Source organism: Hyphobacterium lacteum, assembly GCF_036330345.1.
GTDB lineage: Bacteria > Pseudomonadota > Alphaproteobacteria > Caulobacterales > Maricaulaceae > Hyphobacterium > Hyphobacterium lacteum.
Window position 1 is genome coordinate 56069 of the sequence record NZ_JAZDRP010000005.1, and the last position, 55768, is coordinate 111836.

At 61.6% G+C, this 55768-nt stretch carries 53 protein-coding genes (2 of these 53 cut by a window edge); 31 read left to right on the forward strand and 22 right to left on the reverse strand.

Features of this window, described 5'->3' with window-relative positions:
• From V0U79_RS09165 to V0U79_RS09175, 3 genes are all read right to left on the reverse strand, one after another.
• A protein-coding gene (locus V0U79_RS09165; RefSeq protein ID WP_330199198.1) for an argininosuccinate synthase crosses the window boundary here: on the reverse strand, positions 1 to 920 show its 5' portion. Its footprint begins 313 nt before the window's first position; the window shows 920 of its 1233 coding nt (coding positions 1–920); it begins with the start codon at positions 918 to 920; its stop codon lies beyond the left edge, outside the window.
• A 62-nt stretch (positions 921 to 982) separates the two neighbouring features.
• Positions 983 to 1672: an SdpI family protein gene (locus tag V0U79_RS09170; protein WP_330199199.1), complete on the reverse strand. Its 690-nt coding sequence runs from the start codon at positions 1670 to 1672 to the stop codon at positions 983 to 985.
• On the reverse strand, positions 1669 to 1935 hold the full coding sequence (locus tag V0U79_RS09175) for a metalloregulator ArsR/SmtB family transcription factor (RefSeq protein ID WP_330199200.1): 267 nt from the start codon (positions 1933 to 1935) through the stop codon (positions 1669 to 1671). Before V0U79_RS09175 ends, V0U79_RS09170 begins: the two co-directional genes overlap by 4 nt.
• Positions 1936 to 2003: 68 nt before the next feature.
• Here V0U79_RS09175 and V0U79_RS09180 point away from each other — a divergent pair, with 68 nt between their 5' ends.
• A complete protein-coding gene (locus V0U79_RS09180; RefSeq protein ID WP_330199201.1) occupies positions 2004 to 3308 on the forward strand; it encodes an alpha/beta hydrolase family protein in 1305 nt (434 codons plus the stop codon).
• Here V0U79_RS09180 and V0U79_RS09185 read toward each other — a convergent pair.
• Positions 3293 to 4108 carry a LytTR family DNA-binding domain-containing protein gene (locus V0U79_RS09185; protein WP_330199202.1) on the reverse strand — a complete coding sequence of 272 codons (816 nt, stop codon included), beginning with the start codon at positions 4106 to 4108 and terminating at the stop codon, positions 3293 to 3295. The genes V0U79_RS09180 and V0U79_RS09185 overlap by 16 nt on opposite strands.
• A 98-nt stretch (positions 4109 to 4206) precedes the next feature.
• Between V0U79_RS09185 and V0U79_RS09190 the strand changes: the two genes are divergently transcribed.
• The gene (locus V0U79_RS09190) at positions 4207 to 4734 is read left to right on the forward strand and encodes a hypothetical protein (RefSeq protein WP_330199203.1); all 528 of its coding nucleotides are present in this window, start codon (positions 4207 to 4209) and stop codon (positions 4732 to 4734) included.
• Between the two features lie 125 nt (positions 4735 to 4859).
• Here V0U79_RS09190 and V0U79_RS09195 read toward each other — a convergent pair whose 3' ends face one another.
• A complete protein-coding gene (locus tag V0U79_RS09195; protein ID WP_330199204.1) occupies positions 4860 to 6038 on the reverse strand; it encodes a dipeptidase in 1179 nt (392 codons plus the stop codon).
• A gap of 189 nt (positions 6039 to 6227) precedes the next feature.
• On the opposite strand from V0U79_RS09195, the gene V0U79_RS09200 reads away from it, so the two are divergent.
• From V0U79_RS09200 to V0U79_RS09215, 4 genes are all read left to right on the forward strand, one after another.
• Positions 6228 to 7571, forward strand: coding sequence for a TadE/TadG family type IV pilus assembly protein (locus V0U79_RS09200; protein ID WP_330199205.1), 1344 nt, complete (start codon positions 6228 to 6230; stop codon positions 7569 to 7571).
• Between the two features lie 63 nt (positions 7572 to 7634).
• Positions 7635 to 8711, forward strand: a complete 1077-nt coding sequence (locus tag V0U79_RS09205) for a GNAT family N-acetyltransferase (RefSeq protein WP_330199206.1) — start codon at positions 7635 to 7637, stop codon at positions 8709 to 8711.
• A gap of 6 nt (positions 8712 to 8717) precedes the next feature.
• Complete coding sequence (locus V0U79_RS09210) at positions 8718 to 9509, forward strand: hypothetical protein (RefSeq protein ID WP_330199207.1); 792 nt, start codon at positions 8718 to 8720, stop codon at positions 9507 to 9509.
• Positions 9502 to 10413 carry a hypothetical protein gene (locus V0U79_RS09215; protein WP_330199208.1) on the forward strand — a complete coding sequence of 304 codons (912 nt, stop codon included), beginning with the start codon at positions 9502 to 9504 and terminating at the stop codon, positions 10411 to 10413. The genes V0U79_RS09210 and V0U79_RS09215 overlap by 8 nt, the downstream gene beginning before the upstream one ends.
• Here V0U79_RS09215 and V0U79_RS09220 read toward each other — a convergent pair.
• Complete coding sequence (locus V0U79_RS09220) at positions 10401 to 10844, reverse strand: hypothetical protein (protein WP_330199209.1); 444 nt, start codon at positions 10842 to 10844, stop codon at positions 10401 to 10403. The genes V0U79_RS09215 and V0U79_RS09220 overlap by 13 nt on opposite strands.
• A 206-nt stretch (positions 10845 to 11050) precedes the next feature.
• On the opposite strand from V0U79_RS09220, the gene V0U79_RS09225 reads away from it, so the two are divergent.
• Both V0U79_RS09225 and pyrF read left to right on the forward strand, forming a co-directional pair.
• Positions 11051 to 11890, forward strand: coding sequence for an SDR family NAD(P)-dependent oxidoreductase (locus V0U79_RS09225; protein ID WP_330199210.1), 840 nt, complete (start codon positions 11051 to 11053; stop codon positions 11888 to 11890).
• A complete protein-coding gene (pyrF, locus tag V0U79_RS09230; RefSeq protein ID WP_330199211.1) occupies positions 11887 to 12579 on the forward strand; it encodes an orotidine-5'-phosphate decarboxylase in 693 nt (230 codons plus the stop codon). Before V0U79_RS09225 ends, pyrF begins: the two co-directional genes overlap by 4 nt.
• On the opposite strand, the gene V0U79_RS09235 is transcribed toward pyrF, so the two are convergent.
• Both V0U79_RS09235 and V0U79_RS09240 read right to left on the reverse strand, forming a co-directional pair.
• Complete coding sequence (locus tag V0U79_RS09235; RefSeq protein WP_330199212.1) at positions 12576 to 13907, reverse strand: hypothetical protein; 1332 nt, start codon at positions 13905 to 13907, stop codon at positions 12576 to 12578. The two genes, pyrF and V0U79_RS09235, sit on opposite strands and share 4 nt — an antisense overlap.
• Positions 13908 to 13970: 63 nt before the next feature.
• Positions 13971 to 14180 carry a DUF1674 domain-containing protein gene (locus V0U79_RS09240; protein WP_373696464.1) on the reverse strand — a complete coding sequence of 70 codons (210 nt, stop codon included), beginning with the start codon at positions 14178 to 14180 and terminating at the stop codon, positions 13971 to 13973.
• A 46-nt stretch (positions 14181 to 14226) separates the two neighbouring features.
• Here V0U79_RS09240 and V0U79_RS09245 point away from each other — a divergent pair, with 46 nt between their 5' ends.
• The 6 genes from V0U79_RS09245 (at position 14227) to V0U79_RS09270 (ending at position 21393) form a co-directional block, all read left to right on the forward strand.
• Complete coding sequence (locus tag V0U79_RS09245) at positions 14227 to 15531, forward strand: RsmB/NOP family class I SAM-dependent RNA methyltransferase (protein WP_330199214.1); 1305 nt, start codon at positions 14227 to 14229, stop codon at positions 15529 to 15531.
• A gap of 43 nt (positions 15532 to 15574) precedes the next feature.
• Positions 15575 to 16237, forward strand: a complete 663-nt coding sequence (gene rpe, locus V0U79_RS09250) for a ribulose-phosphate 3-epimerase (RefSeq protein WP_330199215.1) — start codon at positions 15575 to 15577, stop codon at positions 16235 to 16237.
• A 5-nt stretch (positions 16238 to 16242) separates the two neighbouring features.
• The gene (locus V0U79_RS09255; RefSeq protein WP_330199216.1) at positions 16243 to 17958 is read left to right on the forward strand and encodes a heparinase II/III family protein; all 1716 of its coding nucleotides are present in this window, start codon (positions 16243 to 16245) and stop codon (positions 17956 to 17958) included.
• 72 nt (positions 17959 to 18030) lie between these two features.
• A complete protein-coding gene (gene purH, locus V0U79_RS09260) occupies positions 18031 to 19620 on the forward strand; it encodes a bifunctional phosphoribosylaminoimidazolecarboxamide formyltransferase/IMP cyclohydrolase (protein WP_330199217.1) in 1590 nt (529 codons plus the stop codon).
• 3 nt (positions 19621 to 19623) lie between these two features.
• Positions 19624 to 20481 (forward strand): dienelactone hydrolase family protein, encoded by an 858-nt coding sequence (locus tag V0U79_RS09265; protein ID WP_330199218.1) that lies wholly within the window; start codon positions 19624 to 19626, stop codon positions 20479 to 20481.
• Positions 20482 to 20517: 36 nt separating this feature from the next.
• A complete protein-coding gene (locus tag V0U79_RS09270; RefSeq protein ID WP_330199219.1) occupies positions 20518 to 21393 on the forward strand; it encodes a dienelactone hydrolase family protein in 876 nt (291 codons plus the stop codon).
• Here the strand turns inward: V0U79_RS09270 and V0U79_RS09275 are convergent.
• Entirely contained in the window at positions 21375 to 26279 is a 4905-nt protein-coding gene (locus tag V0U79_RS09275) for an NAD-glutamate dehydrogenase (RefSeq protein WP_330199220.1), read from the reverse strand. The two genes, V0U79_RS09270 and V0U79_RS09275, sit on opposite strands and share 19 nt — an antisense overlap.
• A 517-nt stretch (positions 26280 to 26796) precedes the next feature.
• A complete protein-coding gene (locus tag V0U79_RS09280; protein ID WP_330199221.1) occupies positions 26797 to 27285 on the reverse strand; it encodes a hypothetical protein in 489 nt (162 codons plus the stop codon).
• Positions 27286 to 27555: 270 nt separating this feature from the next.
• On the opposite strand from V0U79_RS09280, the gene V0U79_RS09285 reads away from it, so the two are divergent.
• The 4 genes from V0U79_RS09285 to V0U79_RS09300 all read left to right on the forward strand — a co-directional run bounded on the left by V0U79_RS09285 (position 27556) and on the right by V0U79_RS09300 (position 34232).
• A complete protein-coding gene (locus tag V0U79_RS09285; protein ID WP_330199222.1) occupies positions 27556 to 29337 on the forward strand; it encodes an N-acetylglutaminylglutamine amidotransferase in 1782 nt (593 codons plus the stop codon).
• Positions 29334 to 31118, forward strand: coding sequence for an N-acetylglutaminylglutamine synthetase (ngg, locus tag V0U79_RS09290; protein ID WP_330199223.1), 1785 nt, complete (start codon positions 29334 to 29336; stop codon positions 31116 to 31118). Before V0U79_RS09285 ends, ngg begins: the two co-directional genes overlap by 4 nt.
• Complete coding sequence (locus V0U79_RS09295; RefSeq protein ID WP_330199224.1) at positions 31096 to 32244, forward strand: osmoprotectant NAGGN system M42 family peptidase; 1149 nt, start codon at positions 31096 to 31098, stop codon at positions 32242 to 32244. Before ngg ends, V0U79_RS09295 begins: the two co-directional genes overlap by 23 nt.
• Positions 32245 to 32330: 86 nt before the next feature.
• Complete coding sequence (locus tag V0U79_RS09300; protein ID WP_330199225.1) at positions 32331 to 34232, forward strand: cytochrome c peroxidase; 1902 nt, start codon at positions 32331 to 32333, stop codon at positions 34230 to 34232.
• A gap of 2 nt (positions 34233 to 34234) precedes the next feature.
• Here the strand turns inward: V0U79_RS09300 and V0U79_RS09305 are convergent, their stop codons facing one another.
• Positions 34235 to 34888 carry a DUF6445 family protein gene (locus V0U79_RS09305; RefSeq protein ID WP_330199226.1) on the reverse strand — a complete coding sequence of 218 codons (654 nt, stop codon included), beginning with the start codon at positions 34886 to 34888 and terminating at the stop codon, positions 34235 to 34237.
• Positions 34889 to 34977: 89 nt separating this feature from the next.
• Positions 34978 to 35190: a hypothetical protein gene (locus tag V0U79_RS09310; RefSeq protein WP_330199227.1), complete on the reverse strand. Its 213-nt coding sequence runs from the start codon at positions 35188 to 35190 to the stop codon at positions 34978 to 34980.
• A gap of 123 nt (positions 35191 to 35313) precedes the next feature.
• On the opposite strand from V0U79_RS09310, the gene egtB reads away from it, so the two are divergent.
• Positions 35314 to 36627: an ergothioneine biosynthesis protein EgtB gene (egtB, locus tag V0U79_RS09315; RefSeq protein WP_330199228.1), complete on the forward strand. Its 1314-nt coding sequence runs from the start codon at positions 35314 to 35316 to the stop codon at positions 36625 to 36627.
• 6 nt (positions 36628 to 36633) lie between these two features.
• Here egtB and V0U79_RS09320 read toward each other — a convergent pair whose 3' ends face one another.
• Positions 36634 to 37413 (reverse strand): SDR family NAD(P)-dependent oxidoreductase, encoded by a 780-nt coding sequence (locus V0U79_RS09320; RefSeq protein WP_330199229.1) that lies wholly within the window; start codon positions 37411 to 37413, stop codon positions 36634 to 36636.
• 140 nt (positions 37414 to 37553) lie between these two features.
• Here V0U79_RS09320 and V0U79_RS09325 point away from each other — a divergent pair, with 140 nt between their 5' ends.
• Both V0U79_RS09325 and V0U79_RS09330 read left to right on the forward strand, forming a co-directional pair.
• Positions 37554 to 38429 carry an isoaspartyl peptidase/L-asparaginase family protein gene (locus V0U79_RS09325; RefSeq protein WP_330199230.1) on the forward strand — a complete coding sequence of 292 codons (876 nt, stop codon included), beginning with the start codon at positions 37554 to 37556 and terminating at the stop codon, positions 38427 to 38429.
• A gap of 14 nt (positions 38430 to 38443) precedes the next feature.
• Positions 38444 to 38959 carry an RNA methyltransferase gene (locus V0U79_RS09330; protein ID WP_373696465.1) on the forward strand — a complete coding sequence of 172 codons (516 nt, stop codon included), beginning with the start codon at positions 38444 to 38446 and terminating at the stop codon, positions 38957 to 38959.
• Here V0U79_RS09330 and V0U79_RS09335 read toward each other — a convergent pair.
• On the reverse strand, positions 38956 to 39639 hold the full coding sequence (locus V0U79_RS09335) for a ChrR family anti-sigma-E factor (RefSeq protein ID WP_330199232.1): 684 nt from the start codon (positions 39637 to 39639) through the stop codon (positions 38956 to 38958). The genes V0U79_RS09330 and V0U79_RS09335 overlap by 4 nt on opposite strands.
• A gap of 74 nt (positions 39640 to 39713) precedes the next feature.
• The gene (locus tag V0U79_RS09340) at positions 39714 to 40295 is read right to left on the reverse strand and encodes a sigma-70 family RNA polymerase sigma factor (RefSeq protein WP_330199233.1); all 582 of its coding nucleotides are present in this window, start codon (positions 40293 to 40295) and stop codon (positions 39714 to 39716) included.
• A gap of 135 nt (positions 40296 to 40430) precedes the next feature.
• Here V0U79_RS09340 and V0U79_RS09345 point away from each other — a divergent pair, with 135 nt between their 5' ends.
• Positions 40431 to 40928: an invasion associated locus B family protein gene (locus tag V0U79_RS09345; RefSeq protein WP_330199234.1), complete on the forward strand. Its 498-nt coding sequence runs from the start codon at positions 40431 to 40433 to the stop codon at positions 40926 to 40928.
• Here V0U79_RS09345 and V0U79_RS09350 read toward each other — a convergent pair whose 3' ends face one another.
• Positions 40929 to 41675 carry a DUF6065 family protein gene (locus tag V0U79_RS09350; protein WP_330199235.1) on the reverse strand — a complete coding sequence of 249 codons (747 nt, stop codon included), beginning with the start codon at positions 41673 to 41675 and terminating at the stop codon, positions 40929 to 40931.
• Between V0U79_RS09350 and rlmN the strand changes: the two genes are divergently transcribed.
• From rlmN to V0U79_RS09365, 3 genes are read left to right on the forward strand one after another with little or no spacing between them, the layout of a single operon-like run.
• Complete coding sequence (gene rlmN / locus V0U79_RS09355) at positions 41674 to 42897, forward strand: dual-specificity RNA methyltransferase RlmN (protein WP_330199236.1); 1224 nt, start codon at positions 41674 to 41676, stop codon at positions 42895 to 42897. The two genes, V0U79_RS09350 and rlmN, sit on opposite strands and share 2 nt — an antisense overlap.
• Complete coding sequence (locus V0U79_RS09360; RefSeq protein WP_330199237.1) at positions 42897 to 43751, forward strand: GNAT family N-acetyltransferase; 855 nt, start codon at positions 42897 to 42899, stop codon at positions 43749 to 43751. Before rlmN ends, V0U79_RS09360 begins: the two co-directional genes overlap by 1 nt.
• Positions 43752 to 43763: 12 nt before the next feature.
• Positions 43764 to 44528, forward strand: coding sequence for an extensin-like domain-containing protein (locus tag V0U79_RS09365; RefSeq protein ID WP_330199238.1), 765 nt, complete (start codon positions 43764 to 43766; stop codon positions 44526 to 44528).
• Here V0U79_RS09365 and V0U79_RS09370 read toward each other — a convergent pair.
• On the reverse strand, positions 44525 to 46189 hold the full coding sequence (locus tag V0U79_RS09370; RefSeq protein WP_330199239.1) for a tetratricopeptide repeat protein: 1665 nt from the start codon (positions 46187 to 46189) through the stop codon (positions 44525 to 44527). The two genes, V0U79_RS09365 and V0U79_RS09370, sit on opposite strands and share 4 nt — an antisense overlap.
• Positions 46190 to 46282: 93 nt before the next feature.
• Here V0U79_RS09370 and V0U79_RS09375 point away from each other — a divergent pair, with 93 nt between their 5' ends.
• Positions 46283 to 47059 carry a DUF3800 domain-containing protein gene (locus tag V0U79_RS09375; protein ID WP_330199240.1) on the forward strand — a complete coding sequence of 259 codons (777 nt, stop codon included), beginning with the start codon at positions 46283 to 46285 and terminating at the stop codon, positions 47057 to 47059.
• Positions 47060 to 47196: 137 nt separating this feature from the next.
• On the opposite strand, the gene V0U79_RS09380 is transcribed toward V0U79_RS09375, so the two are convergent.
• A complete protein-coding gene (locus tag V0U79_RS09380) occupies positions 47197 to 48021 on the reverse strand; it encodes a class I SAM-dependent methyltransferase (RefSeq protein WP_330199241.1) in 825 nt (274 codons plus the stop codon).
• A 157-nt stretch (positions 48022 to 48178) separates the two neighbouring features.
• On the opposite strand from V0U79_RS09380, the gene V0U79_RS09385 reads away from it, so the two are divergent.
• Positions 48179 to 48922, forward strand: a complete 744-nt coding sequence (locus V0U79_RS09385; RefSeq protein WP_330199242.1) for a creatininase family protein — start codon at positions 48179 to 48181, stop codon at positions 48920 to 48922.
• On the opposite strand, the gene V0U79_RS09390 is transcribed toward V0U79_RS09385, so the two are convergent.
• Genes V0U79_RS09390 through tsaD form a run of 4 tightly spaced genes read right to left on the reverse strand, consistent with a single transcriptional unit; the run spans position 48919 to position 51629 of the window.
• Positions 48919 to 49251 carry a Rieske (2Fe-2S) protein gene (locus V0U79_RS09390; RefSeq protein WP_330199243.1) on the reverse strand — a complete coding sequence of 111 codons (333 nt, stop codon included), beginning with the start codon at positions 49249 to 49251 and terminating at the stop codon, positions 48919 to 48921. The two genes, V0U79_RS09385 and V0U79_RS09390, sit on opposite strands and share 4 nt — an antisense overlap.
• Positions 49251 to 49541 carry a YciI family protein gene (locus tag V0U79_RS09395; RefSeq protein ID WP_330199244.1) on the reverse strand — a complete coding sequence of 97 codons (291 nt, stop codon included), beginning with the start codon at positions 49539 to 49541 and terminating at the stop codon, positions 49251 to 49253. Before V0U79_RS09395 ends, V0U79_RS09390 begins: the two co-directional genes overlap by 1 nt.
• Position 49542: 1 nt before the next feature.
• Positions 49543 to 50544 (reverse strand): NAD(P)H-dependent glycerol-3-phosphate dehydrogenase, encoded by a 1002-nt coding sequence (locus V0U79_RS09400; RefSeq protein WP_330199245.1) that lies wholly within the window; start codon positions 50542 to 50544, stop codon positions 49543 to 49545.
• Positions 50541 to 51629, reverse strand: a complete 1089-nt coding sequence (tsaD, locus tag V0U79_RS09405) for a tRNA (adenosine(37)-N6)-threonylcarbamoyltransferase complex transferase subunit TsaD (RefSeq protein ID WP_373696466.1) — start codon at positions 51627 to 51629, stop codon at positions 50541 to 50543. The genes V0U79_RS09400 and tsaD overlap by 4 nt, the downstream gene beginning before the upstream one ends.
• 91 nt (positions 51630 to 51720) lie before the next feature.
• Between tsaD and V0U79_RS09410 the strand changes: the two genes are divergently transcribed.
• The 4 genes in view from V0U79_RS09410 to udk are tightly spaced (at most 56 nt apart) and all read left to right on the forward strand, a layout consistent with a single transcriptional unit that may run on beyond the window.
• Entirely contained in the window at positions 51721 to 52431 is a 711-nt protein-coding gene (locus tag V0U79_RS09410) for a uroporphyrinogen-III synthase (RefSeq protein ID WP_330199247.1), read from the forward strand.
• A gap of 56 nt (positions 52432 to 52487) precedes the next feature.
• Positions 52488 to 53750: a COG4223 family protein gene (locus V0U79_RS09415; protein WP_330199248.1), complete on the forward strand. Its 1263-nt coding sequence runs from the start codon at positions 52488 to 52490 to the stop codon at positions 53748 to 53750.
• Positions 53747 to 55186 (forward strand): heme biosynthesis protein HemY, encoded by a 1440-nt coding sequence (locus V0U79_RS09420; RefSeq protein ID WP_330199249.1) that lies wholly within the window; start codon positions 53747 to 53749, stop codon positions 55184 to 55186. Before V0U79_RS09415 ends, V0U79_RS09420 begins: the two co-directional genes overlap by 4 nt.
• Positions 55183 to 55768: the 5' portion of a uridine kinase gene (gene udk / locus V0U79_RS09425; RefSeq protein ID WP_330199250.1), read on the forward strand. Its footprint extends 83 nt past the window's final position; only the first 586 of its 669 coding nucleotides appear in the window; the start codon lies at positions 55183 to 55185; its stop codon lies off the right edge, out of view. The genes V0U79_RS09420 and udk overlap by 4 nt, the downstream gene beginning before the upstream one ends.

The following is a 55768-nucleotide window of genomic DNA, read 5'->3' on the forward strand; positions in this document are numbered from 1 at the left end:
TTGAGGTGCATGGCGCCTCGGTCGAGCGTGATCTGCTCGATGCCCCGGTGGGCTGACATCAGGATCGTGCCGCCGGGCGTTTCATATATGCCGCGCGATTTCATTCCGACAAAACGGTTCTCGACCAGGTCGAGGCGGCCAATGCCGTGGCCGTGACCGATCTCGTTGAGTTTCTCGATGATCGCCGCCGGCGACATCTCCTCGCCATTGATGGCCACGGCATCGCCCTTGTCGAAGGAGATGACGATATATTCGGCCTCGTCTGGTGCCAGTTGCGGGGCGAGCGTGCGCTGGAAAGTGTCCTCGAAGGCCTCTGCCGACGGGTCTTCCAGATTCTTGCCCTCCGAAGAGGTGTGCCAGAGATTGGCATCAACCGAGAAGGGCGCCTCGCCGCGCTTGTCCTTGGGCACGGACAGGCCACGGCTTTCGGCATAGGCGATCAGCCTGGTGCGGGAAGTGAGGTCCCATTCCCGCCAGGGGGCGATGACTTTCAGCGACGGGTCCAGCGCGGCAAAGGCGAGCTCGAAGCGGACCTGGTCATTGCCTTTGCCTGTGGCGCCGTGGGCAACGGCGTCGGCGCCGGTCTCGTGCGCGATCTCGACGAGGCGCTTGGCAATCAGCGGGCGGGCAATCGAGGTGCCGAGCAGGTAGAGGCCTTCATAGACCGCATTTGCCCGGACCATCGGATAGATGTAGTCGCTGGCAAATTCCTCGCGCAGATCCTCGATGAAGATATGTTCCGGCTTGACCCCGGCGGCCAGCGCCTTTTCGCGCGCCGGCTCGATCTCCTCGCCCTGGCCGAGATCGGCGGTAAAGGTGACCACTTCGGCGTCATAGGCCTCCTGCAGCCATTTCACCGCAATGGAGGTGTCCAGACCGCCGGAATAGGCGAGAACAACCCGGTTGACTTCGCGCGCCATGATGCGCCTCCCGAAACAGAATTCGGGCGGAAATTATCGCAAGTGCGAAGCGGCGCAAGAGATCAATCAGCCTCGTCTGGGGAGAGGGTTTCGCGGGCCGGGTCATTCTTCCAGACGAACCAGGAATAGATGACCAGGCCGAGCGTGCTGGCCAACAGGGCCACCAGGAGGCCGATCGTCACCATTTCCGGCGGCAGGAGGAGAGCGGACGCCAGTCCTGCAGCGCCAATCAACAGATAGATCCGGCTGGCCATGCGGTGGGTCTTGTCCCAGGCAAGGTCAGACGACAGCGTCCAGGGCGTGCGGATGCCGGCAAAGAAGTTCGGCCGCGCCTTGGCGACGACCAGGCCGAGAAGCAGCATGATGATGGCAATGAAGACGCCGACCGAGCGGGCCATGGCTTCGCCCTCGATGCCGCCGCCCACCGCCGTCCAGGTGATCAGCCCCTGGCCGCCAGCCAGGGCCACAACACCGATGATCCAGCCGACAATGTACATGGGCCGGGAGCGGCGGATATTCCCACCGCGCGGGTCAATCGACGGGGCGAGGCTCATCAGGAAGGAAATCCCGATCAACAGGGCCGGCAGGAAGAGAAAGGCCTCGGCCTTCGAACCATAGCGGTTGGCCTCGCCCGACAGGCTGAAATGCACCGGTATCTGGGCGCCCGGCTCGGTATGGATCCAGCCATAGGCGGAGAAGGCAGCGGCGATAATGAAGGCAATGAGAGAGATAAGCAGGCCGAGGCGGATCATGCGCTGTCCTTTCCAATCAAATCCATGAGCAGGGCGATAGCTTCTTCCGCGGCGCCGGCATTGAGCCGGTAGCGGATGGTGGTGCCGTGGCGCTCGGCGAGGATCAGCCCCGCCTCCTTCAACGCTGCGAAATGGCCGGACATGGTGGGCTTGGACACGGGGAAGGCGCCGGCCAGATCCCCGGCCGACATCGGTCCGTCCCGCAATTTCTTCAGCACCTGGCGGCGGACCGGATGGCCCAGCGCCTTGAAAATATCGCTCATGCCCGACGGTTGACAGATATATTATTTAGCGTCAAGGCTAATTAGCAATTCAGCTAAAGAGGTTCGTCATGCGCCTGATCGCCTGTCTGCTTGCTCTCCTGACCGCGCCCGCGCTGGCCCAGAGCGATGATTATGAAGGCGATTGGTCCGGCGTTCTGAGTGCCGGGGCGCCGCTGCGCCTGGTGCTGGAAGTGCGCGGCGAGACAGCCGTGCTGATCAGCGTCGACCAGTCGGGCGCGCGGTTGCCGCTGGAGATCACGCAGCGCGATGCCGAAGGATTTGCCGGCACTATTCCCAGCGTCGGTGCGGCGCTCGATCTGAACCGGACCGGGAATGATGAATTGTCGGGCACTTTCAGGCAGGGCGGGGCCACGCTGCCGCTCAGCCTCTATCGCGGCAATGCGTTCGAGGATGGCGGTGATGTTGCGGCGGACTTCATTGTGATGTCGGGCGATGTCCGGCTGGCCGGCACGCTACTTTTGCCAGAAGGCGATGGGCCTTTCCCTGCCATCCTGCTGCTCAATGGATCAGGCTCGCAGGACCGCGATGCCAATGTGGCCGGTCAGCCGGGCTTCGCGGTTCTGGCCGACAGCCTGGCGGAGCGCGGCATTGCGACCCTGCGCATGGATGACAGAGGTATTGGCGGTTCCGATGCCGTGGCGCCAGACTCCCCCGCCGATCTGGCCGTGGATGCGGGGGCGGCGCTGTCTGCCCTGCGTGAAGCAGACGGGATTGATAACAGATGCGCCGGTATTCTGGGCCACTCCGAGGGGGGCATGATTGCTTTCCTGGCAGCAGACAGCGCTGATCCCGCCTTCATCATCAGCCTTGCCGGCATGCATATGACGATGGCGGAGACGCTTTACGACCAGTCCGAGGCGATCATCCTGGTATCGGGTGGCACACAGGCCCAGGCTGACCAGAACCGGGCGCTCCAGGATGCGATCTTCGCCATCATGCGCGATGAGACAATTGAGGATCACATGGCGGCGATGAATGCCGCGCTGGTCGAGCTGGGCTTGCCGGAAGCGGTGGCCGGCCAGCAGGCCACAATCTGGGCCCAGCCCTATGCCCGCGCCGCGCTGGATCTCGACACGGCGTCTGCCATGGCCGCCTATGAAGGGCCGGTCCATGCCTTCTTCGCCGGGATGGATCTGCAGGTGCGGGGCGTCGCGCATGCAGACCGCCTGATCGCGGCGCGCGGCGATCAACCGACCGAAGTGACGTATCTGGGCGGGCTCAACCATCTTTTCCAGCGGGCCCTGACGGGCTTGCCGCAGGAATATGCCAGCGCGCCCCACGCCATGGCACCGGAGGCGCTGGCCGCCATCGGAGAGGCGGCAGAGGCCCTGATCAATCAGGCCTGCCGGTGAGGCTCAATGCGGTTCTTCATCCAGCCGCGATGACGGACTTCCTCCACCTTCGCGCGGCCGACAGGCAGTTGTGTGCCGTCGACCAACACCAATCGAATGTCTCTTCCGGCCCTGAAATAGCCCTCGACCGCCCGGTCCGCCACCCACCAGGACCGATGCGGGCTCAGGCCGAATGCGGTGCCATTATCAGCGATATCCGCAAGCCGGCCCCGTACAAACCGCCGGCCCGTCTCCCTACGGATTTCCAGATAATGGTCCTGGGCGCGCACATATAATGTTTCCGCTCCGATGAGAGCGTCCGGATCCCGGGCAACACCGGCTGTATCCTGCCGCTGACCACGAGGTTCGAGGAAACGCTGTTCCCAGGCAAACCGCAGGAAAAGCACAAAGCCTGACACGGTCACGACCGGGGCGGCGATAAAGGGGATGAATTCTATCCACGGATCGGGATCGCGCGGCAGTAGCGGCGTGCTCTTCAGCAAGTGAATTTCGAGGCTTGCCAAAGGAATGGCGACGAGGACAGCACAAAAAGCCGAGATCCAGCCGCCAATTCTGCTGACCGGCGTAAAACGGGAAAACAGTCTTTCCAGAAAGGCTGGCTGGAAGACCAGCAAGCCTGCCACCAACAGCCAGAATACAAGGCGGTGCCAGAGGCCGAAATCATCGGTGTCGTAGGCTCCGCCAATGACATAGACCGCCGTCATAAACAGCCACACCGCCGTCAGCAGTCCGACATCATGATGCCAGACAGTTTGGCGGTGGAGGGTAGCCACCGGACTGTTCACGTCAGATCGGGACATTACACGACTTCGCTCTGTCCTCCTTTCCCTGTCACTGTCTAGGAGGGTTGTGACGCCGGCAACGGCGCAAATCGCATTCAAAACGAAAGGACATCAAAATGCGACCGACCCTGTCATCTATCCTGTTCATCCTGATCCTGGCCTGCACGACAAGCGAGGCGGGCGCCCAGGAACGCCGCGAGATTCCAGCCTATCGTGAAATTGGCCTTGCCGAAAATTCCCAAAGCCGGGCCGAGCTGCACAGCTTTCTGGACGCGTTCCGGACCGCCTGGGGCCATGAGGACACGCCAGCCCTCATGGCGCTCCATGTGGACGACACTGAATGGATCAACGCCTATGCGAGAATGTTCACAGACTCCAATTCGCTGGGGCGCTTTCTGGAAACGCGTCTCTTTCCGAACTTTGCGCCCGGGGTTTCCCGGATGGAGGCTGACAACATGCAGGCCATTTCCATTCGTTTGCTGGGCAATGACGCGGCCGTTATCCACCTGTACACTGATGGCAATCGCGGTCCGTCAGTGATTGAGGAACGGGAATTGCGTCGAACGCACATCCATCTCGTCCTGACGCGGGTCGATGAGCGTTGGCTGATTGCTCACACCGCTATCATGGACGCACGGCAGTAGCGATGCACCGGGACGCGCCTGCCCGCCGGGTGGGCGCGTTTGGTGCATGATCAGACGATCAGAACGTTCTGTCATTACCCTGCTCGGGCGACGCGGCACGCGTCCGGCGCGCCCGTCTAACGCCCTTACTCCTCCGGCAGATTCTCCAAAAAGAAGCGGATCTGGTTTTCGCCCATCACGGCGCGGACCTCGTCGGCATCCATGCCGGTGGCAAGCAGCGCATCGGTGAGCGCGGCCAGCTCCGAGGCATCGAGCGTCGCGGTGATCGTGCCGTCATAGTCCGAGCCCAGCGCCACAGCCTCCACGCCGAACAGATTCACCGCATGCTGTATCGCCCAGGCAATGCCTTGCGGGCTGTCATCACAGGTGACATCGGCCCAGAAGCCGATGCCGATCAACCCGCCGCGAGCGGCAATCCGGTTGAGGAGGTCGTCGGAAATATTGCGCGGCGTCTCGCACAGCGAGCGCACACCGGTATGGGAGATAATGAGCGGAGCATCTGTCATATCGAGCACTTCGCGCACCACGGCTTCTGAGGAATGCGCGACGTCGATGATGAAGCCCCGGTCGAGCATGTCCTGCACGGCGGCGCGGCCGAAATCCGTCAGCCCGGCATTGGACACGCCGTGCAGCGAGCCACCGAGCTCATTGTCAAAGAAGTGCTGCAGGCCGATGACGCGATAGCCCTCCTCATAAAGCCCCGGAATATTGGCAAGATCGCCTTCCAGCGGATGCGCGCCCTCGGTACCGAGTATACCGGCCACGAGATCCGGATTGGTTTCATGCGCCTCCAGCGCGGCCTCAAGGTCCGCCCGGCTTTCCACCACGACGAAATCGCCACCCGAGCGCTCTTCCGCCCGGTGCAGGCGGCGGGCATGGAAGCGGGCACGATTATAGAGCGAACCCCAGGTATCGACCGGCCAGCGCTGGGCAATCGCCAGCAGGGTGATGTCATCGCTGGTGGCCTCATTGGTCTCGTAATTCATGTTGGATGGCGTCTTGGTGACCGAGGTGAAGACCTGCAGCACGACACCACCTTCGCGCAGGCGCGGCAGATCGGTATGCCCGCGGCCATAGCGGCGGACAGGATCACGCGACCAGAGCAGAAGGTCGGAATGCAGATCCGCTACGCGTAAACTGTCATGCAGGGCCCGGCCTTCCGGCGAGATGACATAGGGGGCGTGCGGCGTGACAACATTCATCGCATCGTCGACGCGTGGCGGCAGGATAAAGAAGAAAAACCCGGCCCCGGCAAGGACCAGTACCGCACCTGCCAGCCCGGCCCACTTAAGAAATGCCCGCATTCCGTCCCTCCGGCGATTTCCGAGTCTAGCCATGCGGCTGACCGGCCGGCAAGCGTATTCGCCTTCCCTGCCAGCCGGTCCGGACTTAATTCCTTGTTAAGACTGGCCGGTTTTCTGCCTCGGCATTAACGCTTGCATAATGGCGATCCTGTAATTTTCCCGATTGAGCTAACCCACGGGACCGGGAATATGAATATCATCCAGAGGCTGATCCGCCACACAAAGGGCAATGTCGCGATGGTTGCGTCGTTGGCTTTCCCTCTGATCGTCACAATGGGCGGTGGCGCTATCGAGTTCGCGGCACGTCACAACACCGAGCAGGAATTGCAGGAAGTGCTCGACGGGGCGGTGCTGGCCGGCGTCTCCTATGATGGCAGCCAGGATGAGCGCATGGGGGAAGCGCTAGACTTTTTCGAAGCTACGCGCTTCCGGCTGGATTACGAGCCCACGGTCAGCTGGGCCTGGGATGAAAGCGGCGCCAATCCGGTCCTGACGGCCACAGCGGCGTCGCAGCGGCCCACCCTGTTTCTCGGCCTCGCCGGCATTCCAAGCTTCAACATCGAGGTGACATCGGCAGCCACCACGGCGCGCACCTGGGGCGATGCTTGCTGGATGTCGATGGACGAACACGAGAAACACACGATCGAAATGCATGACGATGTCCGCATCGAGGCGCCCAACTGCCTGTTCTATGGCAATTCCGATGACCTTGATGATGTCGTGGACCTTCACTCGTGCACCAATGTGCTGAATGCCCGCATGGTTCAGACCGTGGGCGGCGGACACCATGCCGGGGTGGATCATGACCATTGCGACGGTCCGCTAACCGACAATATTCCATCGGGAACCTTCCTGAATGCCTATGTGATCCAGGACCCGTTCGGGCATGATATCGTCAACGATGCGCTGGCCGAAGCCGCGGATTGCGATGATCCGGGATCTGACGCCCATCATGATGCGGTCCGCGTCCGTCACGGACAGGGCGGGTTCAACGGCCGGATGGAGCCCGGCACCTATTGCCGTGGCCTTACCATCGAAACCAACGCCCAACTACAACCGGGCACCTATTATCTGTTCGGTGATTTCAACATCAGTGGCGCCCGGGTCACCGGCGACGACGTGACCCTGGTCTTTGCCGAGGACGTGATTTTCGACTGGACGGATGCCACCGTCATCCTGTCAGCGCCGACGACCGGCCCGCATGAAGGCATGGCCATCCTCGGCCTCAATGACAGTGACGACAATATCTTCGATGAAAGCCTGATCGATATCGAGGGCGTGGTCTACATGCCGCTGGCCAAGCTGATCTGGGTCAATGCGGCCAGCAATTCCTACAATAATATGAGCCAGGTCCAGCATGACTGGACGGTCTGGATCGTAGAAGGCGCAAGCTGGGAAGGCGACGGAACGGTCTTCATCAATTTCCCTGAAGGCGACATCAATCCGGGCAACCGGCGCCATGCCGGCTATCCGGAAGAGCTGCGCAATATCGTTCCGGAATCCAATTCCCTGTCTGCGCGACTGGTGCGCTAGCGATATACGCAGGCTGGCGTATTTCTTGCGACGCATTGCTCCTGTTTTCCGGAGGGGCGCGTCATGTGCCAGGTTGAAACGATCAAGGTTGGCGAGCTGCCTGCGCGGCATCGCGCGCGCTGGCTGACCCTTCTCGAATCGGCCGGTTTCCAATCGCCCCTTCTGCATCCTGATTTTGCCCTTCATGTCGCCCGTCACCGGAGCGATGTGCGTATCCTGGTGGCCCGGGATGATCAGGGGCGTGAGGCCTATATGGGCGTTCACAAGACGGCGAGCGGCTGCATCCGTCCGATTGGTGGTGCCCTGTCCGATTATCATGGCTGGGTCGCCGAGCCGGGCTTTGATGCGGCCATGTCCGATCTGCTGAAGGCAGCTGACCTTGATAGCTTCCGTTATTTCGCCCTGCTGAAGCCGGGCTATGGCGTTCCCGGAGACGGCCGCGGGCTCGCGGCCGATATCAGCGCCGGCGATACGGCCAGCCTGATCCGGGCGCACAAACCATCGCGGGCCAAGCAATTCCGCCGCCTCGACCGCAAGCTGGAAAAAGAGCAGGGCGAGGTTGAACTGGTCATCGACGATGCCGATGACCGCGCCTACACGGCCCTGATGGGCTGGAAAACTGCCCAGTTCGCGGCTACCGGCCGCCACAATATTCTGGGGACTGGCTGGATTGCCGGCCTGCTGGACGATGTCCGGCGGACCCATGGAGACAGCTGGGGCGGGCAGCTGGTCACGCTTCGCGCTGGCGGCAAGCCGGTCGCGGCCGAGCTCGGCCCCTTCTGGAACGGTATTTTCCATCCCTGGATCGCAGCCTATGACGTGGATTATGCGGCCTACTCGCCGGGACACCTTCTGGTCCGCCGCCTTCTGAAGGCGATGAGCGCAGAGACCATCCGCCGCTATGATCTCGGCGCCGATGATGCGCCCTACAAACAGGAATTCGCGAATACGGAAATCGCAACCTATTCCGGCCTTGTAACAGCGGATGGCGGCTATCGCGCCCAGCCGCACCTGACCGGTCATACCATCTTCAACAAGGCGGCACGGCGCTGGGAACAGATCGTTCTCGCCGAACCCACACTGACCGGCCGCCTGGCCGGTCTTGCCGGGGCAGGCCGCGCCCTTCTGCCGGGAGCCTGATCTCACATGACCGACACTGCCTTGCATATCGGCCCGCTTGTTTCCTTCCTGGCCGCCGCCCTGATCGCCGGTCTCGCGCTTTTCGGAATGTTCTGGCGGCAATCACACGGGCTGCGCCAGCCCTTGTCCGCCCTGCCCTTCCTGGGGCTGGGCGCGGCCATCGGTGCGGGCGCCCTGTTGAGCATCTATCACAATCAGAATGGTGAGGTTCTCGGATGGCTATTTGCCTCCGAGACCGTCGATTTCGGGGTTTCCGAATACGGCATCGTGCTGGCGCTGGCCGGCATCACCGGCCTGTCCGTCGTGCTGGCCTGGCGCAGTACGGGCCTGGCCCGTCCGGTCTATGCCCTGATCGCGCTGGCCTGTTTCTTCATCGCCGGGGAGGAGCTGAGCTGGGGTCAGTGGATTTTCCACTGGTCGACGCCGGACTCGCTGGCTGAGGTCAATCTCCAGAACGAGACCAACCTCCATAATCTGGTCGATCCGCGCCTTTATGACGTGGTTTATGCCGTGATCGGCTGGGCGACATTGCTGACAGCGCTGTTCGCTGCCGGCCTGATCAACCGGTCGGCGCGGACGGGTGATTTCATTGTCTTCTATCTGCTCCGTTCCGCTGCCAGCTGGCTGCGGACGGGCCGGTTTGCCCTGCTCCTGACGCTGAGCGCTGCGGTATTGCTACAGCATGAATTGTTCGAGGAGTATGCCGAATTCGTCTTCGGCAGCGCCGCCTTCCTTTTCTTCCTTCACCTTTACCGGACGGTGCCGATGCCGTCCCGCGGGAGACTTGCCCATGCGTAATGATGCTCAAACGGTCTTTGCACCCGACGCCTTCGATGCGGACACGCGCAAGGCTTTTGGCCACACCGCCTCGTGCCACAAGCATTCGCTGGCGGAAGATCCGATGTTCACCGATGAAGGGCTGGCCAGCCTGCTGGACCGCTATCCGCGCGAGGCGATCGGCGTCTATTCCATGGGCGATACCGCCGGGAGCTGGCGCAATGGCACGCTGGGCGACATTACCGGCGCCGAGCTGGTGGAGGCTGTGAAAGCCGGCAAGCTGTGGCTGAATCTGCGCGCGTCGAACAAAAAAGACGCTTATCTGGATGAAATGAACGAACAGATTTTCGGCGAGTTGAAGCGCGCCATGCCGGGCTTCATGCCCTTCTGCAAGGATCTTGGCCTTCTGATTTCCTCGCCCGGCGCCAAGGTTTTCTACCATCTCGATGTGCCGCGCGTGATGCTGTTCCATGTGCGCGGACACAAGCGTGTCTGGGTCTATCCGCGTGAAGAACCTTTCGTGCATGCGAAGGACCTGGAAGCTGTTGTGGCTGAGAAAACCGAAGAGGAAATTCCCTATGAGGCAGCGCTGGACGAGGGCGCACAGGTGTTTGATCTCAATCCGGGTGAAATGTTGCACTGGCCGCAAAACGGTCCGCACCGGATCGAGAATGGCAATGACCTCAATGTCTCGCTCTCGATCGAGTTCATGACACCGCTGGCACTGATGCGCGCCAATGCCGTGCTGACCAATGCCTGGCTGCGTGACAAATTCGGTTATGAGGGCGGTCTGGAAGCCCGGCCTTCACTGGGCTGGCTGCCCAAGGCAGCCTTTGCGCGGGTGCTGCGGGTCATCGAGCCGCGCCATACCAAGCCGGAAATCATTCCGAAAACCTTTGTCGTGAATGCCGGCTATACCGCCTGACGGCTATAGGGCGGCTTTGGCCGCCCGGCCAGAAGCCAGTAGGTGAAGCCGCCTGCTGCACCGGCCACGGCAAACAGAAGATTGATCAGGTTCGGGGCTTCAGCCGCGCCTGAAGCGCCATAGGCCATCAAATGGATCATGCCGGCGCCAATCACTGCGCCGGCGATGGCGTCCAGCCATCCGCGCGGCAGTCTCACCAGCCGGAACAGCATGATCAGGACAAAGGCCGGGATCGCCGCAAAGGCCGCAACATAGGCCCCGACCAGGATCGACACGGCGAGGAAGGAGATCACCCCTTCCAGCGTCAGCTCGTCACCGCCTTCCGCCAGAGACAGCCCGTAGAAAACCAGCGCAATCGACAGGCCTGCGACGATGGCCGCCGCGATATAGGCCAGTGATGGACGCAATATCATTCGCCAGATAGCCGACATGAGGTCTCCTTTTGCGGCACTCTAGCGGGCGGGACCGGCTTGCCAATCCCCGGCTTTGACGCCGGCCTCTCCCCCGTTCCGGTCATCGCCCTATACTTCCTGAGAAGCGGTCTTACGGCGGCGCGATCATCGTAGTAGTAGTCGTAGGAGTCGAAATCAGAAAACCGGAGGGTTTATCCACGCCCTCCCGCCAATGGAGCGAGACAATGGCCCGTAAACTCGTGCTCATCACCGGCGCCTCATCCGGAATCGGAGAGGCCATGGCCCGGGTTTTTGCCAAGAAGGGCTGGGATCTGGCCCTCGTCGCCCGCCGCGAGGACCGGCTGAAGGCGCTGGCCGAGGAAATGAAAGCCCAGAACGGCGTCGACAGCCTGATCATTGCCGCCGACCTCGCCAAGCCGGGCGAGCCGGAACGTATCGTCGCCGAGATCGAGAAGGCCGGGCGTCATGTCGATGGCCTGGTCAATAATGCCGGTGCCGGCCAGCCGGGCTATTTCACCGAGACCGGTTGGGCCGATCAGGAACGTTTCCTGCAGCTGATGGTGACCGCCTATCTGCAGCTCATCCATCTGGTCCTGCCGGGGATGGAAGAGCGCAATTTCGGCCGCATCATCAATGTCTCTTCAGTTTCGGCGCTTTTGCCGATTGCCACCGGCCATACCCGGTTTTCCGGCACCATCTATCCGGGCGCCAAGAGCCTGCTGATCAAGGTCGCCCAGGCCATCAAGGCCGAAATGACCGGCAAGAATGTGCACGCGACTGCAGTTTGTCCCGGCTATACCTGGTCGGAATTCCACGATGTGAACGGGGCCAGGAAGTCGATCTCGCAATTGCCGTCCTACTGGATGCTGACGGCTGAAGAGGTTGCCGTTTCCGCCTATGATGCTGTCGAACGCAATGTCGCCTGCCGCGTGCCGGGCGCGTGGTACAAATTCATGACGGCCATGATGCGCATCCTGCCCGATCCTGTCGGTGAATGGCTGATTGCCCAGCAATCGCGCCGTTCCCTGCAGCGGGCTCAAGCCAGAAAGGCGTCGGCAGAATGAGCCTCCGGGACAAGCTGATCGTTGCGCTGGACCTGCCCGGTGTAGACGACGCCGAGGCGCTGACCCGGCGCTGCGGCGATGCCGTGAGCTTCTACAAGATCGGGCTTCAGCTGCTGCCGGTGGGTGGCATGGATCTGAACGAACGCCTCCGCGCCGCAGGCAAGAAGGTCTTCCTCGATTTCAAGTTGCATGACATCCCGGCCACGGTGGAGAAGGCCACCCGCTCAATTGCCTCGCGCGGCGGCGATCTGCTGACAGTCCATGCCGAGCCCGCCGTCATGCGGGCCGCTGTCGCCGGGCGTGGTGATGATCCGGATCTGAAATTGCTCGGCGTCACTGTGCTGACAGCCTATGACGACGCCATGCTGACCGAGATGGGCTATGCCTTTGGCACCCGGGACCTGGTGATGCGGCGGGTGGAACAGGCGCTGGATTGCGGCATGGATGGCGTGGTCGCCAGCCCGCTTGAAGCGGCTGAAATCCGGGAACGTTTCGGGGGTGGGTTTCTGATCGTGACGCCGGGCATCCGTCCGGCCGGGGCCGATGCCGGGGATCAGAAGCGGGTTGCCACACCCGGTGATGCGCTGAAAGCGGGTTCGACCCATCTCGTGGTCGGCCGACCGGTGAATGCGGCTGAAGATCCGGCAGAAGCCGCGCGGGACATTATTGCGGAGATGGAAGCGGTCTAATAGCCGCCATAACCTCCGCCACCATAGCCCCCGCCGCCATAACCGGCACCACCGCCGCCGCCATAGCCGCCGCCACCGTAACCACCGCCACGATAACCGCCTCCGCCATAGCCGCCGCCACCGTGACCGCCATAGCCGCCTCCGCCGCCATGGCCACCATAACCACCGCCGCCTCCATGGCCGCCATAGCCGCCACCACCGCCGCCGCCATTAAAGCGGACGCCGGTATTGACGTTGACATTGGTGTTCACATTGACGCTGGACGACGCCGTGGCCGCGGCATTGGACGCCGAGTTCGAACCGGCTCCTGCACCGGCACCCGAGAAACTGCGGCCACCACCGCCACCGGTAATGATTACCCGGCCACCACCGCCGCCGCTGAAATAGACCGGTGAGCGGCCGCCAACACCAGGGAAGATCACGCCATCATGGGTGGCATAGCGTTCACCATGACCACAGCCACCATGGTGATGGTCGTGGCAGCCACAGCTGTCATGATGGCCGCCGCCATAGCCGCCACCGGACGTTTCGCGCCAGTAACGGCCGTCCTGGCCATACCATTCACGGGCGTAACGGGTGCGGGTGTATTCGCTTTCACGGCGATAATAGCTGTCTTCGCGGACCACATAGCGCGGCCGCTCATAACGGGGCTCATGGCGCGGCGGCGTGTAACGCGGCGGCTCGTAATGCGGCGGTTCGTAATGCGGCGGGCGGCGATTGTCCGGAATGTCCACCAGCCGGCAAGGGCCCCCGCGCGCATTCCACTCGGCCTCGGTCGGAACCGGGTCAAGGATCACGCAAGGATGTCCCGGCATGCGCCGGGTGTCCGGCTCGACGCGCTCCGAATAACGCCCGGACGTTCGGCGGCCGACGGAAAACTCCGAGCGGCCAGACGTCGGCTGGCGCACATTGGCACCGCCGGGCGGGCGCGGGCTGTTGTAAACGATATCAGCCGTATCGGGGCGCGGACCGGCTCCGACATACTGACGGCCTGTGGTGATGTAGCCGCCAATACGGTTTGCTGTGTAGCCACCATCATCGCCATTGTAATGGCCCGAATACCCGCCGGAATAGTCTCCGGTATATCCGGTCGAATATTCATCTCGGTATGAACCGGAATAGGACGAAGATCCGCTGGAACGATCGACGACGCAGATCGGATCCGCGCCCGGTTCCGGGACTTCCTGGCGGGTGCCGGCCGGGCATTCCGCAAACCGGATCTGGGCGCCGGGCGGGACATCCCGGCCACCGAGCAGACGTTCATAATCCTGCGCCACGACGGGAGACGCGGCGGCAAGGGCGAGGGCGGAGGCGAGCAGCTTGTTCATTAACAAAATGCTAATGCCAAACTCGTGCCAGACGATAGGCGTTTCCCTTTCCGCGGGAATGAATCAGAAATCCGAGATGATTCCCTTGCGTTCCCAATCGCCATATCTTGTCGGCTCGGGCCCTCTCGGGCCATTGATTTCACTGGGTTTTTCTTCGCTCAACGCCGCATCCTGCTTTCGGCGTTCCTCGGCCTCCGCCAGGGCCCGTTTCGCTGCCGGGGTGAGCGGTTTGCGTGGAGCGGCGTGGTCAGGTGGATTATTCTGATGCGTCATGAAGCGGGACATAGCGCGCGAACCGCCTCCGTGCTAGTGCCCCGCCATGACAAGTGGACTTCCTGCACGGCGCGCTGCCGTCACCGCCCTTACCTTTGTTCTGACCAGCCGCACGGCGCTGGATACGGCGCTTATCCAGGCGCCCGATTTTGCCGGTCTGGATCCGCGGGACCGCGCTTTTGCCCGGCTGGTATCCGCGACGACGCTGCGCCGCCGGGGACAGATCGGGGCTGTCATGAACAAGTTAATGCAGCGCCCGCTCCCGGATGCGGCCCTGCCCGCCAGACTGATCCTGGAAACGGCTGTTGCACAGCTGGTATTCCTGGGGACCAAGCCACACGCCGCTGTTTCGGGTGCGGTCGACCTTGCCAAGTCCAGGCGCGATACGGACCGGTTCTCCGGCCTGATCAATGCTGTGCTGCGCAAGGTCGTGACACAGGGCAAAGCTGTAGCCGACGCCACACCACTGGCTGCCAATCTGCCGGCCTGGCTGCGGGAAAGCTGGTTGCGAGCCTATGGCGCGGAAACCCTGGAAGGCATTGCGGCGGCAGCCGTCAATCCGCCACCTCTGGACCTGACGCTGCGCGACCCGGACACCGCTGGCGACTGGGCCGAAAAGCTGGGGATGGAAATTCTTCCAACCGGCACGCTCCGCAAGCGCGAGATCGGGGACATCACCGCGCTGACCGGTTTCGAAGAGGGCCATTGGTGGGCACAGGATGCCGGTGCCGCCATTCCGGCGCGACTGCTCGGTGCACGCAAGGGAGAAACCGTTCTGGATCTTTGTGCTGCGCCAGGCGGAAAGACCATGCAGCTGGCCTCGACCGGTGCCGACGTGACGGCACTGGACGCCTCGCCCAAGCGCATGAAGAAAGTTGAAGAAAATCTCGAGCGAACCGGTCTCAAGGCAAGCTGCGTCACGGATGATGGTCAGGTCTGGGGCGAAGACGGAAGTTTCGATGCCATCCTTCTGGATGCCCCGTGTTCCGCTACCGGCACGCTGCGCCGCCGTCCGGATGCCGCCTGGATAAAGAATGCCGAAGATGTGCAATCTCTCCAGCCCATCCAGAACGCGCTATTCCGCAATGCAACGCGGCTCCTGAAACCCGGCGGACGACTGGTGATTTGCACCTGCTCACTGCAGCCGGAAGAAGGCGAACGCTGGCTGGAGAGCGGCCTCAGAAGGCAGGAATCGCTGGTAGTCGACCCCATCAGGCCCGAGGAAATGCCGGGGCTTGAAGCCGCCATCCTGGAAAACGGATCGGTACGCCTGACACCCGCCCTCTGGCCGGAACGGGGCGGAATTGACGGATTCTTCATTGCACGGCTGAAGAAATCGGGCGGATCGTGATGGCTTGCTTGCGCGGCCATTGGCGCCCTGTTAAGCGATTGGCATGAGCCAGAATGTGATCATCGCGCCGTCCATCCTGTCCGCAGATTTTGCGAAACTGGGAGAAGAGGTCCGCGCCATCGACACGGCCGGGGCTGACTGGATCCATATCGACGTCATGGATGGGCACTACGTGCCCAATGTGACCATCGGACCGGGCGTCGTGAAAGCACTCAAACCACACTCGGCCAAGACCTTCGACTGCCATCTCATGATCACGCCGGTGGATCCCTTCATCGAGGCTTTCGCAAAGGCCGGTGCCGACATCATTACCGCGCATCCGGAAGCCGGGCCGCACTTTCACCGGACGGTACAGGCGATCAAGGCAGCCGGCTGCAAGGCTGGCGCCGCGCTGAACCCGTCCACGCCGGAATCCGTTATCGATTATGTCCTTGACGAGCTCGACCTGGTTCTGGTGATGAGTGTCAATCCGGGATTTGGCGGTCAGAGCTTCATTTCCAGCCAGCTGCGGAAGATCGACCGGCTCGCCGGTCTCATCGAGAAACGCGGACTTGATGTGATCATCGAGGTGGATGGCGGCATCAATCCCGAGACATCGCGCCAATGCCGTGATGCGGGGGCAAAGGCGCTGGTGGCCGGCACGGCTGTGTTCAAGGGCGGGCCGGGCGCCTATGCGGATAATATCGCGGCGCTCCGCGGAGGCTGAGGCGTATGACAGGCCTGGTGCGCCTTGGAGATTATGCGCAAGCGGCAAACCGTCGATTCCGGCGCGAAATCTTCGATACGCTGAATTCGCTTGGCGCCGCCCGTTCGGTATTGTCTGGCAGCGTACCGAAAACGGCTTTTTCCCACTCGCTGAAAGACATTCGCGGGACCAGCACTGCCCGGGGCGCAGCGATTCTCAACGGCCGGTTCGGTTTTTCCGGACATGTGCTGGACGATGATGACCCGTTTTCCCAGCCCATGCCTTCACGGCGCTTTGCCCTCGCTCTTCACAGCTTTGACTGGCTGCGCGATCTGCTGGCCTGCCAGGATGCCGATGCGCCGGCGCAAGCAGGTCACCTCGTTGATTGCTGGATCAAACATTATGCCCGTTGGAACAGCTTTGCCTGGGCGCCGGAAATCAGCGCGCGGCGCCTGATCAACTGGTCATTGGCTCCTGCCGTTTTCAGGGACAATCCCGAGCGGATACAGGCCCTCCACCGACAGGCCCGGCATTTACGCCGTTCAATTCGCCATGCCCGGCCCGGACTCGACAGGCTGCGGGGCGGTGTGGCGCTTATGTTATCCGGGGCCGTGCTGGATATGGACGGGCTGCGCCAGTCCGGACAGCGGCTACTGGATACCGAATTACCACGCCAGATTCAGACCGATGGTGGTCATATCAGCCGGGCACCCTCCACTGCTGTTGAGGTTCTGACCCTTTTGACGCTGATCGATACTGCCGAAGCTCATGCGAACCGCGATACGCCGGAAAAAATCAGCAGAGCCATTGATCGTATCGCCCCGATCGTACGCTTCTTCCGCATGGGCGATGGTGGCCTTTGCTCCTTCCATGGCGGCGGCGAAGGTGATCGCCGGACGATTGACCACGCATTGGCTGCCCGCGATACCGGATCGCGATCATTCGGATTTGCCCCGAATAGCGGCTATCAGCGCATCGAGGCCGGGGGCGCTATCCTGGTAATGGATGTGGGGAAACCCGCTCAGGGTGTGGCTTCGGCGTCAGCTCATGCCAGCACCCAGGCATTCGAATTGTCTGCTGGCGGTCACCGGATCGTTGTCAATTGCGGCTGGACCGATGAGCAACCCGAAAGCTGGCGTGAGGCGGTGAGGGCGACTGCGGCCCATTCAACGCTGACCATTGAGGAAACATCCTCAGCACGGCTGATTCCGCGGGGATGGCGGCGTCAATTGATGGGGCCGCGCTTCGAGGACCAGCCTGTGCAGGTAACCGCACGCCGGAACGAGGAAGATATCGGCACCTGGCTTGAAGCGAGTCATGACGGATATCGCGAGACCTTCGGGCTTTTGCATCGGCGGCGCATTTTTCTCGCTGCGGACGGCGGAGATCTGAGGGGAGAGGACGGCCTTTACAGACCGGTCGAAGACGGCCCCCCCGACGAAGTCGACCAGCGCTTCCGGTTTGCCATCCGCTTCCATCTTCATCCGGATGTCAAAGCCTCCCTGGCTCGCGATGGCATGAGCGCTCTACTGGTTCTGGGAAATGGCGATGGCTGGCGATTCCGCACCGATGGCGGGCCAGTCCGTATCGAACGGAGCGTCTATCTTGCGTCCGGCGGCACGCCCAAACGAACCTCCCAGATCGTTGTCCAGAGCGAAGCCGAACCCTTCGGTGCCGGTGAGCGCCCGCCGAACCGGGTGCGCTGGGCCTTTCAGAGGCTGGGCCGGGTCGGCGGAACGTAAGCGTTCACGTCTTTGCGCCGGCCTCCTGGCGTGATAATCGACGCGCCATCACGACCAAGGAATCGCCCCGAAATGAGCTCTCCCGATCTTGTCACCATCCGCCGCGCCCTGATTTCCTTGTCCGATAAGGACGGACTGGAGGAACGGGCGCGCCGTCTCGTTGCGCTCGGCGTGGAAATCCTGTCGACGGGCGGCACCCTGCGCGCCCTGCAGAAGGCCGGCATCGCTGCGCGCGATGTCAGCGAGGTCACTGGCTTTCCCGAAATGATGGATGGCCGGCTGAAGACATTGCACCCCGTCGTGCATGGTGGCCTTCTTGGCCGCAGGAGCCATGAAGCCGACCGGGCCGCCATGAGCGAACACAACATCCCCGAGATTGATCTCCTCTTCGTCAATCTTTACCCGTTCGAGGCGACGGTGGATGCGGGTGAGGATTTCGAGACCTGTATCGAGAATATCGATATCGGCGGCCCCGCCATGCTGCGCGCTGCCGCAAAGAACCACCCCTTTGTCGCCGTCTGTGTCGACAATGATGATGCCGATGCGGTTCTGGATGCGATGGACGAGAATAATGGCGCCACACCGCTCACGCTCCGCAAGGCGCTGGCCGCCAAGGCCTATGCCCGCACCGGCGCCTATGATGCCGCGGTCTCCGGTTGGTTTGCTGCGCAGATCGGCGAGGCATCTCCGGATTATCGGACGTTTGGCGGCCAGCTCATCTCGACGCTGCGCTATGGGGAAAACCCTCACCAGAATGCCGCCTTCTATGCTGCGGGCTCGAAGCGACCGGGTGTTGCAACGGCCCGGATCGTTCAGGGAAAAGCGCTTTCCTATAACAATCTTGCGGACGCAGATGCGGCGTTCGAACTGGCCGCAGAATTCATCGATGAACCGGTTTGTGTCATCGTCAAGCACGCCAACCCCTGTGGTGTGGCGCTTGGCAAGACCGTCCGGGATGCCTGGGACCGGGCGCTGATGGCCGATCCGGTCTCGGCTTTCGGCGGTATCGTTGCCTTCAACCGCGAGATCGACGCAGAAACCGCTGACGCGCTGACAAACCTGTTTCTCGAAGTGATCATCGCGCCGGGCGCCAGCAAGGCGGCGCTGGAAATTCTGGCCAACAAGGCCAATCTGCGAGTCATGCTGACTGGCGAGATGCCGGATCCTTCCGAGGAGAGCTGGACCGCCAAGACGGTGGCGGGCGGCATGCTGGTGCAGGAGCGTGATCGCGGACAGGTCAACGCTGATGCGCTGAAAACCGTGACCGAGCAGCAGCCTGACGATGAAACCGTCCGGGACATGCTGTTCGCCTGGACGGTCTGCAAGCATGTGAAATCGAATGCTATTGTCTATGCCAAGGATGGCATGACCACAGGCATCGGCATGGGGCAGACCAGCCGCGTCGAAGCCGCGAGGCTGGCGGCTCGAAAGGCCGTCGATATCGCCAGGGAAAATGGCTGGGATCAACCCGCCACGATCGGCTCGGCCTGCGCATCGGACGCCTTCTTCCCGTTCGCTGACGGCCTTCTGGCGGCCGTCGAGGCTGGCGCGACAAGTGTCATCCAGCCGGGCGGTTCGGTGCGTGATGCCGATGTCATCGCCGCAGCCGAGGAAGCCGGCGTGACCATGGTCTTCACCGGCATGCGTCATTTCCGGCACTAGGCGATGCACCGCTGGCTGATCCGGACCGGCTTTGTCCTTCTGGGCGGCATCCTGGTATTTGCCGCTGCCGCAGCCCAGAGCCTGTCAGGGCTTTTCGTGCCCCAGCGGACATTGGACCAGCAGATCGATCTGATTGCGCCGGGCGTCACTGTATTCCTGCCTGAGAGAACACAGACGCCGGTTCCGGCCGCGATCTTCTTTCATGGCTGTGGCGGCCGCCGCCCCATGCATTTCGACCATGCCGAGGCCCTTCAGGATGCGGGCTTTGCGGTGCTGGTCGTGGATTCTTTTGAACCGAGAGGCATTGGCCGGCTGGAAGCGATGACGCAGGTCTGCACGGCGACCCGGTTGACGGGCCAGGAACGCGCTGCCGACGTCTTTGCCGCGATCGAGATTGCGTGGCAGACCGGTGGTGTCGACCCTGACCGGCTGGTCCTCTTCGGATGGAGTCATGGGGGCTGGAGCCTTCTTGATGCATTGAGCTATGTCAGCGACGGGATCGCGCCCCCGGCACTGGTCGCTCAATCGCTATCGCTTGATGGCGTGGCAAATGTCGTGCCGATCTATCCCTATTGTGGTTTCCCGGCCCGGGCGGCCGGACGCATGGGTTCGGGATTGCCGCCTGTCGATATGATTCTGGCAGGGCGCGACATGGTCGCGCCGTATGGCGATTGCGTCCGACTGGCAGAGCAAGCCGTAGCCAATAGGGCCGATTTCAATTTTTCCGTCTGGAACGGACTGACTCACGCCTTTGATGACACGGATGCCCCGGCGATTGATTTTCGCATGCAATATGATGCCGCCGCAGCGGAGCGGCTGCGTCTCCGCATGATCGAAATTCTCCAGGCCACACAAGACTGACTTTACCCGGGCCCGCTCCTCGCTCATCAAGGGGAAATGGGCTGGTTTTCACTCTTCGCGCTGCTTGCCGCTATCGCCGCGGCCGTATTCATTGTTCTGCGGCTGTACAAGCGTGGCCTCCTGATACCGGTGGCAAAACAGCCCCTGGAGGACATGGTGACCGCCATGCGAGAGCATACCAGGATCTATGCGCCCGAAGGCGACGGCCCGTTTCCGGCAATCATGTTGTTGCACGGGTGCGGCGGCGTGCGCCCCAACATGCCGGTCTTTGCCAGGCTGGCGGTTGATCTCGGCGTCATGGCATTCGTTCCGGATTCCCTTGGCCCACGCGGTATTTCCTATGAGGATGCTCTGGAAAGCGTCTGCACGGGGGCGCGGCTGCGGGCTCATGAGCGCACCGGGGATCTGTACGCCGTGCTGGAAATCATGCGCAACGACCCCCGTGTAGACGCCACGCGACTGGCGATCGCCGGTTGGAGCCATGGCAGCTGGACGGCGCTGGAAGCGCTGGCTCTGGATCGTGCCGGAAAATTGCCGGCCTCGCTGACGCACATCCCTTCGCAGGGGCTGGACGGTATCAGGGCGATATTTGCCATGTACCCCTATTCCAGTTTTCCGGCGCGATCGCGGCGCCTCCCCTGGACAGCGGATATTCCGGTCGAAGGCGTACTGGTTCATGGCGATACGATCTGCAATGACGAGGATGCCGTCGAAGTCTTCAAACGGCAGATCGGCTGGGGAAATGACGTCAGATGGCGCTATGTGCCGGATGCAACACACGCCTTCGACGAGCCGGATCATCATCCGACCTCAACCCTGATCTATGATGAGGAAAAGGCCCGGATCGCCCATCAGGCGTTCCAGGACTTTCTCAGACGTCATCTTCTTGCCGATCAGGGCTCTGCCGACTGAGCCAGCTCCCGCAACTGGGTTGACGCAATTGCCAGCTTGGACAAGGTCCAGGCCCCGGTGGTTTCCAGTTCCTCGAGCGCACTGTCGAAACGGCCGGCCTCGACGTCATTCTGGATACACCAGGCATCCAGTAGGTCGTCCGCCCATTCGCGCGTCGGCGCCTCGACGCCGGTCTGCAGCGTGCCCCCAGCCGATCGTGCAAAACGCATCATGGACGCAGAAATCGCCTGCTGGCTGGCATAGAGGTCCTCGATCAGGCGGCGGACCGCAAGGCGGTCCCAGTGCAGATCGGACGACACTTCCGAGCCCAGACCGCGCAATTTGTCAGTCGAGAAACGGGCGCCGGCGGCATGATAGACATAGCCGGCCGATTCCAGTGGCCAGTCCTCGCGCAAGGCCAGGTCGACAACATCTGACGATGAAGTCAGCGGCCGGAGCACAGCGATGTCATGCGCCAGATCCTTTGGTGCACCAGCCTCGACATAGGCTTCGGTGCGGGCCTCTACATGTTCCCGTTCATAGGTCGAGATGATATCGATCGCCGTTTCCCGCAGCTTGTCGACACCCGGGCGGTAGGCCTCGATCAGCTCGCGGATCGGCGTGACATTTCCACCCTCTTGAGCACGGGCACGGCGAGCGAGCCAGTAGGTCTGGCGCCGGAGGAGGCGGATAATCTCACGGTGAAGTGTAATCTGAACGCCCGCCGGAGCCCGGTTGTCGAGCTTGTTGATCCGGTCTGTCATTTCCGAGAAGCGGAAAATCTTTCGTCCGGCCTCGAATGCCCGCGCAACCTGTTCCGGGTCCGCACCGGTCGACTCGATGGCGCGGTGCACGAAGGTGGGACCGCCCAGATTGATCATGTCGTTGGCCAGCACCGTCGAAATGATTTCGCGGCGTAGCCGGTGGCTGGACATCTGATCCTCGAAGCCGGCGAGATCGTGCGGGAAATAGCCGGTCAGCATGGCTTCGAAGTGCGGATCGTCCGGCACATTCGACGCGACCAGTTTGTCAAAAGTCGTGATCTTGGCATAGGAGATCAGAACGGCCAGCTCGGGGCGGGTCAGAGCCATGCCCTGTTCTTTCAAGGCCCTCATACCGTCTCCGGTCGGCAGATTCTCGACCGCGCGATCAAGGCGCCCTGTTCTTTCGAGCCTCGCCATGAAGCGCTCATGGGCATCGACATCCGACGGTGCATCATTCTCGGCGAGCGTCAGCGCCAGGGTCTGATCGTAATTGTGCCGGAGAACATGCTCGGCAACATCATCTGTCATGCCGCCCAGCAATTTGTCGCGTGCCTCGCGGGACATATCGCCGGAGCGCAGAAGCGGGCTGAGCAGGATCTTGATGTTGACCTCATGGTCAGATGTATCGACGCCTGCAGAATTGTCGACAAAGTCGGCATTGACGCGCCCATCGGCCCGGTCGAATTCGATACGCGCCATTTGGGTGAACCCCAGATTGGCCCCTTCGCCAATCACCTTGGCACCAACCTCAGCGGCATTGATACGGATGGAATCATTCGCCTTGTCACCAACTTCCCAGTGTTGCTGGCTGGAGGCCTTCACATAGGTTCCAATCCCGCCAAACCACAGAAGTTCGACTGGCGCCCTCAGGATGGCGGACATCAGTTCCGGCGGTGAAAGCTGGGTTTCCTCTATACCGAGAAGCGCCCGGATCTCCTTCGACAGCTTGATGGATTTTTCCGAGCGCGGGAAAATTCCGCCTCCCTTGGAAATCAGCTTCTTGTCATAGTCCTGCCAGCTGGAGCGTGGCAGTTCGAAAAGGCGTTTGCGTTCCTCGAAAGCGGCCTCGCAATCGGCCGGATCCGGATCAATAAAGATATCGCGATGGTCGAAGGCAGCGACCAGCTTGATCTTGCGTGACAGGAGCATGCCATTGCCGAACACATCACCAGACATGTCACCGACGCCAGCCACCGTGAATGTCTCGTTCTGGATGTCCTTTCCGAGTTCGCGGAAATGCCGCTTGACCGATTCCCAGGCACCGCGCGCGGTAATGCCCATCTTTTTGTGGTCATAGCCGGCCGAGCCACCGGAAGCGAAAGCATCACCCAGCCAGAAATCATACTCATCGGTCGCAACGCCATTGGCGATGTCCGAGAATGTCGCCGTTCCCTTGTCAGCTGCAACGACAAGATAGGGATCTTCACCATCCCAGATAACGACATTCTCGGGATGTTCGACAACGTCCTCGGAAATGTTATCGGTGATGTCGAGCAGGCCGCGAATAAAGGTGCGATATGCGCTCTGGCCCTCTGCCAGCCATTCATCACGCGATCCGGAACGTGGCAGCTGTTTGGGATAAAAACCGCCCTTTGACCCGACCGGGACGATAACCGCATTCTTGACCTGCTGGGCTTTCACCAGCCCCAGGACCTCGGTCCGGAAATCATCCCGGCGATCCGACCAGCGCAGGCCGCCCCGCGCCACCGGTCCGAAGCGGATATGGACGCCTTCGACATTCGGGGCCCAGACAAAGATCTCGCGATAGGGCTTTGGAAGCGGCAATTCCTCGACTTCCCGGCTGGCGATCTTGAACGAGATGTGAGCCTTGGGATGCCCGTTTTCCGCCGTCTGGAAATAATTGGTCCGAAGCGTCGCTTCGAGAAGCCGCAAGAGCCGCCGGAGCACGCGGTCATGGTCGATAGACGCAACCTTCTCCAGATGGCTGCGAATCTCCTTGCCAATGCCGGCCGCCTTCTCCTTGCGGCCCTCAATGTCGAGATCAAGCGCAGGATTGAAGCGCGTGTCGAACAGGTTGAGCAATCGGCGGGCGATAGCGGGATTTTCCGCCAGCGCTTCCTCCTGGATGGCCTGTGAAGGATCAAGCCCGGTCTGCTGGCGGTAGCGCGAAAGAGCGCGTAGAACCGCTGCCTCGCGCCAGCTCACGCCTAGTATGAGGATCAGGCGATTGAAGCCGTCATCCTCTGCCTTGTTGGCGATAACGGCCAGAAGCGCGTCTTCAAATGCGGCCGAGAACTCGGAAACATCGCGATCCGCCAGCGCGTCAGACCGCATCTCGAAATCATGTATATAGACAATGGGTTCGGAGTCTGTCTCGCTGCCACGCTGCACCTCGAAGCCTGATTCCTGGATAACGTTCAGACCCATATTCTCGAGAACCGGCATGACTTCCGACAGATGGGTCGGCTCGTCCCGCCGGTAAATTTTCAGGCGAAGCGTCGAGGAATCCTCACCATCAATCCGGTAGAGGCGGGCGCCGACCTTTGTGCCGTCTGCCAACGCCTCTATCCGCATCATGTCCGCAATGCCCTGCGCCGGAGCAAACTGTTCGCGGTAACCTGCTGAAAAAGCGTGATCATAAGCCGTCAGGCGGTGACGCAACTCATCCGGCAGGCCGCGGCGGCCTTCGGCCACAAACTCGTCTTCCCATGTCCTTGCGAGCGCCACGATCTGGCGTTCAAGATCAAGGAGGTCCGGTTCCGGGTGGTCGTTGGGATTCAGACCGATAATGTAGTGCACACGGGCCAGCGGCCCGTCACCGAAATGCGGATAGAAGGCCGACATCCGCCCTTCGAACGAGGCCCGGATCAACTCGCCGGCCTGCTCCCGGACGCGGGAATTGTAGCGGTCTCGCGGTACGAAAAGCAGGCAGGAGACAAATCGGTCGAACCGGTCCCGCCGCACCAGCAATTTAGTGCGCGGACGGTCCTGCAAGTGCAGGATGCCAAGACCGATCTTGAGGAGATCATCCTCGTCGGTCTGAAACAGCTCGTCGCGCGGGTAATTCTCGACAATATTGCGGAGTTTCTTTTCCGAGTGCGTGCCGGGAATCTTGCCGGCGCGCTCGAGAACCCGGCGTACCTTGCGCCGGATCAGCGGCACATCCCGCGCCATGCGGTCATAGGCCTCGGCTGTAAACAGGCCGACAAAACGGGCCTCTCCGACAACCGCACCATCCTCGCGGTAACGCTTGACGCCAATATAATCCATGTAGACCCGGCGGTGGACGCGCGACTTGATATTGGCCTTGGCCACAATGATCGGTGATGGCTCGTTGAGGAAAGTCTCGATCGCCGGGGTCAGCAGTGCCGGCTCATTGCCCTTGCGCAGAACCTGGCGATCCGGATCCCGCAATATGCCCATACCCGAACCCGGTTGAACACTTGGCTCCCGGCTGGACATCTTGCCCTTTTCGTCGACCTCGAACTGATAGACACGGCAGCCGAGAAACGCGAAATGATCGTCGCGCAGCCAGCGCAGGAATTCGAGGGCCTCGGACTTTTCTTCTGGCCCGGCAGGCGTATTGGCATCCTCGACATGCGCAATCGCCATGTTCATCGCGGCCCGCATGCTCTTGAAGTCGTCGGTCGCCAGACGAACATCGTCCATGGCAGCCCGAACCGCCTCGGCAAGCACTTCGCGTGTGACCTCGTCGAGCGGCTCAACATGCACCTGGATCAGGCTCAGGGCCCGCCATTTATCCCCCTCGCCGTCGGGTTCGGCCGGGACGATCGGATGGAACATGGCCAGCACGTCGAGGCCCTGGGCACCGACCTCCCCCATCACCGAATCAACCAGGAAAGGTCTGTCAGGTCCGACGATTTCGATTACATCCCGGCGGATGGATGTGGCGGCTCCGTATTCCGACGGACGCGTGCGGACATGAATGGCACCATCGTCCAGCCCGCTGGCCCAATCCCAGAACTCGGCGGCCTGTTCGGCCAGCCTTGCCGCACTGATCCCGTCGAGATCCTCGGCCAGAGCATCGCCCTGGACCTGGTCAAGGAAAGTCTGTGCGGCCACATCCGGTTCGCCGCCGAATTTCTTTTGCCAGACTTTTCTGGCGGCTTTCTTGAATGTCGAGGAGGTATAGGCCTGAGCAGTAGCGACAACAGCGGTCATTGGGCGGCTCGTTTTGCGCGCAAAGAATATAACCGGCCCGCCCGATTGCGCAGCCGACAGGCTGACCGGCGTTGACCCCTTACTCCTGCAACAGGAATGGTTAATCAAGCGCAATCGACCGCGAAGTTTCAGCAAAGGGCAGAAGCGGCACCGCCGGGCGGGGACAGGGGAGTGCCCGGCGGTGCCTGCAGGCCTCCGAGGCAGGCTGGGGGGACGCACAAGAGAGGCCTGTTTCAGTTGTGCCCATCCCTGCCGGGATCAGGCTATGTAAAGGCTGGACCGGCCATCGCTGGCCCATAGTGCGGCCATCGCCGCAAGCAGAACCACGGCCAGTCCAACCGAGATAATCCGGTACATGGGGAGGCTCCGTCTCACTCGCAACGGGAATATGGTGATGATGAAAACTGATTTCATCCCCCGGTATGTCACAAGGGCGTGAGAGCTTTTGTGTCCGGAATGAAAAAGGCCGCGCCTGATCGGCGCGGCCTGTCTCTACCGGTTATCCGATTTCCTGATTTCAGGCGGCCAAAGCCTGGGCAAAGACCTCGACAGCCTCTGCAGAGGCCTCGATTCCGCGGGCGGCGAAGACTTTTCCATTCATGGAAATCGCAACGCCGGCGTCAGCAACTTCCGGCGAATTCGCGGCGGCAGCCAAAAGCGGCACGTCACCGGAAAGCGCAATCACCGGCTTGCCGTCGCCGAGAAACTTGGCGAGGGCAGCTTGCGTCGATTCTCCGATATTGTGGGAATTGCCCGGGAGTACGAGCGCGCAATAACCGTCAAACTCCATGTCGCCAACTGTCGAGGCCGGTACGAAATTGACGTCCTGCCCCTGTTCGGTCCGGCCGGTCAGCATTCCGCTGGTGTTGGACACCACGGCAACAGCAAAGCCCTGCTGCTCAAGCGGGCGTGTCGCCCGGGAAAACTCGTCGGCATCAAAATTCGGCGCGGTGACCGCGGCGATGCGGCCCAGGATAGGTTGGCGTTTACGGTTGAAGCGGTTCACTAAAACTCCTTCTACGCCCGACGTCATAGCGCGGGCGATTTCTGCTGCTTTCAATAATTGGACAGGCAGGACATAATGGTTCCTTTCTAAAAATCAACCACAGAAAGGCCTGTATCCGCACATTGATAGTGTTAATCTTCCCATCGAACACCCCCTTTGCATGGCCTTGATTTAGATATGACATGTTTATATCTACGAGCTGTCGAGAGCGCCCCGCCGGGGCGGGATTAAATATTGCGATAATACTTATAGTACAGAGGTAAGTAATTTATGTGCGGCATTGCTGGCGACTTGAAGTTTGATGGAAAACCGGCCGATCCATTGGTGCTGGACAGGATGGCGGAAGTCATGGTGCCGCGAGGACCTGACGGTGGTGGGCTTGTGCTTCGCGGCGCGGCGGGGCTGGCGCATCGCCGGCTGAAAATCATCGATCTGTCGGAGGCTGGCCGCCAACCCATGGAGGACGCCGAGCTTGGCCTGACGCTCGCCTTCAATGGCTGCATCTATAATCACCGTGAATTGCGGTCGGAACTGGAAGGAAAAGGATACCGGTTCTTCTCGACATCGGACACGGAGGTGATCCTGAAGGCTTATCACGCCTGGGGGCCACGGTGCGTCGAGCGTTTCAATGGCATGTTCGCCTTTGCCATAACCGAACGCGATAGCGGGAAAACCGTGCTGGCCCGCGACCGCATGGGGATCAAGCCACTCTATCTCGCAGATACGGAAGGCGGATTGCGTTTTGCCTCCTCGCTGCCGGCGCTTCTGGCCTCCGGTGGCATTGACCGAACGATCAGCCCGGTCGCCCTCCATCATTATTTCAGTTTCCACGCCGTCGTCCCTGCGCCACACACACTGTTCACGGGTATCCGTAAGCTGCCGCCGGCAACCCTTCTCGAAATCGCACCGGATGGACGCCAGAAACAGGAGCAATACTGGTTTCCGGATTATGATCCCCGTCCGGAAGAGGCCTCGCTCAGCGCCGAAGACTGGCGGCATCGGGTTGAAGCCGAATTGAAGGCCGCCGTCCGGCGGCGCCTTGTTGCGGACGTGCCGGTCGGTGTGCTGCTGTCCGGCGGGCTGGATTCATCGCTGATTGTCGGCCTGCTTGCGGAAGCCGGGGCAAAGGACCTCAACACCTTCTCGATCGGATTTGAAACCGTCGGAGAAGAAAAGGGCGATGAATTCGAGTACTCCGACATCGTCGCCGAACACTTCGGGACGATCCACCACAAGATTCCGGTTGAAACCGGTCGCGCCCTGCCCGCCCTTGAGCGGGCTATTGCTGCCATGTCCGAGCCGATGACTTCTCATGATTGTGTGGGCTTCTTTCTTCTCTCCGAGGAAGTGTCCAAACATGTGAAAGTCGTGCAGTCCGGTCAGGGGGCTGACGAAATCTTTGCTGGTTATCACTGGTATCCGCCAATGGAAGGCGCCAATGACCCCCTGGAAACCTACCGGAAGGCGTTCTTTGACCGGGACCAGGTCGAGATGGCAAAGCTGATCCCCGCCGGGATACTCGCCGATGACCCCTCGACAGATTTCGTGCGCGATCATTTCAACCTGAAAGGCGCGGCGGCTCCGGTCGACAAGGCCCTGCGGATCGACTCTCACATCATGCTGGTCGACGACCCGGTGAAGCGCGTCGACAACATGACGATGGCTCATGGGCTCGAAGCCCGCGTTCCTTTCCTCGATCACGAACTGGTGGAAGTTGCCGCGCGCTGTCCGGCGGACCTGAAAATGGCCGAGGGCGGCAAGGGCATCCTCAAGACCATTGCGCGCGATCACATACCGCACGCCGTCATCGACCGGCCAAAGGGATATTTCCCCATGCCGGCGCTCAAATATCTTCGCGGGCCATATCTGGACATGGTGCGGGATGCGGTCAATTCGCAAGGTTTTACCGGGCGCGGACTGGTGCAGCCCGGCTATGTCGATACTCTGCTGGACGATCCCGAAGGCCATATTACACCCCTGCGCGGATCTAAACTCTGGCAGATCGGCGTTTTGGCCCTGTGGCTGGAACAACATGACAGGATGGCCGCATGACCTCGGGCGAAAAGCCAGCCCAGCACCGCAAACGCAGCGCATCCCGGCATCGGCTGGAGCGATTGCGGCGGCGGTCAGGACTCCATCCGCCCGGCCATGACGCTGCGCAGGATGAGGGGGTTACCGTGGATTGCGGTTGGGGCCGTCTGGTCTTCTGCCAGACCTTTCCGGACAATGAGGCGATCGCCTCCGAGCTGAAAGATGAGGGCGAGAACCGGCGCGACATCGCTTTTTACGTTCGGGATCCTCACGTCCTGCTGGCCATTGCACCAACAGAGCTGTTTCTGGATCCGTCGCACACCTACCGGCTGGATCTCGGCCACTACAAGCCTGCGAGAGACCGGCCGGCTGGCTTCACCATACGGCGCCTGTCTTCTGCCAGCGATGCCGAGGCGATCAACCGGATCTATGCTGCCAACAATATGGTCCGGGTCGATCCGGACTTCCTCTGGCACAAACGGGATTCGCGGATCGTCACTGTATTTGTGGCCGAGGATAATGACAGTGGCGAAATCATCGGAACGGTGACCGGCGTTGATCATGGCCGGGCCTTTGACGACCCCGAACGCGGCAGTTCGCTGTGGTGCCTTGCAGCCGACCCCAAGGCACGCCTGGCGAAGATCGGAGAGGCGCTGACCCGGCACCTGGCGGCCTATTTCCAGGCAAGGGGTTGCAGCTTCATGGACCTCTCCGTCCTGCACGACAACAAGGCGGCCATCGGCCTCTATGAGCGCCTCGGTTTCGAGCGCGTGCCTTTTTTCGCCGTCAAACGAAAGAACCCCTTCAACGAAGAATTGTTTACCGGCCCGCCCCTGGAAGAGGCGCTCAACCCGTATGCGCGGATCATTACAAAAGAGGCGCGGCGCCGCGGGATAGCGGCCGAAGTTCTGGATGCGGAAGGCGGGTTCTTCCGGCTGACACATGGCGGCCGGTCAATTGTCTGCCGCGAAAGCCTGTCGGAACTTACAAGCGCCGTGGCCATGAGCCGTTGCGACGACAAGTCCGTCAGCCGGCGCCTGATGGAGCAGGCCGGATTGCCGGTTGCAAAGGCAGTGAATGCCAATGACTGGGACGCCGTTCTTTCGCTGATGTCCAAGGCCGGACAGGTGGTTGTCAAACCGGTCCGTGGTGAACAGGGGCGAGGCGTTACTGTGGGCATCAGTGATGAAGAGGCGCTCGAGGCTGCCGTCAGGGCCGCAAAGGACCAGTGTCCCGATGTTCTGGTCGAGACCTATGCACCAGGCGATGACCTGCGCGTCATCGTGATCGGCGGGGAAGTGGTTGCGGCAGCCCTTCGCAAACGGCCGTCCATTGTCGGGGACGGAAAAGCGCCCGTCCGGAAGCTGATCGAGGGTCTCTCACGCCGGCGCATTGCCGCCACTGATGGCGAATCCCGCATTCCGATCGACACCGAAACCGAACGCTGCGTTGCGCAAGCCGGCTACTCGCTCGACGACATCCTTCCTCAGGACGTCACCATTGATGTCCGGAAAACCGCCAATCTGCATACAGGTGGCACACTTCATGATGTCACAGAGGACCTCAGCCCGGTCATAGCGGATGCCTCCGTCAAGGCTGCCGAATGGCTGGATATACCGGTCGTTGGTCTGGATTATATTGTCAGCGACCCGGCCAGTGACTCCTTCATTTTCATTGAAGCGAATGAACGCCCCGGACTGGCCAATCACGAACCGCAACCGACCGCAGAGCGATTCATAGACTTGCTCTTTCCACAGACCGCCAAACAGAAAACGTCCGATGACCAAGCTGCCCGACATTGACGCCGAGTATCTCAAGGAGACGCTCGCCCATCTGCTCTCAATCCCCAGCCCGTCCGGCTATACCGACATTGCTGCGCGCTGGGTCACCGAGGAACTCGACCGTCTTGGCATTGAAACCGAGCTGACCCGGCGGGGCGCGATCCGCGCGCGCATCGCCGGGCGGGCCTCACAGCCCGCGAGAGGGATTATTGCCCACATCGACACGCTTGGGGCCATCGTTCGGGAGGTGAAGGAAAACGGCCGTCTGGCGTTGGCCCCGATCGGTCACTGGTCGTCCCGGTTCGCAGAGGGCGCCCGGGCAACAATCTTCTCCGATGCTGGCAGCTTCCGCGGGACAATCCTTCCGCTGAAAGCCTCGGGTCATGTCTATGCCGACGATATAGATACCCAACCCGTTAGCTGGAAGCAGGTCGAACTTCGGGTGGACATGCCCATATACAGCCGGGAAGATGCGGAACGCGCGCAGCTGGGAATTGGCGACATCGTGGCGATCGATCCTCAGCCTGAGTTCTTTGATAACGGCTTCATCGTTTCACGCCACCTTGACGACAAGGCTGGCGCGGCAGCGCTTCTGGCAGCGATCAAGGCCCTCAAGGAGGCGGATGCCGAGCCGCCGGTTGATACGATTTTCCTGTTCTCGATCTCCGAGGAAGTCGGCGTCGGCGCATCCTCCCTCCTGACCCACGACATTGCCTCCATGGTGGCGGTGGACAACGGCGCCGTCGCCCCTGGTCAGGGCTCGAAAGAAACCGGTGTCACGATTGCCATGGGGGATATGACCGGCCCCTTTGACTTTCACCTGACGCGAAAGCTCATCGGGCTCTGCGAAGAGCATGACATCCGGCATCAGCGAGACCATTTCGAGCACTACCGGTCCGACAATGCTTCGGCGGTCGAAGGGGGCGCAGATGTCCGCACGGCATTAATCACCTTCGGTCTGGACGCCAGCCATGGCTATGAACGAACCCATATCGACGCACCTTTCAGTGTAGCCCGGCTGATCGCGGCCTATGCGCTGAGTTCCGTGACCATCAAACGCGATGCCGAGGAGCTCGGCGGGCTGGAAGGTTTCCCGGATCAGCCGACCAAAGCCGCGCGGGGCTCGAAAGGCCGGCGCGCCGACTGAGGTTTCTGGCGACGGATTGTCAATACTCGCCCGTTAGTCATTTGGGGACGACGCTTTTGAGATAACAAAAGCGAGGACAGGCGCGTATGAAAACCTTTGTTCCGGCCCTGCTGGCGGCCACAATGCTCAGTTCCGTTTCTGCCATGGCCCAAGATGCCGGCGACACGATCGTGGCTGCCGTTTTGCCGTCCAGCCGGGCCGTTCAGACCGGTGAGACCGCCACGGCCTTTGCCACGATCATCAATGCCGGAAGCAGTGAAGCGGTCAATTGCCGTGTTGAAATGAGTTCTGGCGCACCGGCAGGAAGTTTCTCCTACCAGACAACCGATGCGGCGAATGTCGCGACAGGAACCCCGGACACGCCCGCAAATATTGCCCCCGGCGCTGCGCAAAGCTTCGTTTTTGCCTTCACACCCTCGGCTGAGTATGCGGGCGGAGATTTGCCACTCGTGTTCATTTGCGACAATCGCTCTGCAGCCCCGCAGACGCCGGGCGTGAACTCTTTCTGGATGAGCGCCTCGAATACCCCTGGCGCAGATATCGTTGCCGTCTCCGATTCCGGTTCGGCGGTCGGGCTCAACTCGCTCCCCGGCGTGGTGGAAACCATCGACCGCCAGCAAAATGGCGCCTTTGTCGTGGCCATCAGCAGTGTTGGCAGTGCCGCCAATCTGACGGCGCGGCCCGTTCTGAGTCATGACGGCATTACGGTGACGCCGTCTATCTGCCAGACCGATCCGGGTACCGGAAGCTGCCTTGAAGCGCCCGCGGCGAGCGTTGATTTTTCCATTGGCGCCAATGCCACAGCGAGTTTCGCGGTTTTCATACAGGATGAAGTTCCGGTTGCTTACGATCCGGCCAACAATCGCGTTGCCGTCCTGTTCGAAGAAGGCGGAGCATTGCGCGGTTCGACTTCGCTGGCGGTACGGACGCTGATGTCAGAGCCGGTGCTGCCGCAAGTGCCGTTCTTGTATGCCGATGCCGACCGGAACTACCCGCTGCACTATCTCAACGGGCCTGTGGCGGCCGCCGACAACACCCCGATCGACAACAACATAACCAATCCCGGCGCCGCGCTGGGCCGCGTGCTTTTCTACGATCGCCGCCTGTCGGCCAATAACACAACCAGCTGTGCGACCTGCCACACGCAAGCGACGGGATTTTCCGATCCGCTGGCGCTTTCGATCGGGTTTGACGGGCAGGAGACAGAACGGCATTCGCCGGGATTGTCGAACGGAAGATATTATGAGAACGGGCACTTTTTCTGGGATGAACGCGCTGACACGCTGGAAGACCAGACCCTGATCCCGATCCAGAGTGACGTCGAAATGGGGCTGACCCTGGATGAAGCTGTGGCCCGGGTCGCGGCAGAGGGTTTCTATGCCGACCTCTTCACCGATGCATTTGGCGATGCAGAGGTAACCGCCGATCGCATGGCACGGGCCATGGCCCAGTTCGTCCGCTCGCTGACCTCGTTCAATTCCACCTTCGATCAGGCCCTGAATGACGGCCCCCTGGGCTCTGCGGCGTTCCAGGCGCATTTCACGGATGAGGAATATCTGGGCCTGCAGCTATTCATGCCGGTTCCGGGATCGGCCATTACAAATGTCGGCTGCGGGGCCTGCCATAACACGCTCGCCCATGTCAGCGATGACGTCCACAATATCGGGCTCGACGCGGCCAATGACCCTGACGCCGATCCGGGCAATGGGCTGGGAGAGTTCAAGTCGCCTTCGCTTCGTAACGTCGCGGTGCGGACCCATTTCATGCATGATGGACGCTTCACGACGCTGGCGGAGGTGATCGAGCACTATAATTCCGGAGTGATTGCCAGCCCCAATCTGGATCCGCGGCTGCGCAACGGACGTAATCAGCCACAGCGGCTGAACCTGACGGCTGAGGAATCCGCCGCACTGGAGGCCTTCCTTCATACGCTAACGGACAATGATTTCCTCACTGATCCGCGGTTCTCGGATCCGTTTGTGGATTGATATCAGGCCGGAACGGCGTGGCCCAAACCGCGCCGTTCCGCCGCCAGCTGATCTGCACTGAAGAAGAACATGAGATAGATCAGCCGGCCCGTCCGCAGATCGGTTCCGAAACCGCGGCCAGCATTATGGAAATACCAGGGCCGGAACAGGATCATCCGATTGAAGCGCATCGGCACATGCATGACATGTTCCCACGCCTCGGGATTGCAGGTGTCCGGGAAGGCCTGATTGTTGACATAGTCGGAATAGGAAAGCGCGCCTGGCCGAGCCAGCTGGTCGGGCGTATGGGGCGCATGCTCCAGCCCGGAGCGCTTGTGGCGATAGAAATCCGTACCGCCCTGGCAATATTCATCCGGCGTCAGATAATAGACGCAGGTCCAGTGGCAGGCGTCGACATGAACACCGCCCCGGCCTTCATCACCTTCAAGGCTGATACGGAAGCGGGCGAAGCTGTCACCGCCAGCCGCAACGAGGCGTTCACCGAGGACATGCACGATCTGCTGCTGAAAGCCTTCAAGATTGATCTGATGGCGGGAATTACGGCCAGGATAAAGGACGTTGTCGGGCCTTGGCGGGTATTCAAGCGACAGCGCGGCCTCGCGGAACTGCTCCGCATTGTCCATAACATTATCGATGATCACCAAAGAACGGTGCATGCCAACCCCCGCGTAAGGGGTTGAACCCTAGTTTTTCAATCTTTGCTGGCATCTTTCAGGCCGATTACCGGCCGGTAAGAAAGTTAGACTCAGCGTGATTCCGATGGCGACGAAGGCAAATCGACACGCTCACCATCGCCACGCATGACGTTGACGAACAGGTCAAATTGCCGCGCAACCTCCGCCCGCACCTCCGGCGAAGGGGTTGCCGCTTCCTGAGCGCGCTCCCTTACATGCTGCGGGCAAACCGCAACTCCGGTGGTCACAAGGCTGGCGGCTGCCAATCCCAATAATAGTTTCATCGTGCCCCCTCCCCAGACGGCACAAACATTACAGACTTTTCATATTGATCCGTCAAGCGACCACAGGGTGTTATCCGGCCGCCGGTCTGATAGGGTTCCGGCTTGGACTTGGAGACTGTTTTCATGTCACATCCGGCGCTGGCCTACCGGCCGATTTTCGATGACCGCGAGACCTGTCTTGATCGTTTCCGCAATGTGAGAGCCGGCACGATGCGGCTGATCGATGGGCTGGCAGCCGAAGATATGCAGATCCAGACCATGCCGGATGTCAGTCCGACAAAATGGCATCTTGCCCATGTTACCTGGTTCTTTGAAACCTTCCTCGCGAAGCCCCGTCTGACCGGATATCAGGCGTTTGATCCGGGCTTCGGATATCTGTTCAATTCCTATTACGAACAGGTTGGTGACAAATGGCACCGGCCGGATCGTGGATTGCTATCCCGCCCGCTTCTGAACCGGATTCTGGACTATCGGAGCCATGTCGAGGCCGCGATCGAACACCTGATCAACTCGGCTTCGGACGAGGAATGGTTGCAGATTGCTCCCCTGCTCGAACTCGGCCGACAGCACGAGCAACAACATCAGGAATTGCTGCTCACTGACATCAAGCACGTCCTGTCGCTCGCACCAGAGCCCTACGCCCCGTTTAAAGGCCCGCTCGGGGAAGCGCCTGGCGCCGGTGAATCCGGATATATTGCCATGTCTGGCGGGTTGGTGGAAATCGGGGCCAGCCAGGCCGATTTCGTGTTCGACAACGAGCTGCCGCGCCACAAGCGCTGGCAGGAGGATTTCGAGATCGCCGCCCGCCCCGTTTCGAATGCGGAATTCCTCACCTTCATCGAAGATGGCGGATACCGGGATTCGCGGCTGTGGTTGTCGGATGGATGGGCCTGGGTTCGTGAAAACAAGATTTCCCATCCGCTCTATTGGCGGAAGACGGACGCCGGCTGGCAGGAATACACGCTGCATGGTCTGGCACCGCTTCAACCGGGCCTGCCCGTGTGTCATGTCTCCGCCTATGAAGCCGCAGCCTTCGCGGAATGGCAGAATGCCCGCCTGCCAACCGAGACCGAGCTGGAACTGCTGGCCCGCCGCCATCCGGCGGAAGGTGTCCTGCTGGGTTGTGGCGATCGCTATCACCCCGGCGCCCTGACGCCGGGCGACGGTGCGCAAAGTGTGTTCGGTGATGTCTGGGAGTGGTCGTCGAGCGGGTATGAGCCCTATCCGGGCTATCATCCGCCAGACGGTGCGGTCGGCGAGTACAATGGTAAATTCATGTCTGGTCAGCAGGTCTTGCGTGGCGGGTCATGCGCGACCGGGCGCAATCATATCCGGGCAACCTACCGGAATTTCTTCCCGGCCCATTCACGCTGGCAGTTCAGCGGGATAAGGCTGGCCAGACGCACCCGCCCGGCCAGCACTCTCGCGTCCGCCTGATCCCCATTACTTCGGAGGCATGCGCGCACCGGCATCGAGCCGGACGCACTCAGCATTGATGTAACCATTGGTCACCATGAAGGCGACGAGGTCCGCATACTCGGCCGGCGTTCCGAAGCGCTGCGGGAATTGCAGGTGGGATGCCAGATTGGTTTTCACTTCCGGCGGCATCTGCTGATAGATCGGCGTCTCGAAGAATCCCGGCAGGATAGTGTTTACGCGGACACCTTCACGCGCCAGATCACGCGCCATCGGCAAGGTCATGCCGTAAATCCCGCCCTTGGAGGCGGAATAGGCGACCTGTCCGATCTGACCATCCTGCGCGGCCACCGAGGCCGTATGCACGATGATGCCCCGCTCGCCACCGGCATCCGGCTCATTTGACAGCATGCCTTCGGCTGCGATGGCGGCACAGTTGAAGGAACCGATCAGATTGATGTTCACGACCAGGGCGAACTTGTCGAGTTGGTGGCGGACAATATCGCCGGACGATGACCGGCGAGCCGTCTTCTCGGCCCAGCCAATGCCGGCGCAATTGACCAGAACACGTTCCTGGCCGTGAGCTTCGCGGGCCTTGGCAAAGCCGGCTTCAACGCTAGCGGCATCCGCCACATTCACCTGGCAGAAAACTCCGCCCAGTTCGGCAGCCACGGCCTCGCCGCGTTCTGCATTCAGGTCGAAGAGGGCGACCCTTGCCCCTTCTGCGGCGAGACGGCGGGCTGTGCCTTCACCGAGACCGGAGGCGCCGCCGGTAACAATGGCGGCAGTATCATTCGTGATCTTCATGGAGCTCCCCATAAGTCCAGACTTGTCCTGAAGCCGACATAGCGCGGGAACCCGCCGAAGTGAACGGCGTTCAACGGTTTTGCTGACATCGCGTGCGGTGCTAGAGGTTTGAAGAGATCCAAACGCAGGGGATTCGCGCCATGACGTCTCAACGCTTTGCCCTTGTTCTTCATGGAGGCGCCGGTGTGCTGGCCGAGCGCTCATATCAGAAGGAAGTCGATCATATGCGCGCCCTGGCCGAGCGGTCCCGGGACATGCTGGGCGATGGCATGGCCGCTCTCGATGTCGTCGAGGCGATTGTCTACGAACTGGAAATCAGCGGGCTTTATGTTGCCGGCAAGGGTTCTTCTCCGAACACAGATAACCGGTATGAGCTGGATGCCGCCATCATGGATGGCGAGACCCGCAATGCCGGTGCCGTTGCAGCGATGGAGGGGTTTGTCTCCCCCATCCATGCCGCCCGCAAGGTGATGGAAACCACACCACATGTCATGCTCGCCGGATGGGGCGCCAACAAGCTGGCCGAGAAGGCCGGGCTGGAAAGGGTCGAGGACCCGGACAGCTATTACACGCCGGCGGCGGTGCCCGATAACCGGCCCTATGCGACCGGCACGGTCGGTTGTGTGGCACTGGATCGCGACGGGCGGCTGGCCGCGGCGACCTCGACCGGTGGCACACTGAAAAAAACACCAGGCCGGGTGGGTGACTGCCCGCTGATCGGCGCGGGGACCTGGGCTGATCAGGAAGTGGCTCTATCGTGCACAGGGCAAGGTGAGTTTTTCATTCGCTCTCTCGCCGCCGGAACCGCGGCAGCCCGTGTGCGCTATCTGCATGAGAGCCCGGAAGAGGCTTGCCGCTGGGCACTGAAGGACGTGAAGCGGCTGGGCGGAGACGGGGGGATTATTGCAGTAGGCCGCGATGGCCGCGTGGCCTTTCCGTATAATTCCCAGGGTATGAAGTGCGCGGTTCTGCATGCCGACGGGCGGATCACGTCCGGTGTGCAGGAACAGTCATGAAACCGGTCCGCCCTCTGAAGGGCTATTTCGGGATCGGCGCCGAGGAAATTTCCAAGGCCATGAATCTGGGGGCGATCTTGCGGACCGCACATGCGTTCGGCGCCAGTTTCGCTTTCACCGTCAACGCCCATCACAAAGCCCGGAAGGTCTTTGACGCCGACACTTCGCGCTCGTTGAAGAATGTTCCCTATTATGGCTGGGACACAATTGCCGACATGCGCCTGCCGGCGGGCTGTGCGCTGGTGGGAATCGAGCTGACGGATGACGCTGTGGACCTGCCGAGCTTCCGGCACCCCAGAGCGGCAGCCTATGTTCTGGGCCGCGAACGCGGCTCCCTGTCAGATGACATGCAGGCGATGTGCGATCACATCGTGCGCATTCCCACCCGGTTCTGTGTGAATGTTTCCGTCGCTGCTGCGATCACGCTCTATGACCGGACGCTGGCCATGGGCGGCTATCCCGAAAGACCCCTGATGCCGGGCGGCCCCGATCTGGCAGCAATTGAAGACTGGAATGCCCGCGGGCACTAACCCCCCAGCATGCGCTGGACAGCCCCCAGGGCACCGGTGAATTTCAGGGAACCGTCTGTTACGGCAAGCGCAATGCAGATCTCACCGGGCTCGGCAATCGGACGGTGTGTTGTTTCCGGTCCGGCCGCACAGAGATCTCCCTTGCCATACCGGCCGATGCCGTCGGCAAAAGCGCCCGTCAGGACAAGTGTGAATTCCTGGCCGTCATGCGTGTGGCTTGGCGATCCGTGTCCGGGCTCAATACGCAAAAGCTCTGCCTTGGCATTGCCTTCACTGACCAGCTCGATACGACGCACACCGGGCGCGGCGAAGCGCCACTGGGCGCCGGCTTCGAGCGCCATGTCACGAACCGGCGCCGGCAAATCCATCAGCTCGTCCAGCGCCAGACCGGCGGCACTGGCCGCGGCCGGACGAGACACGGATTTCAATCCTGCCGCTTCACCCGAACCATTTTCCAGAGCGTCGATCATCGCCATGGCAATATCGACGGCATCGTCCGACATGGTTTCGCCGGCCTCATCCTCGAACAGCGCAACAGAGGCCAGCTCTGCGTCATGCAGCGCTGCTGCTATGCCGTCATTCATGGCCGCATGGGAATCAACGAGCAGGGTCATGGGCGCGCTCAGCCGTCCGGCAGCGCGGGCAATCAGCAACTCTTCATCAATCGAAACAACAGTCATAGTCTGCGTCTATACTTGGTCTTGGAAAATTCGATATGTCGCACTTTCCCTACAGGTCAAGGGTTGCCAACGAACTAAATGTCATCGGGATCCAGTTCACCGCGAAGCTTTCCGAATGCGAGACGAATCCGTGACTTGACGGTGCCGAGGGGAACCCCTTCACGCTCGGCAATCTCGGAATGGGAAAGACCATCGAAAAAGGCGAGCCTCAGCAGGTGTACCTGATCCTCTGGCAGGTTTTTCAGCGCAGCGCGGACTCTGCTTTCCCGGTCACGTGCGTGTGCCGCCGCGTCCGGCGCTTCGGATTCCACAGGCTGCAGCAGTGGTTCGGCGGCATCGAGCTCGGGTCTTTTCGCCCGGCGGGCCATGTCGATCCGGCGGTTGCGGGCAATCCGGAATATCCAGGTCGATGCCGATGCCTGGCGGGCATCAAACTGCTTGGCTTTCCGCCAGACGGTCAGCATGACCTCCTGGGCCAGTTCTTCGGCGGCGGCATCATCGGCGGCCAGCCTCTTGAGATAGCCTTTCACGCGCGGCGCATAATACTCGAACATGGACCGGAACGCGGCACGGTCTCCGCGCGCGCAAGCCTCAACCCAGGCATCGAGCTGTTCGCGCGACGGCGTCATGTCATCATGATTTTGAGAGTCCGGCACGCCACTTCCCCGATCCGTCAGACCGGACTAACAGATAAGCCCGTGTTCCGGAAAGCGAAATCGCCATTAACTGCCCATAAAGCGCCGTATTGCAGGGATGATATGCAGGAAATCTGGCCAGAAGAGACTGTCAACATGCGCAAAACGGTTTGTGTGCTCGCCCTCATTGGCACCATAAGCAGCGCCGGCTTCGCACAGGAAGCCCAGAACCAGGGCGCCTATGGCGACTGGGTTGTCCTGACTCGGGAAACCGATGACGGGCGCGTCTGTTTTGCCGTCAGCGAACCGCAGGAAAGCTCACCGTCAAACGTCGATCACGGGTCGGTCTTTTTCGTGGTTTCCAGCTGGGCGAATGGCGCAGCGGACGAGCAACCGCGCTTTATCGCAGGATATGCCCTGCGTCCGGAAACGCCGCCGCGCGTCCGGATCGGCTCCAGCCGTTTCCAGATGTTTGCAGCGGGTCAGGACGGGTTTGTCGAGGATCTGGATGATGAGGGCGATCTGATCCGCGAAATGCGCCGCGGCGCCACGATGCGGATCGAGGCGACCAGCCAGCGCGGCACGGCGACCTCCTACCTGTTTTCGCTGCAAGGGGTGACCGCCGCCCTTCAGCGTGTCAACGCGCTTTGCTGATTATTTCGCCGGTTTGCGGAAAGGTTTGACCCGAAGCTTTATCTTGTGGTCACGAATGGCCGTAGAACCATCGGGGCGCAGTCCGCGATAATAGGTTTTCTGCCACTTTTCCTCGACCGCATGATCTTCCAGGGCGGCCAGACGCTTCATGAAATCACCGCGGCTTTTACGCCAGGTCTCGAATTGTTCGAACGTCCTGGGCTCACTGTGAATGTTCTCGATCACCGGATCGAAGCGCTCGAACACATCACGGCGGACCGGGAAGAAATGCGCAATCGCCTCTCCCGCCTCGAACCGCACCTTGCCGGGCCGCGTAAAGCGCCAGTTCATGGTGAAGGAATAGGGGCTCCAATCGGTCTCGATAACGCCGGACAGCGGCGCGATCCCATGCTTGAGACCGTTCATCGGCCCAGTCACGAACGTGTTCCAGCCCGGCGGAGTACGGATCAGGAAATGCAGCTCGAAAGTCAGGACACCGGATCCGAAATTGGCCAGCGGACCGCCGGTCAACCTTGCGCCGGGCGGCGTATCAAAACGGATAATCACATCCTCGGGCCGATTGCCGCCATTCCATTCAGCCTCGAACGCTGTTGGCGTCAGAACCTCCCAGCCATGCTGGTTGGCAATGGCCAGCGGCAGGCAGCGATAGGCAAAGCTTTCGGGCGTATCGTCCATCCATTGCCGGCGCGAATCCGCCGGACGGATGGGCGGTTCCTCGTTGGACAGGGGATAAAGTGTCAGGCGCATGCAAGAAGGGTTAGCGGCATTGAATGCCGGCTTCAATTCTCCCCCTCTCGCTTTTGCAGCCAAGATGCGATATGTCCGCGCGCCCATGACCTCTGCACTGAACATATATGACCCGTCCGCCAAGCCGGATGCCGGCCCGCCCTCCCTGGCAGGCCTGACACGGCCGCAATTGCGCGACGCAATGATGGCCGCCGGTGTCGAGGAACGGAAGGCAAAGATGCGGGCCGATCAGGCCTGGCGCTGGATCTATCATCACGGTGCGCGCGATTTCGACATGATGACGAATATCGCCAAGGATCAGCGCGCCGAGCTGGAAAAGCATTACACGCTGGACCGGCCGGAAATCGTCGAGCGCCTGATTTCGGTCGATGGAACGCGCAAATACCTGATCCGGCTGGCCCCGGGTGTGGAATGCGAGACGGTTTTCATTCCCGATGTCGGCCGGGCGGGCGCGCTGTGTGTGTCCAGCCAGGTCGGCTGCACGCTCAATTGCACCTTCTGTCATACGGGCACTCAGAAGCTGGTTCGGAATCTGACCGCGCAGGAAATCGCCGCGCAGGTGATGATTGCCCGCGACGATCTGGAAGAATGGCCGACCTCGAACGAGAACCGGCAGATCACCAATATCGTCTTCATGGGCATGGGTGAGCCGCTCTACAATCTGGATGCGGTATCCGATGCGATCGACATCATTTCCGATGGTGACGGGATCGGGATCGGCCGCCGCCGCATGACCGTCTCGACCTCCGGCGTGGTGCCGAAAATCCCGGAACTGGGCGAGCGCACCAAGGCAATGCTGGCAATCTCGCTGCATGCCACCAATGATGATCTGCGCAACGAATTGGTGCCGCTCAACAGGAAATATCCGATTGCCGAACTGATGGAGGCGATCAAGGCCTATCCGGGTCTCGGCAATTCCAATCGCGTGACCTTCGAATACGTCATGCTGAAGGGCGTTAATGACAGTCCCGCCGAGGCACGCGCGCTGGTGCAATTGCTCAAGGGCGTCCCCTCGAAGATCAATCTGATCCCGTTCAATCCCTGGCCGAACAGCCCTTATGAGTGTTCGGACTGGGAAACCATTGAGACCTTTGCCGAGATCGTGAACCGGGCGGGCTATGCCTCGCCGATCCGGACCCCGCGCGGCCGCGATATTTTCGCCGCCTGCGGTCAGTTGCGGTCGGAAAGCGAGCGCCTGCGGGCCAGCCAGCGGAAAAGCTGATGTCGTCTGCCGTTCTATACCGCTGGAAGCTGAAGGCCGGGACAGAAGAGACTTTCCGCAAGGCCTGGGCGGAAGGCACACATGTGATCCACAAGGCCTGTGCATCCTTTGGTGCGCGGCTTCATGAGGGCGCTGATGGTTTATATTGGTCCTATGCGCGCTGGCCATCGGAAGAGGCTCGCCAAGCCTGTTTTGAGTCTCACCATTTCTTCGACATGGACTGCTTCAAGACCATGCAGGCCTGCATCGAGGAGCGTTTCCCGGAAGTCGTTCTGACCCTGACAGATGACGAGCTGGCTGAGCGCAAGAGCGCCCATGATGTGCCCGTCTACGAGACAGACCGCCTGATCCTGCGGCCGGTCCGGCTGGATGATGCCGAGGCGCTGGCGCCGGCGCTGATGGACGAGGCCAACATGAAATGGTGGTCCCGCGGGGCGCTGGGCTCGGTTGATGAGGTCCGGGACTATCTGGTCTGGAATGTTCGCGGCGATGCGCTGCAGTGCTGGGTGTTTGCGCTCAACGGCGCTCCGGACGATGCGCTGGGCTGGGTTATCCTGATGGACAAGACGCCGGGTCAGGCGGAGATCGGCTATATGCAGCGCCCTGATGCGCAGGGGAATGGCTATGCGCTGGAAGCCGCAAGCAAGATGCTCGATCACGCCTTCAATGTCCGCAAGCTGCGCCGGGTCTGGGGTGATGCCGACCCGGACAATGCGGCCTCCATCCGCCTGATGGAAAAGCTGGGCATGGAATATGAGGGCCGGCTGAAAGCGAACTGGGAAACCCATATCGGCGTGCGCGACAGTGTGATCTACGGGATTGTCGCGCCCGATTCTCGCCAAAAAGACGCGTAAAAACTTCCGATCATGAGCGAGCAGCAACGCCTCAACCGCCGCAAGCGGGAGGAGAGATGGGCCGGACTGCCCATGTCCATCCACATCGCCGTGCGCGGGGCGATCGTGATGTTTGCACTGCTCGGCATTCTGGCGGTCTTCTTCTACATCGAGTCCATGCCCGACGGGGCCAGCGCCTGGGGCGAAGCCGATCTGGAAGAGCCGATCCGGCTTTTTACTTCAGAACAGATCCGTGCGCTCCGGGAAGACCCACAAGCCTGTTTTGCGGCACTGGATGGCTCGAATATGAGCTATGCGGAAGTTGAACCGCAATCGCGCACGCCGGAATGCCGCTGGCAGGCCGGCGTTCAGATTTCGACGTCCAATCTTGATTATGCCGACCCGGAACCCCCGGTCGCCTCCTGCGCACTGGCCGCAGCCCTCTATGTCTGGGAACGGGAGATCGTCGCGCCGGCCGCCGCCCGGCATCTGGATGCCGAAGTCGCGGAGATCCTGCACTATGGCACCTATAATTGCCGCCGGGAGAACTCGTCGCAGGCCGGACGCTGGTCCCAGCATGCCGGAGCCAATGCCATCGATATTTCCGGTTTCCGCCTGACCGACGGGCGGGTGATCGGCGTGCATCGCTGGGATAATGGCGGCGAGGATGCCGCTTTCCTTGTCGAGGTCCGCGACCGGTCCTGCGAGATTTTTACCGGCGTTCTTGGCCCGGACTACAATGCTGCCCATGCCGACCATTTCCATCTCGACATGGGACCGTGGGAGATCTGCTCCTAGCCGGGATCGACTGGTTCGACATTGCCGCCAATCTCGCGCGCCGGGCAGCCTTCGGCCTCGCGCCGCTCTACCATGCGATTGGCTTCGGCAATAAAGCCGGAGCGTCCGAAATTGATCTCGGCCTGCTCGAGAAAGGCGCAGCCCTCGTCCTGACGGCCACCGCCCAGCGCCAGCGAGCCCAGCCGTAATTGCTGTTCTGCCATGTTCATGGGCAGGCCCGCCGCCTCATAGAATTCCAGCGCCCGTCCGGCCCGGCGTTCGGCTTCAGCCAGGTCGCCAACCTGATAAGCGGACAGCGCCAAAGCGTCGTGCAGAAACGCGTGTGTGTCCGGTGGCACATCGCGGTCCTCGATGATCGCAAAGGCCCGGTCTGCGTGAGTGCGCGCCAACGCATCATCTCCGATAGAGGCTGCAACGCCGACTGACAGAAAAAGCGAATCCGCAAGGCTGGCCGGATCCGGAGAAACTTCCGAGGCCGCCAGGGCTTCATCAGCAAACCGGCGCGCCGCGATAAAGTCATTCCGGCGCATGGCCATCCAGCCCGCATTGCGCGCAGCGCTTTCGATCGCCCGCATGTAATTGTACTCGCGGGCGCGTTCGAGGCTCCGCTCATAGAAACGCGCGGCCGTTTCGAACTCGCCACGGGATTCCGCGATCGTGCCAAGATTGGCGAGGGTCAGCGCCGCCTGCTGGGGGTGTCCTCCGGCCTCAAGCGCCGCTTGCGCGCGGCGGTAAGCGTCTTCGGCCCGGTCCAGCTCGCCCCGGTCACGATAGAGATTACCCAGATTATTGCGCGCCAGGGCAATCCCGATTTGGTCATCCAGTTCTGCCATCAGGGATATGGCGCGCTCATAATATTGTTCGGCGGCATCGAGATCGCCGAGCGTAGAGGCCATCAGGCCGCGATTACCGAGATGCCGGGCAGCCCGGAACAGGTCGCCATTGAGATCCGCCACCTCCAGGGCCTGACCGTAGTAATCGGAAGCCGTTTCATACTCGCCGCGGCGCCAGTAGACGGCGCCAAGGCTACCCAGAATGATGGATTCCTCGCCTTCATCACCGGCCGTCCTCGCCAGCTCCAGCGCCTGAAGATGGAGGGTCTCTGCCTCTTCATCGCGCCCCTGCTCCAGATAGACGCTGCCCAGCCGGTCGATCGTGCGGCTGCTATCCGGCATCAGCTCGAGCGATTGCCGGTAGGCGGCGACGGCGCGCTCTGGATCAACAGCCTCCGCCAGAACGCCGATGGCAAAATAGCGTTGTGCTGCCGAACCCGGGTCGCGCCGCATCAGCCTGCTTGCGGTCTCCTCGATGCGGTCGAGGCCGGCCCGGGGGTCTGTCTCCATCTCGGCCAGGGCGCGCTCGATCTGCCGTTCACCGGATACGGCCAGCTGGTCGATCACTCTTTCCAGATCGCTGTCACCGCCATAATCCCCGCCGCGAGCGACAGAACGGGCCTCAAGCTGGATGGCAACGTTCGCGGCCAGCGCTGATGCTTCGGTAGGGGACAGCCCCCCGCCACCTGTTATCAGGCTGTCGAGATCGGTGATGACCCCCAGCGTGGTGGCGATCACGGCCGCGGCCGCAGCGGTCGGTGCCCAGCGCCGTTTCAACCAGCTGCGCGCAGGTATGGTGGCGTTTTTCATCGAGACCCAGACATTCATAGCAGCAACCTAACCTTCTCTTCTGAGGCGAGCCAGCTTCCGTCGGCACAATGTGGCGTGTTAACTATGTCCCGGCCCTAGGGGTGGTGTGTCATGTATCTGATGTATGTCGATGAGTCTGGTGATACCGGCCGTGAACCGGGATCCAGCCCAGCTTTCGTGCTGGGCGGGCTGATTGCGCCTTCGAGTCAGTGGAATGACATCGAGAAAAAACTGACCGATCTGCGCAAATCTCTGGGGGCGCAATACGGGCTGAAATCCGCAGACGAATTGCGGGCGTCGACGATCATGCGCAAGGGCCCCGGTGATCCGGCGCGGCGCGTTGCCCTGATCGAGGCCGCGCTGAAAGGCATCGCGGACATCAAGTCGCTGAAAGTGATCCTGACGGCGGTCCGTAAAAAGAACCTACCGCCGGAAACCGATGTGTTCCGGGCCGGCTGGTCCGCCCAGCTTGGGCATTTTGACGGGTTTCTGGCGCGATCAGGCGGACGCGGCCGCCACAGTGGCACGCAGGGCTTCGTGGTTGCCGACAAGACGCAGACGGCTCAACTGGACAAGCTGGTGAGGGCCTTGCGGCGCGAGCGGCCGGTGGCCGAGCATTATGGCTGGTTGCGGCGCAAGACGCGAATTCACAACAAGCCGCTCAAGCATGTCATCGAGCTGCCCCAGCATCAGGATTCCAAGCGCAGCCTGATGATCCAGGCGGCCGACCTATGCGCCTATGCCGTTTATCAGAAGGAAAAGCCGTCCATGGTGGTGAAAGCCAACAAGGGCGATGAGCGTTTTCTGAAGGCATTGGGGCCGGCCATCATTCGCGCCGATGGCGCCAACCGTGATGGCGTACATATTGTCGAGAATGCCGAAAGCTGAAACGGGACCGGTTGCCGGATAAAGAACGGGCGGCCGATCCGCATTGCGACAGGCCGCCCGAACATTGCTTAACCTTCTTCGGGCCTTTCGGCCGAATTCAGCTCGCAAGTACTATTATAGCACCGTGCTGTCCCGCATCAAAGTGGTTTGCGGAACAGCAAAACAAAGCGATCCGTATTGCCGCGGATCGACGGATCGAAAACCGATGTGGTGCGGCTGTCATCCGGGTTCGCCAGAAGGTCGGATTCGGCCACAAGCTCGAAACCGGCTGCGAGAACTTCCTCCCGGACGAAGGCTTCATCAATCCGGTGGTGAACGCCCGCCATGCTGTCGCCCGTGCCGTCCTCTGCGCGGTGGTCCACCACAAGAAAGACGCCGCCGGGCCGCAAGGCATCATAAATGGACCGGTTCATGGCCGCCCGATCCTCGGCTGTCGGCGTCGGAATGCCTTCAGGCTGCCAGGTCTGGTCATGATAGATGAGCATCATGAAAGCCGCATCGAGCTCGTTCTCATAACCTTCAAGAACCGAGGCCGTCGGCGTTACCAGCCGGGTCACATTACTCCGCTCTGAGGCAAGCGAAGAAATCGCTTCATCCGTCGACGGAAACCGCTGAATCAGCCAGTCCATATTTTCGGAGATCACTTCGCCATCCGCGCCGACAGCGCTCGACAGGATGCGCGAATAATAGCCGCTGCCTGCGCCCAGTTCGGCAACGCGCCAACCCGGCTGAACACCGGCAAAGGTCAGGACGTCTGCCGGATGGCGGCCCGCATCGCGGGCCGTTTCACTTTCCGGCCGCGACGGATCGTTCACCGCTGCCGAAATATGATCATTCGATTGCGTCTGTGCGGCCATTGCCATGTCATCGGCTTCAATGTCCGAATCCATCGCGTCCTCGGCCGGTGGTGCTGAACAGGCCGCGAGTGCGAGAAGAGTGGTCGATAGAACAAGAAGGCGCATCATTTTCCCCCATTAATAGATTGCATCAGTCTTGCCATCCGGGCGGACCTGACAAGGGTGAATCCGCGCACAGTTTTGTGAATGCACCATGCGGACCGGCTTTGACTTGGACCAACAGGCCGATCAGATATTGAAGCCGAGAGCGGAGGGCCCGAACATGTTGCTTCATCAATCGACCTGGCAGGAAGTCGAAGCCTATCTGGAGAATTCCCGCGGGATCATCATCCCGATCGGGTCGACAGAACAGCATGGCCCGAACGGGCTGCTTGGAACCGATGCGCTGTGTCCGGAAATCATTGCCCACGAAGCCAGCAAGGCATCGGACCTGCTGGTCGCACCGACATTCAATGTCGGTATTGCCCAGCATCATCTGGCCTTTACCGGGACGATCACGCTGCGGCCATCGACCATGCTGGCCGCGCTGCTGGACTGGATCGACAGTCTGGTGCGGCACGGATTTGACCGGATCTATTTCCTCAACGGCCATGGCGGAAATGTGCCGACCATCCAGGCGGCCATTGCCGAGAGTTATTCGGACTGGTCGCTGTCTGGCGAACCCTGCCCCTACCGGCTGGCCAGCCGGAACTGGTGGGAGCTTCCGGGCATGGCTCAGGTCTGCCGCGAGGTTTTCCCGATTGCCGATGGATCGCATGCCACCGCCTCGGAGGTTGCGGTGACCTATTATGGCTATCCGGACTCGGTGAAGTCGGTGGACATGAGCCCCAAGGTCGCGCCGGAAGGCAATTTTGCCGATGCTGCCGACTACCGGGCGACCTTCCCGGACGGCCGGATCGGGTCGGACCCTTCGCAGGCCACGCCGGAAAAAGGTGAAATCATTACCCTGGCAGCCCGGGACGCCCTGATCTCCGAAGCGACCCGGTTCTTCCAGTCGAACGACTAGGCCACGCGAATTTCGTCACCGTCTATCCGGATGGCGACGGCGGTCAGCGGATCGCCCGCAGGGCCGCCCGTACAGCTTCCCGTCAGCACGTCAAAGGTCGCCCCATGTATGGGGCAGATAATGTCCTCGTCCCTGGTCAGGAAGACCCGCCCGTCCGGCAGTGACAGAGCGCGGCCGGCGTGCGGGCAGATATTCACATAACACCGTATTTCATCGCCCTTGCGAACGAGAAAAAGCGGGGCCTCGCCTTCCCAGTCCGCTTCGCGGCCACCCGGATCGGGCAGGTCGGTAATGCGGCCCAGAAGCGTGCCAGTCGGCGGCCGCTCCATCATACCTCTCCGAAACGGGCGATGACCGGCCTGAAGCCGGTAACATTGACCTCGCGGAACAGGCCGGCCTTCGTATAGGGATCGTCTGCCAGCCAGTCGTGAACGGCCTCAAGAGTATCGAAATCCACGACCAGAAGACTGCCAATCATCTCGCCCTGTTCAGAGAGCAAAGGCCCTGCCAGCTTCAAACGGTCGCCGGCCGTATCCAGAAAGGTCAGATGGGATTCGCGGTTGGTTTTGCGAATATCGAGGTGGCCGGGCTTGTCGAGGGCACGAACGAGGAAGGTCAAATCAGTCACCTTCCGCCGTAAATGGCCGGGAGAGCAGCCGATCCATCGCATCATCGACGCTCAGCTGGCCGGCGAGAATGGCATTCATCGCCTCGCAGATCGGCATGTCAGCACCGACCTTGCCGGCCAGTTCGACAATGGCCGGTGCCGTCGCCACGCCCTCGGTCACGGCACGGCGGCCCGACAATACATCCTCGAGGCTTTCTCCCCGGCCCAATGCCATGCCGCAGGACATGTTGCGCGATTGGGATGAGGAACAGGTCAGCACCAGATCCCCCAGACCACAAAGACCCGCCAGCGTGTCGCGCTCGGCGCCGAGTGCCACAGCAAGGCGTGTCATCTCGGCAAAGCCACGGGCGATGGTTGCGGCATGGGCGGATTTGCCCAATTGGCGGCCTTCGACAATGCCACAGGCAATCGCCAGTACATTCTTGACCGCACCGCCGACTTCCGCGCCGATCAGATCGCCGGACCAGTAGGGGCGGAAGCGCGGCGTGCCGATGGCCTCCATCAGGGCATGGCCGAGGGATTTATAGCGGGTTGCCAGCGTCACGGCCGTCGGCAAGCCCTTGGCAACATCAATGGCAAAGCTGGGCCCGGACAATACCGCCGGAATCGCTGAGGGAATTTCCTCATCCAGCACCTCGGTCATGAGTTTCAGGGTCGATTGTTCAATTCCCTTGGCGCAGAGCAAAATCGGCAAGGCCTCGCTGGCATAGGGCGCGAAACTGCGCAGAACGCCCCGCAAATGCTGGGCCGGCGCAACAGCCAGTACTGCCTTGCAAGCGGAAAGGTCGGACAAATCAGCTGTAGCCGTAATCCGGTCGCTGAGCGGGGCATCCGGAAGATAGAGCGCGTTGACGTGGCCCGAATTAATGCTTTCGGCCACTTCGGCTTCGTGGGCCCAAAGTGTGACATCACGCCCGGCAACAGCGGCTGTTTGTGCCAGCGCTGTTCCCCAGGCACCCGCGCCGATCACGCCGATCTGTTGATATTCGCTCATGCCTTGGGTCCTTTCCGGCCCGAACCGATCACCGGGTCCAGCTTGGCGGAAGCCGCATCCAAAGGCCAGCGCGCCCGTGCCGGGACATCCAGCGCGTCCTGCTCGCCCTGCCGGAAATGCTCGGCTCCGGCCAGAGCAATCATGGCCGCATTGTCGGTACACCATTTCATCGGCGGCGCCAGCAGGCGGAAACCGGCGGCTTTCGCGGCATCCTCAAGCGCGGCCCGCACCGCTTTATTCGCCGCCACGCCGCCTGCCACCACCAGAACTGGAGTTAATGCGTCAGGATATGTCTCTATGAAATATTTCATAGCGTTAGACGCTCGATTGGAGAGTGTCACCGCAATTTTGTCTTGCATGGCGGCTGCCAGATCGAAAATGTCAGCAGATGACGGCGACTCGATTTTTTCCCAGATCTGGCGCGCCGCCGTCTTCAGTCCCGCGAAGGAAAACTCAAACCCCGGCCTGTTATTCAGCGGTATTGGCAATTCGAAGCGGGCGGGATTACCCGATACGGCCGCCTTCTCGAGGGCCGGGCCTCCGGGAAAGCCGAGCCCCATGACCTTGGCGGTCTTGTCAAAGGCCTCGCCGGCCGCATCGTCGAGCGTTGAGCCCAGCCGGTGATAGCGCCCGACCCCTTCCGCAATCAGCAACTGGGTATGCCCGCCGGACACCAGAAGCAGGAGATAAGGAAAGGCTAGGGGTTCGACGAGGCGCGGCGACAGCGCGTGTCCTTCCAGGTGGTTGACCGCGATCAGGGGCTTGCCGGCGCCCAGCGCCAGGCCTTTGGCGGTCATCAGCGCAGCCATCACACCGCCAACCAGGCCCGGTCCCGATGTCGCGGCGATCGCGTCGACATCGGCCAGTGTGATCCCCGCGTCGCCGAGGGTTTCTGCCACCAGCACATCCATCACCTCGGCATGGGCCCGCGCAGCAATCTCCGGGACAACGCCGCCATAAGGGGCGTGGGCTGCGGTCTGGCCCCGGACACGGTCGGCCAGCACCTCGACATGTCCTTCGGGATCAAGGCGGATAATGGCGGCGGCGGTCTCGTCGCAGCTGGACTCCAGCCCGAGCACGGTCACAGCAGCGTCTTGCCTTGGCGAGGATGTCACGTCTAACTCCATCAGGAACCCGATACTCCGCCTTTCTACCCGGAGGCAACAAGCCACAACGATGAAAGTGCTGATCACCCGATCCGAGCCTGGCGCCAGCCAGACCGCAGAGCGATTGAAGCGGCGGGGCGCCGAACCCGTCATTGCTCCCTTGCTGCGTATCCGCTTCATCGAGGATGTGGTGCAATCACTCGAAAAGACCCATGCCCTGCTGTTTACCAGCCCCAATGCCGTCCGGGCCTGGCTGGCAGACCGCAGCGAAACCGACCTGCCGGCCTTCTGCGTGGGCGATTCTACAGCTGCAGAGGCTGAAGCGGCAGGCTTCAGCAGGGTCCGGTCGGCGGGCGGAGATGTTGGTGATCTGCTTGATCTTTGCGAAGCCCGGCTCGTCCCGGGCCGACACCGGCTGCTTTATTTGCGAGGACAACATACCAGCGGAGATCTGGCCGGTGCGCTGCAAGCTCGTGGCTTCGAGGTGGATGAGGCGATCGTCTATGAAGCCGTCGCCGAGAACAAACTGCCTTTATCTGCGGCGCGCGTCATCCGCCGGAGGGAGCTGGCGGTTGCGCTCTTCCACTCGAGGCGGGCCGCCATTGCCTTTACGGCGCTGACCGAGGAGGCGGACCTGTCGGACTATCTCAATACTGTCATTGCCGTGGCCATCAGCGAGAAAGCGGCAGAAGGTCTCGTCCGTTCCGACTGGGCAGCCGTTAAGGTCGCCGAAACGCCTGATGAGACCGACATGCTGAACCGCATCGGATTTGCCCCCTAGGCAGCGCCGCGGCGGCATGGTTTCGTTAAGGCGAATCAGCCACGAGCTGAAGGATCATGACGGATTCAAACGAACCAGAACCGGTTGATGCCGAATTCGAGCCAGCCGATGACGGCCCTGCCGAGGCCGCGCCCCGCCGAAAAGCCGGGGTGGGCGGCCATGTCCTGACCTTCCTGATTGCGGCGGTCATCGGTGGCGGGATAGGCGGCTCAATCGCCTGGATGCTTGATCGCACAAACACCGATGCCGTCGATCTTTCCGGCGTTGAGTCCCGGATCGCTGCGCTGGAAGCGGCGCCGGAACCGGCCATGTTCGATCCTTCCGGACTTGAGCAGAGAGTCAGCCGCCTTGAGGCCGCCGAAACGCCTGCACCTGACCTGTCGGACATTGAAGCCCGTCTTGAGGCGCTGGAAGCCGCCGAGCCGACGGCTGGCGATCCAACAATTCCGGTGCGGGTCATCGCCCTGGAAAGCCGGGTTGGCGAGATCGAGGCTCTGGCCAACCAGGCGCTTGACCAGATTGGTGAGTTGCCCGGCGGCATGGACCCGGCTGCCGTGAGCGCGCTGCAGGAAAGGCTGGATATTCTTGAAGCCACGCCCGCTCAGTCATCCGGTATTGATCTGACACCGCTTGAGGCCCGCATTGCCGCGCTGGAGACCGCTGCGGCGCCGGAGGCTTTCGATCCGGCCGCGCTCGAGGAACGGTTGACAGTGCTGGAAACTGCGGAAGCGCCCGCCACGGATTTGTCTTCTATTGAAGCCAGACTGGATGCCCTGGAATCCCAGAGCGCAAATGCCAGCCAACCCGGCAGCACCGCCGCAACTCGGGCCCAGCGGCTCGCGGCACGCACTCTGGGTCTGCTGGCCCTGACGGAAATCGCACGAACCTCACAACCATTCGAAGCCGAGCGCGCAGCACTGACCCGCTCTTGGAGCGGCCGGTCCGAGCTGGAAACGCTGGCAGCCTATGCCCGCTCCGGCGTGGCCGATTCCAATCATTTGGCCAACAGCTTTCCCCGGGAAAGCATTGAGGCCACCATCGGGACGCGCCGCGTCTTTTTCGGGCTGATCGAATTGCGTCCCTCGGCCGGCAGTGAATCCAGCCCGCTGGCCCGGGTCATGCTGATTGACGAGCGGCTGAATGAGGGCGATCTCGCAGGTGCTGTGAGCCTTGCAACCGAGCTGGAGGGAGAGGCGCTGACCGCCGCCCAGCCATGGCTGGTCCAGGCGCAGGCACGATTGGCCGTAGATGAGGCCCTTTCCGGTCTGCGGAGCGCCCTGGTCGAGGCCGCCGCCAATGAGGGAGGTGACCCGACATGATCCGTCTGATCCTGGTTGTCCTCACAATCATCCTGGCCTGTGCCATCACGGTTTTCCTGACACTGAACCCCGGCTCTGTCAGTTTCGACTTCCTCGGCCTGTCCGGCCGCATGCCCTTTGCTCTGGCAATGGGGCTTTTCCTGATTGCGACGTTCGGCCTGCTGGTAATCTGGCGTCTGGTTCTGGGCTTGTGGACGGCACCGGATACCTTCCGGAAATTCCAGCTGCGCCGCCGCAAGGAAAAAGGCTTTGATGCGCTGGAGAACGCGCTGATCGCGGCCGCCGCGGGCGAAGGCGAGCTGGCCGTACGCCAGGCCGCCCGCGCCGATGCGCTGCTGGACCGTCCGGCCCTGTCGCGCCTTCTGGCGGCGCGAGCGGCCGAAGCCGCCGGCAATCTGCCGGGCGCAGAGGCTCATTATGAGGCCATGCTGGAAGACCCGAAATCCCGGCTGGTGGCACAGCGCGGTCTGGCCCAGATTGCCCATGATCGGGGCGCGCATGCAGAGGCGGCGAATTATGCGAAGGCGGCCTTCGACGCCTCCAAATCGGCCAGCTGGGCGTTTGATGCGTTGTTCGACGCGCAAATTGCGCAAGGTGACTGGGCTGCGGCGGCGGAAACGCTTCTGGAAGGCGAGCGGCGCAAGAAAATCCCGCAGGACCGGGCGCGCCGCCGGCGCGCCGTGGTGCTGACGGCGCAGGCGCTGGAATGCGAGAACTCGGATTCGGACATGGCCCGCGCCCTTGCCGAGAAGGCGGTCACGGCATCGCCCGGCTTTCCACCCGCTGTCGTGCTGGCGGCACGGCTTCTGGCGCCCGCCCGCAAGCACAAACGGGCCGAAGACATGATCAAGACGGCCTGGTCGAGCCAGCCGCACCCCGCACTGGCCCGCGCATTGGGCGAGTTGCGCAAGTCCGATACGAAAGCCAAACGGGCCGAGCGGCTGCGCGAGCTGGCCGCGTCGCGACCGGAACACCGCGAATCCAAGCTGGTGCTGGCCGAAGCGGCGCTGGATGAGGGACAGACCGAAGCCGCGAAATCCGTATTGGAACCTGTCCTCGGTCTGGGCACGCCTTCGGCGCGTCTGTGTGCCCTGGCCGCCCGGATGGCGCGGCAGGAAGATGACGATCCGGCGGCCCGCCGATGGATGACCCGCGCCTCGCATGCGCCGGGCGAAGCCGACTGGTCGGATATTGATGGCGAAGGCCGCGCCTTTGCCTATTCCCCAGACGACTGGAAGCGCATGGTCTATGCCTATGGTGATGAAGGCCGGCTGACTCATCCGCGCTATGAGCGCTTCGAGATTGCCGCAGGAGCGGTGCCGGAGAACGCTCTCCTGGAAGCGCCCAAGCCGGCCCGCAAGGCAGGGGCTGCGCCCGAATATGCCGCAGCGCCGCGGCCGCCTGATGATCCGGGCGTTGAAGAGGATGACGCATGAAGCCTGTCATTGTTGCGATCACCGGCGGGTCGGCCTCTGGCAAGACGACCTATGCTGATGCTTTGCGGCGGCTGCTGGATCCACTGGATGTCCGCCTGATCGGCGAAGACGAATATTATGGCGACCATGCCGATGAACCCGGATTTGATCCGGCGCGTTTCAATTTCGACGATGTTGCAGCGCATGATCATGATCTGCTGGGAGAACATCTCAAGCAGTTGAAGGCCGGCAAGGCGATTGAAGCCCCGCTCTATGACTTCATTACCCATCGGCGCCTCGGGCAGACCCGGACCGTAAAGCCTGGCGACGTCATCATTGTCGAAGGCATTCATGTTCTGGCCGACCCGGCGCTCCGCGATCTTTATGACCTGTCGATTTATGTTGATGCACCGGCTGATATCCGTCTGGCGCGGCGCCTGTTGCGAGATGTGCATGAGCGCGGGCGGAATCTCGATTCCGTTGTCACCCAGTATCTCCGGACGGTTCGCCCCATGCATCTGGCGCACACAGAACCCGGCAAAGCCGAGGCTGACATTGTCGTGGTCAATGACGCCGCCGCTGCCAGCCCGGAACTGGAAGCCC

Excerpts from the sequence above, each read along its gene's own strand:
- V0U79_RS09170 (WP_330199199.1), bottom strand. The coding sequence starts at position 1,672 with ATGATCCGCCTCGGCCTGCTTATCTCTCTCATTGCCTTCATTATCGCC.
- V0U79_RS09175 (WP_330199200.1), bottom strand. The coding sequence starts at position 1,935 with ATGAGCGATATTTTCAAGGCGCTGGGCCATCCGGTCCGCCGCCAGGTG.
- V0U79_RS09180 (WP_330199201.1), top strand. The coding sequence starts at position 2,004 with ATGCGCCTGATCGCCTGTCTGCTTGCTCTCCTGACCGCGCCCGCGCTG.
- V0U79_RS09185 (WP_330199202.1), bottom strand. The coding sequence starts at position 4,108 with ATGTCCCGATCTGACGTGAACAGTCCGGTGGCTACCCTCCACCGCCAA.
- V0U79_RS09190 (WP_330199203.1), top strand. The coding sequence starts at position 4,207 with ATGCGACCGACCCTGTCATCTATCCTGTTCATCCTGATCCTGGCCTGC.
- V0U79_RS09195 (WP_330199204.1), bottom strand. The coding sequence starts at position 6,038 with ATGCGGGCATTTCTTAAGTGGGCCGGGCTGGCAGGTGCGGTACTGGTC.
- V0U79_RS09200 (WP_330199205.1), top strand. The coding sequence starts at position 6,228 with ATGAATATCATCCAGAGGCTGATCCGCCACACAAAGGGCAATGTCGCG.
- V0U79_RS09205 (WP_330199206.1), top strand. The coding sequence starts at position 7,635 with ATGTGCCAGGTTGAAACGATCAAGGTTGGCGAGCTGCCTGCGCGGCAT.
- V0U79_RS09210 (WP_330199207.1), top strand. The coding sequence starts at position 8,718 with ATGACCGACACTGCCTTGCATATCGGCCCGCTTGTTTCCTTCCTGGCC.
- V0U79_RS09215 (WP_330199208.1), top strand. The coding sequence starts at position 9,502 with ATGCGTAATGATGCTCAAACGGTCTTTGCACCCGACGCCTTCGATGCG.
- V0U79_RS09220 (WP_330199209.1), bottom strand. The coding sequence starts at position 10,844 with ATGTCGGCTATCTGGCGAATGATATTGCGTCCATCACTGGCCTATATC.
- V0U79_RS09225 (WP_330199210.1), top strand. The coding sequence starts at position 11,051 with ATGGCCCGTAAACTCGTGCTCATCACCGGCGCCTCATCCGGAATCGGA.
- pyrF (WP_330199211.1), top strand. The coding sequence starts at position 11,887 with ATGAGCCTCCGGGACAAGCTGATCGTTGCGCTGGACCTGCCCGGTGTA.
- V0U79_RS09235 (WP_330199212.1), bottom strand. The coding sequence starts at position 13,907 with ATGAACAAGCTGCTCGCCTCCGCCCTCGCCCTTGCCGCCGCGTCTCCC.
- V0U79_RS09240 (WP_373696464.1), bottom strand. The coding sequence starts at position 14,180 with ATGACGCATCAGAATAATCCACCTGACCACGCCGCTCCACGCAAACCG.
- V0U79_RS09245 (WP_330199214.1), top strand. The coding sequence starts at position 14,227 with ATGACAAGTGGACTTCCTGCACGGCGCGCTGCCGTCACCGCCCTTACC.
- rpe (WP_330199215.1), top strand. The coding sequence starts at position 15,575 with ATGAGCCAGAATGTGATCATCGCGCCGTCCATCCTGTCCGCAGATTTT.
- V0U79_RS09255 (WP_330199216.1), top strand. The coding sequence starts at position 16,243 with ATGACAGGCCTGGTGCGCCTTGGAGATTATGCGCAAGCGGCAAACCGT.
- purH (WP_330199217.1), top strand. The coding sequence starts at position 18,031 with ATGAGCTCTCCCGATCTTGTCACCATCCGCCGCGCCCTGATTTCCTTG.
- V0U79_RS09265 (WP_330199218.1), top strand. The coding sequence starts at position 19,624 with ATGCACCGCTGGCTGATCCGGACCGGCTTTGTCCTTCTGGGCGGCATC.
- V0U79_RS09270 (WP_330199219.1), top strand. The coding sequence starts at position 20,518 with ATGGGCTGGTTTTCACTCTTCGCGCTGCTTGCCGCTATCGCCGCGGCC.
- V0U79_RS09275 (WP_330199220.1), bottom strand. The coding sequence starts at position 26,279 with ATGACCGCTGTTGTCGCTACTGCTCAGGCCTATACCTCCTCGACATTC.
- V0U79_RS09285 (WP_330199222.1), top strand. The coding sequence starts at position 27,556 with ATGTGCGGCATTGCTGGCGACTTGAAGTTTGATGGAAAACCGGCCGAT.
- ngg (WP_330199223.1), top strand. The coding sequence starts at position 29,334 with ATGACCTCGGGCGAAAAGCCAGCCCAGCACCGCAAACGCAGCGCATCC.
- V0U79_RS09295 (WP_330199224.1), top strand. The coding sequence starts at position 31,096 with ATGACCAAGCTGCCCGACATTGACGCCGAGTATCTCAAGGAGACGCTC.
- V0U79_RS09300 (WP_330199225.1), top strand. The coding sequence starts at position 32,331 with ATGAAAACCTTTGTTCCGGCCCTGCTGGCGGCCACAATGCTCAGTTCC.
- V0U79_RS09305 (WP_330199226.1), bottom strand. The coding sequence starts at position 34,888 with ATGCACCGTTCTTTGGTGATCATCGATAATGTTATGGACAATGCGGAG.
- V0U79_RS09310 (WP_330199227.1), bottom strand. The coding sequence starts at position 35,190 with ATGAAACTATTATTGGGATTGGCAGCCGCCAGCCTTGTGACCACCGGA.
- egtB (WP_330199228.1), top strand. The coding sequence starts at position 35,314 with ATGTCACATCCGGCGCTGGCCTACCGGCCGATTTTCGATGACCGCGAG.
- V0U79_RS09320 (WP_330199229.1), bottom strand. The coding sequence starts at position 37,413 with ATGAAGATCACGAATGATACTGCCGCCATTGTTACCGGCGGCGCCTCC.
- V0U79_RS09325 (WP_330199230.1), top strand. The coding sequence starts at position 37,554 with ATGACGTCTCAACGCTTTGCCCTTGTTCTTCATGGAGGCGCCGGTGTG.
- V0U79_RS09335 (WP_330199232.1), bottom strand. The coding sequence starts at position 39,639 with ATGACTGTTGTTTCGATTGATGAAGAGTTGCTGATTGCCCGCGCTGCC.
- V0U79_RS09345 (WP_330199234.1), top strand. The coding sequence starts at position 40,431 with ATGCGCAAAACGGTTTGTGTGCTCGCCCTCATTGGCACCATAAGCAGC.
- rlmN (WP_330199236.1), top strand. The coding sequence starts at position 41,674 with ATGCAAGAAGGGTTAGCGGCATTGAATGCCGGCTTCAATTCTCCCCCT.
- V0U79_RS09350 (WP_330199235.1), bottom strand. The coding sequence starts at position 41,675 with ATGCGCCTGACACTTTATCCCCTGTCCAACGAGGAACCGCCCATCCGT.
- V0U79_RS09360 (WP_330199237.1), top strand. The coding sequence starts at position 42,897 with ATGTCGTCTGCCGTTCTATACCGCTGGAAGCTGAAGGCCGGGACAGAA.
- V0U79_RS09365 (WP_330199238.1), top strand. The coding sequence starts at position 43,764 with ATGAGCGAGCAGCAACGCCTCAACCGCCGCAAGCGGGAGGAGAGATGG.
- V0U79_RS09370 (WP_330199239.1), bottom strand. The coding sequence starts at position 46,189 with ATGAATGTCTGGGTCTCGATGAAAAACGCCACCATACCTGCGCGCAGC.
- V0U79_RS09375 (WP_330199240.1), top strand. The coding sequence starts at position 46,283 with ATGTATCTGATGTATGTCGATGAGTCTGGTGATACCGGCCGTGAACCG.
- V0U79_RS09380 (WP_330199241.1), bottom strand. The coding sequence starts at position 48,021 with ATGCGCCTTCTTGTTCTATCGACCACTCTTCTCGCACTCGCGGCCTGT.
- V0U79_RS09385 (WP_330199242.1), top strand. The coding sequence starts at position 48,179 with ATGTTGCTTCATCAATCGACCTGGCAGGAAGTCGAAGCCTATCTGGAG.
- V0U79_RS09390 (WP_330199243.1), bottom strand. The coding sequence starts at position 49,251 with ATGGAGCGGCCGCCGACTGGCACGCTTCTGGGCCGCATTACCGACCTG.
- V0U79_RS09400 (WP_330199245.1), bottom strand. The coding sequence starts at position 50,544 with ATGAGCGAATATCAACAGATCGGCGTGATCGGCGCGGGTGCCTGGGGA.
- V0U79_RS09410 (WP_330199247.1), top strand. The coding sequence starts at position 51,721 with ATGAAAGTGCTGATCACCCGATCCGAGCCTGGCGCCAGCCAGACCGCA.
- V0U79_RS09415 (WP_330199248.1), top strand. The coding sequence starts at position 52,488 with ATGACGGATTCAAACGAACCAGAACCGGTTGATGCCGAATTCGAGCCA.
- V0U79_RS09420 (WP_330199249.1), top strand. The coding sequence starts at position 53,747 with ATGATCCGTCTGATCCTGGTTGTCCTCACAATCATCCTGGCCTGTGCC.